The following is a 57,671-nucleotide window of genomic DNA, read 5'->3' on the forward strand; positions in this document are numbered from 1 at the left end:
GCTTTTTAGCAATCCGGCTTAGCTCAGTTGGTAGAGCGCTTGACTGTTAATCAAGATGTCGTCAGTTCGAGTCTGACAGCCGGAGCGAACAGAGAGAAAAGAGAACCTGCGGGTTCTCTTTTTTTGTATGTTTATTAAGCATAAAGTGTTAGTCTTAATATATTAGAAAAATGTTAGGTAATGGTTAGAAAATGTGACACAGAGCCTGTTTCACGGTACAATATTAACGGATACATTTTATCTAAAGGAGGAAATCTCATGGTAGGAATTGTTTTAGCCAGCCATGGTGGATTTGCCGATGGAATTGCGCAGTCTGCGCAAATGCTGTTTGGCGAACAAGACAATTTTGCTCATGTCATTTTGAAGCCCGATGAAGGGCCTGATGATATAAGAAGCAAAATGGAAACAGCAATTACTTCATTTGAAAATCAAGATGAAGTTCTGTTAATAGTTGATTTATGGGGAGGTACGCCATTTAATCAAGCAAATGCTTTGCTTGAAAAACATCCAAATTGGGCGGTTGTTACTGGTATGAATTTACCAATGGTTGTTGAAGCACTTACGCAGAGAATGACCAATACTGAAGCTTCAGCTCATCAAATTGCCACAGCGATTGTTGAGCCGGGTAAGGATGGAATAAAAACTAAACCTGCTGAATTAATGCCAAAAGGTTCTACAGAAATGAAAAAGGGATCAAATTCTGAAAATAAAGAGAGTAAGAAATCTATTCCTGAAGGTACTGTCGTTGGTGACGGTCATATTAAGTTTGTTTTAGCTCGGATCGATTCCCGATTGCTACACGGACAAGTTGCTACTGGCTGGATACCAACCATGCACCCTGATCGAGTTATCGTTGTTTCAGACAGTGTAGCAAAAGACGAAATGCGTAAAAGCATGATTCGTGAAGCAGCTCCTGCTGGTGTTAAAGCTCATACTGTTCCGTTGAAAAAGATGGTAGAGATCGCTAAGGATCCCCGTTTTGGTAACACACATGCCTTACTGCTTTTTGAAAATCCAGAAGATGTTTTAAAAGTCATAAAAGCAGGCGTTGACATTAAGACTGTCAATGTTGGATCAATGTCCTATAAAGTAGGCGATGTCAATGCTAACAATGTATTGTCCATGAATCAAGAAGATGTTGATACTTTCCACGAACTTGCAAAAATGGGAATCAAGTATGATGTGCGTAAAGTTCCAACTGATAAAGAGGGCAATATGGAAGCTATTTTAAATAAAGCTCAAAGTTTGCTTGATGAACAAAACAAGTAAGAGAATAGGAGTAAAAAATGAACGCTATTCAAATGATTTTAGTTGTCATAGTTGCCTTCCTTGCAGGTATGGAAGGCATCTTGGACCAATGGGAATTCCACCAACCATTGGTTGCTTGTACACTAATCGGCCTGGTAACCGGTAATCTGGTTTTGGGTGTTATCTTAGGTGGATATTTACAAATGATTGCCTTAGGCTGGGCTAACATTGGTGCTGCTGTTGCTCCTGATGCTGCTTTAGCTTCAGTAGCTTCGGCTATTATTTTGGTGCAAAGTGGACAAGGAACAAAGGGTATTGGTATGGCTACAGGTATTGCGATGCCATTAGCTGTTGCCGGACTATTTTTGACTATGATTGTGCGGACAATTTCTACTGGTATTGTGCACATTATGGACGCCGATGCTAAAAAAGGTAATTGGCGTAAAATTAATATGTGGCAATGGATCGATGTTTGTCTGCAGGGATTGAGAATCGCTATTCCAGCTGCATTGCTGTTAGCTATTCCAGCATCGACTGTTAAATATTGGTTGGGCTTAATGCCAGCATGGCTTAGTGATGGTATGTCAATAGGTGGTGCCATGGTTGTTGCCGTTGGTTACGCAATGGTAATCAACATGATGGCTAGTCGTGAAGTTTGGCCGTTCTTTGCTATCGGTTTTGCTTTGGCAGCTATTAAAGATCTAACTTTGATTGCTTTGGGTGCAATTGGTTTAGCAATGGCACTCATGTACTTAGCTTTAGAGTCAAAAGGTGGCAATAACGGCAGTTCAAGTTCTGATAATGAGGGTACCGGCGATCCACTCGGCGATATCATAGATGACTATTAGAGTGATATTTAAGAGGAGGATTTTATAATGGCTGATAAAAAAATAAAATTAACTAAAGCCGACCGCTTCAAAGTTATGTGGCACTCACAATTTTTGCAAGCTTCATGGAACTACGAAAGAATGCAGAACGGTGGGTACGCATATTCACTTATTCCTGCTTTGAGAAAACTTTATCCTAAAAAAGAAGATATGGCAGCTGCTTTGCAGAGACACCTGGTCTTCTTTAACGTTCACCCTTATCTAGTATCACCAATTCTAGGTGTTACTTTAGCCTTAGAAGAGGATAAGGCTAACGGAGCTAAAGTTGAAGATGAAGCTATTCAAGGTGTTAAGGTTGGAATGATGGGACCTTTAGCAGGTGTCGGTGACCCTGTATTCTGGTACACTGTACGACCAATTGTTGGTGCCTTAGGTGCTTCAATGGCTATTCAAGGCAACATTTTAGGACCAATTTTGTTCTTCGTTATTTGGAACGTAATTAGGTTAGCCTTCATGTGGTACACACAAGAATTTGGCTACAAAGCCGGTTCTGCAATTACTAATGATATGTCTGGTGGTCTGTTGCAAAAGGTAACCCGTGGAGCTTCCATGATGGGTATGTTTGTTTTAGGTTCCTTGATTGAGCGCTGGGTTAACATTAAGTTCACTCCGATTGTTTCAAAGACACCTGTGCAAAAGGGTGGCTATATTGATTGGGGTTCACTTCCAGCCGGTGCTAAAGGGATTCAGCAGGCACTAATTGACCAAGCTAATGGCTTATCTTTAACCAAGTTTAAAATTACTACTTTGCAAAATAACTTGGATAGTTTAATCCCTGGTTTAGCTGGACTGCTTTTGACTTTCCTATGTATGTGGCTGTTAAAGAAGAAAGTTTCACCAATTGTAATTATTATTGCCATCTTCGTTGTTGGTGTCGTTTTGCATGTTCTACATGTGCTTTAATCTAAAATGGTTGAATCAAGAAATACTAAAGTTGATTTAACGGCAAATGCGACTTGGTTTCGTTCGTTTTCAACATATGGTAAAGTAATGGTCGGAGATAAGGCATTTGAATTTTATAATGATCGCAATATCTCTGATTATGTCCAAATCCCGTGGCAAGAAGTTACTTATGTAGTTGCGGATGTTTATTTTCACGGACGTTATATACCACGTTTTGAAATTCGCACCCGTGCAAATGGAAAATTTATTTTCACAACACGAAATAATAAAAAAACTTTGCGCGCTATTCGTGAATATGTTCCTGCTAATAGAATGCGACAGGCATTGGGATTGTGGCAAAAAATCAAAAGAAGAATAATGCATAAATAAAAAAGTTCCTAGACAAAATTAATTGTCTAGGAATTTTTTTACTTAATTCTTGGTTTTAATACTTATTTCTCCGACAACACCTAATTCACCAGCAACTTTCTTTTGTAAAGCTTGAATTGCTTGATCAGCTCGTTCTTTTTGATCATCAGTTACTGCTTCCATGATTAAAATCGCATTAGTAGTATCTTCGGTCAACATGGTTCTCTTGCCATCGCGCCAGTTAAGTGAACGGCACACTGCACCACTATCATCATAATAAATCACTTCACCTGGTCTAGGAGGATCGCTTTTTTCAGCACCAAGTGGGTAAAAGTCTTCATTTCCTGTTGCTACGCCCAGGTGCATTTGACCTGCAATTTGATCAAGATCTTCACCACCACACGGAACAGCATATTCTAAAGAGACACTATTATAAATATCAACCAGAGGATTTATAGGATCAAAAGTCTTGCCCTGAGAAACTCGCTTCAAAAGAGCCTCAATTGATGCTCGTGCACCTTTTTTCTTCTTAAATTTGGTGAGCACATCTCGCCATTCGGCAACAACAGTATTGTCTTTAAAATCTTTTTCTGTTAAATATTGTTTAGCTTCTTCTTCAGCTTGATTAAGCATTATTTGATACTTTCCCGATTTGTCAGGGATGTGGTTATTAATGCCACTAACAACTAATGTGTAAATTTTTGCCTGTGGAAAAATTGACCAAAAAGAGTTATCAATAATTAGTTCCTGCATGAGTTACCTCCAAAAATAAAAACACCTAGCAAACTCTACTAAGACCTAAAGAGTTCGCTAAGTGCTCTCGCCCGGTGGCGATATTTCTTAATTTTTTAAATTTTAATATAAAAAGCCAGCAAATGCAAATACAATTATGCCATTTTTTCCTTGTGCCAAATTTTAGACAAGGTTGACAAGACTATAAAGATTAACAGTGCTGAAATCATAGAAATCCTGTTTTCAGGTAAGATTAACAACAATATGATCATTAAAATAAAAAAGATCAGTGTTATGTAGTCCAAAAAAGGGAAACCAGGCATTTTAAAATCTGTTAATTCTTGTGCTGGCGTTTTTTTGCGGTAGGAAATGTGGGTTAAAAGCATCAGACACCAGATAATTAAAAACATACTGGTAGATGTAGATGAAATAAAATTAAATGCCTCATTCCCAATAATTATAATAACTAAGGGAGCCAAAGCCATTAGGCAAGCGGATAAAGTCAGGGCATTCTGTGGCAACTGTCTTCTCAGGTGACCAAATGTCTGGTTAAATTTTCCCTTACCGTTAAAAGTAACAGAAAATAGCAATCTGCCTGCACTGTATAAAATACTGTTAGTCGAGGAAACAGCAGCAGAAATAACCACAAAATTGATAATTGAGCCGGCATTGCGGATGCCAGTTGCAGCTAATGTCTGTACAAAAGGACTAGAGTTAGTTGCTACTTTATTCCATGGAATCACCACTAAAATAGCGATGATAGCAAGCACATAAAATAAAATTATTCGTAGTGGAACCTCATTAATAGCCTTTCTAATTGTTACCTTGGGGTTTTGCGCCTCTGCAGCAGTTAATCCGACTAGTTCAACTCCAACAAAGCTAAAGATAACCATCTGAAAACCGGAAAAGAACCCGGTGCTGCCTTTAGCAAAAAAGCCACCATGTGTGGATAAGTTAGCAAGAGTAACGGGTCCAAAAGAGGTTTTTCCACCAGTTATTAACAAATAGGCTACTAAAATCACGAATGCAATAACGGTCACAATTTTAATTATGGCAAAACTAAACTCCAGATTGCCAAATAGCCGTGCAGAAAGCAAATTGATAAATAATAGAATTGCGATGGTGACTAAGCCAGGTACCCATGTAGGCAAATGGGGAAACCAGTATTGAAAATATATTCCCAAGGCTGTCATTTCTGCCATACCCAGAGTTACCCAGCTGATCCAGTAGAGATAACCTGAAATAAATCCAGTGTTTTTACCCAAGTACTTTTCAATAAAATCTATATAGGTATGCTTGGATAAGTCTGAAACTATGAGCTCACCTAAAGCCCGCATTAGTAGAAATAAGAAAATACCGACAACGACATAAATTAAAATGACACTGGGACCGGCTCGTCTAATACTATTACCTACGCCTAGAAATAAACCAGTACCAATTGTCCCACCTAGGGCAATCAATTGAATATGCGCGTTAGTCAAGGTTCGTTCGTAACCAGAACCGTTATTTTCCTCTTCTTCGCTCATTAAATCACTCCAAATACTTAAAAATTAGTTACATTATTAAATTATAGCATTATACATAAGCGTATGTTTTTAACCAAACCAAAATTTCGCTAAATTGTAAATTTTGTTATGTTAAAAAGGGCTTTATTTAAAGACAAATTGTAGTATCATATATTTTATTAAAAATAAATTAAGGAGGAAGATTCAATGTTTACCATTGGCCAATTTACTGTTAATAACTTGGATATTAGTTTGGTATTACCGGAAGTCAGTCATGCGGAAGCTTTATACGAAATTATTGTCCATGACCGTGATCAGCTGGCACATTTTTTACCTTGGTCAGGTAAGATTGCGAGTGTCAAAGATGAAGTTGATTTTATTAAGGCAATGCGAGTTGACACCGCTAATTATAAGAAATTGGTACTAGTTGTTCTTGTCAATGGCAAACCAGCGGGAATGGTTGACCTGCACAATATTAAGTTAAAAAATGAAAGCGGCGAAATTGGCTATTGGCTGGGGCAAAAATATCAGGGTAACGGAATCATGACTCAGGCCGTTAAAAAGTTAGTAGACGTATCATTCAACCAGTTTGGATTACACAGTATTAAATTACTGGCAGATCATAATAATAAACCTAGTAGAGCCATTGCAGAGAGGCTGCACTTTGAATATGTGGCCAGGCTTAAAGATGAAGTTAAGTATCACGGTAAGTTCTGTGATATGGAGTTATATATCACATTTAATTCTAAAAACTAATCAAAAAAATTGCTGGTAAAATTTACCAGCAATTTTGTTATTTGTCTTCGTATCCTTGAGGATGAGTTTGGTGCCATTTCCATGCACTTGCCATTACATCTTCAGCGCTCTCGTGTTGTGGCTCCCAGCCTAAAATAGTTCTGGCTTTGGTTGAATCGGCAACTAAACTGTCAGGGTCACCTGCACGTCGTGGTCCCATAGTATATGGAATTTCAATATTGGTAACTTTACGAGCCGCTTGTAAGATCTCTAAGTTGGAATAACCATGAGCAGTTCCTAGGTTGAACACATCGGATTTATTGGTTTTAATTAAGTACTCTAAAGACAGCAAGTGTGCGTCGATGAGATCTTCGATTTGAACGTAATCTCTGACATTAGTGCCATCTTTAGTGTCGTAGTCATTACCAAAAATAGTAAATTTACCATCGCCACTGACAGCACTTTTTAAAATATTAGGAATTAAATGCGTTTCCGGAGAGTGATCTTCTCCAATTGACCCATCACTTGCAGCACCAGCAACGTTGAAATAGCGCAGTGCAATTGATTTGATACCATCAGCTTTATCTGCCCAATGCATGATTTTTTCCATCATTACTTTGGTTTCACCATAAGGGCTAATCGGATTAAGAGGTGAATCTTCAGTAATTGGCAATTTCTTAGGGATGCCGTAAGTTGCGGCACTTGAAGAAAAGACGAGGTAATTGACACCGGCATCTTTCATGGCTTCTAGGAGTGCGATCATACCTGAAACGTTATTATCATAGTATTTTAGTGGGTTTTGTACAGATTCAGGCACTAAAGAATATGCAGCAAAGTGCATAACTGCCTCAATTTTTTCTTGACGCAATATTTGGCTAACTAAAAACTTGTTTTCAATATCTCCATGGTAAAACTTGGCTTTAGGGTTGACTGCTTTTCTGTGTCCAGTGTACAAAGCGTCTAGGACAACAACATCATTATTTTGTTCAATTAATTTTTTAACAGCTACCGAGCCAATATACCCGGCACCGCCGATAACTAAAACGCGCATAAATTCCTCCAATTATTATATGGTAATGATCTTCTGTCTAAATTTTAGCACAGTCTGTTAATTTAAAAGACAATTATTGACAGTAAAATCATTTTGCAATACAGTTACTTTTAGTAAGATAGTTAGAAAGAAGTATCAAAATGATTCATAATTCCACAATTAACCAGCAAATTAATCATCGCTCTATCAGAAAATTTAAAGATCAAACACTAAGTGCAGAACAATTAAATACTTTGTACACCGTTTTTCAACATACAGCGACCAGCATGTTTATGCAAAATGCGACAATGCTTCATATTACTGATGAAAGTAAAAGGGCAAAAATCAGGGAATTGTGCGGACAAAAATATGTTGGTGCTGAAGGAGATTTGTTTATCTTTGTAGTTGATTTATACCGCAACCAACAAATTCGCCGCCAATTAGGTAAAGATGACGGACGTGTTCATACCACTGACATTTTCTTTCAGGGGATGGATGACACATTACTTGCTTGGCAAAATGTGGCTAATGCTGTTGAAAGCATGGATCTTGGTTATGTGCCTCTAGGTACCATTAATGATCACCCGTTAAAAATGTTGGAAGTGCTTGACTTGCCTAAACTGACGTTTCCAGCTTTAGGGATGCAAGTGGGTATTCCTGACCAAGAGCCGCAATTGAAGCCGCGCTTGCCACTAGCATTTACAACTTTTGAAAATGAGTATCCGCGTGATTTTAAAGTGGTTGACTTGAAAGACTATGACCAAGTCGTTACCACTTACTATGACTTGCGGGATGCTAATAGACGTATTGATTCTTTTACCAAGCAAATAACTGGTGACAAGTTAAACGATAAGAAAATTGATCGTGACGAGTTGCCAGAATTGTTGCACAAACAAGAGCTTTGCCTAGATTGGAAATAAAATAAAAGTCGCGCATTCGATTGCACGACTTTTTTTGTTTTGGTATAATTTAAACGTTGTGAAAGTAGCTGATTTAGCTCAGTTGGTAGAGCGTTTCCCTCGTAAAGAAAAGGTCGCCAGTTCGATTCTGGCAATCAGCATTCAGAAGTTTATGTTAGATTAAATATCCTTGATATATTAGCGTTTTCTGTTGGTAAGTTAAGGTTATTTTTTGTTTATTAAAGATAATTATGCACACAATACGGAACACGATTTTGAAATGAAATTGCAAAGTATTTCCCTGTTATGCCAAAAGAATGTTTAGATCACTTACTTTAAAAAATTAATTGAGTAAGAAAGAAAGTCGGAGTTATTAGCTTTGACTTTTTTGATTTTTATGAGAATTATTTCTGGAATTGTCTCAACTGTTGCTAATATAGCAACTTTAGTATCTTACCAAACTTTGTTAATAGCGAACGTAACCAATAGAGCTGCATTAATTTTCACTGACTCTAACATACTTTTAACTTTTGATAAAAAACAAAACCATTGGCAAGAGTTCATTACATCCCAATGTTGGTTACAGGTTTAGAACTTAGTCCAAAAGCGTAGGACCAATCCTTTATTTTAATTCAAAATCTTAGAAAAATTAGCATTGCTACGAACGTATGTACTATAATTTGCTTATATAATTATGTAACTTTATATGATAGCAGGCATTTATGAAACAAAAACAAACTTTTTCAGATAAAGTTTTTCAATTTGATCAGGAATTAGGTAATATAAAATTTAATTTACCTGAACCATATAAAATAATTAATCCTTATAGTGGCAGAAATAAAAAGCAAGTTTTACAAATGGTTCAAATTTTCTATCAAAAATATTTCAATGATAAAAACAAGCGGCGCTTAATACTGGGCAGTTCTCCGGCGAGAAGAGGATCGGCAATAACTGGAATTCCCTTTGAAGATGCTTTAAATCTCCAAAAAGAAACAGGAATTTCAATAGCAAATTTTCATGTTAATAATGCAGCTTCTAATTTTTTAAATGAAGTCATAGATAAGTACGGTGGAAGGATCAAGTTTTATCATGATTTTTATCTCAATTTTGTTTGTCCCTTGGGTATTTACAAGACCAATTCCAAAGGTAACCAGATAAATTGCAATTATTATGAAAACAAGCGAGTTGAAGAAATGCTAACTTCTTTTATAATTTCTACGCTTAAAACGCAAATTAGCTTCGGGATTGATACTTCTATTTGCTACTGCATTGGGAGTGGTCAAAATTATCAAGAACTAAGCAAAATTAATAAAAAGTGGCGCTTTTTTCAAAAAATAGTTCCGCTTGAGCATCCTCGTTTTATTACACAATATCATCCTCAAGAAAAAGAGAAATATTTGCATAAATACCTGGATGCTTTGATGTATAAATAATAAGCGTTAGTTTGAAAAATAAGTGAGGTCAGCAATTTATGTCAGATGTAATTCTTAAAAAAGCAAGAAAAATTTATCAAATGTACAAAAAAGGCGATTTGGGTGATACTACTTTGCCTGAAGATAGCAACCCTCACCTAGATCCAAGTACCAATGAAAATGCGCTCTATTTCACGTTGCCAATGGCTTTAAATTATCAGAGAAATTCCTATACTTTGTGGGAAAGTGCCTTGAAGACATATGAAGATCCCGAAACTAGTTTTGTTTTTATACCGGCAAAAGTTATTACTGCTGGGTATGGAGCAGTGCAAAAAGGTTTGACTAAGTATCGGCTTGCTTTGCAAAAGAACAAGCAGACAGACATTTGGCTTAAATTATGTCAGACGTTTATAGAGCTTTCTGATGGTAGTGTTGTTAAATTCGCTAACAACTTGGATAATGATGTGAATAAAATAAGGCATTTTATGCAAAAAGATGCTAAGAAAAAGTTTCCGTACTTGTCTGGTAATAAGCTTTGTAACTATTGGCTCTATGTTCTCAGTAAATACACTGCACTTCCCTTAAAAAACACTAATAATATTTATATTGCTGCAGACAGGCATATAATCAGAGCGAGTTACAAATTAGGCTTAATTACTAAAGAACAAATGGAAAGTTCTAAAGTGCAAATTTATGTAATTAGTGCTTGGGCAAAAGAATTGCAGGATACTGAATTTGTGCCAACCGACCTGCAAAATCCATTGTGGTTATGGAGCCGGAATGATTTTAAAGATTTGGATTCTTGCAATTGAGAGTAAAACTAGGTACGAAATAATTGTCTTTATTTCTTTTCTTATTGAAAATAAATGTATAAAAGATCTAAAATTAGTTATGGTTAAAGACATAGTTTTTTTATGAAGGAAACAAAAAATGAAAGTTAATCATAATATCAAAAAATTCACCAGTAAGTTGCTAGTTAGTTCTGCAATTGCAGGCATTTTAGGCGGAGTTGCTATTAATGTGATTCCTGAGAAAGCAGATCTTGTTCAAAATGTTCAAGCCAAAAAGAAAAAACGCGCAAAAGCAAAGAAAAAGGTCAAGAAGGCGGTAACTAGCCATAAAACTGCCAATGTTAATAAAAAGGTTGATATTAGTAATTATTCATATGGTAATGATTGTATTTTGAAGTTTGATCCTAGTACTAAAACTTTGCATATCAAAGAAGGTGTAAATAGTAATAAATTGGGCAGTACTCCGATTTATGATGTCGTTTATAATGCTAAGAAACATGTTTCAAAGAAAAATATGTTTAAACCTTCTGATATTGAACACATAAGTATTGATAGCAACATTTCTTTATCTGATGACAGCTCTTATTTATTTGCCAGGTTGTATAATTTACAGGATATTACTGGCCTTGATAAGGTAGATACGGGTAAAACTGAATATGTGGATCATATGTTTTTTAAGGATAAAAAACTGATTCAACTTGACTTAAGTCAGTGGGACGCCAGTTCTTTTGCTTATTATAGAATGGAAAATATGTTTTCAGGTGATACATCTTTAAAAGAAATTAATCTGACAGGCTGGGGAATAAAACTATCTGATGATATCTTTAATGGCCTGGATACTACAAAAGTCAAAATTATTGGTTTTGATGATGACGATGACGATTAGATAGCAGGTAAAGTTGATTTAATATCTAAAAAAACTTTTTAAACAAAAAACCTTTCAAAACAGTTCTTGACGAATTTGTATTTGAAAGGTTTTATTTTGCAACTAACTTTATATAGATTAAAGACGTTTACGCATAGTAGTCAATGATTGCTTTCAACGTTTTCGCAGCGTCAGGGTTGCCGGTGCCTTCTTCATAATATTTGCTAAAACGTGGGTCACACACATACATTTGGGCAAGATTCTTGTGCGCCTCTGCCGAATATTGGCCTTTAGGCCAAATTGTCAGTAAATATTCTTTATGTAAGTCGAAAAGGTGCTTGGCAGCATCTTGTTTGACACCAGCAGTATTATCAAAGTTCTTTAGTTCAGTTAAAATTTCAGCACTTAGTTTTTTGAAATGTGATAATTCATCTGCAGATAAAGAATTGAACTTTTCATTACTAAGATCTATTTGGGCGTCACCATATTTTTTCCTAATTTCCCTACCGTATTGTTTTTCATTTTTGCTAATTATTTCTGTTTTTAATGTGGCAAATTTTTCCGTATCAGTCATTTGTGCTTCTCCCCTCATTGTTGCAAGTGTCTTGTCTAAATTCCTAATCAAATCATCTAGATATTGCTGCTGCGCAACTATTTTGTCCCGCTGGTTTCGTAAAACTTGATATTGAGTTTCCGGTGAAGTCTGCATCACCTGTTTTATTTGTTCCAGTGGCAAGTCAAATAGCTTTAAAAATAGGATTTTTTGCAATTGGGCAACTTCGCTTTTCTCATAATAGCGATAATTGTTTTCGGGATTCCTGCGCGCTTTTAAAAGTCCCTGTTTATCGTAATATCTTAAAGTTCGTGATGAAATGCCAGCTAGTTTTGCTAGTTCATTGATAGAATACGACATGTTTAAAATCTCCTCACTTGCAAAATTAAGTATATTGGTTGACGCAGCGTCAAGGTCAAGCACGGAAAATGATTTTTGAGAATAAAAAAGCCAGTAACTCAATCAAGATTACTGGTTTTTGATTATGATATTTAATTTACAACGTTTAATTTTTCACCATTTAGAAATGCCTCCAGATTTTCTACGACAATTCCAAGCAAACGATTGCGGGTTTCGCGTGGTGCCCAGGCAATATGAGGGGTAATGTAGCAGTTATTAGCAGAAAGAAGTGGACTGTCAGCAGGAATTGGCTCTTTTTGTGCAACATCAATTCCAGCTGCAGCAATCTTACCTTCATTTAAAGCAGCGGCGACATCTTTTTCACTAATTAAACCGCCACGAGCAGTATTAATTAAAATGACGCCATCTTTCATTTGACTAATTGCTTCTTGGTTTATCATTTCAGTTGTTGCCGGCGTTTGTGGTACGTGTAGACTAATAATATCTGCTTGCCGATAAAGTTGATCAAGTTCAACCTGCTTAACGTAATCAGGTAAATCTGATTTCGGCCGATGGTTCCAAAAAATCACATTCATAGAAAAGGCATGACCAATTTCTGCCACTTTTTTTGCTATATGACCGAAACCAATAAGTCCTAATGTTTTACCCTTCAATTCCATTAACGGTTTTTCCCAAAAAGTAAAATCAGGATTGCTGCTCCAGCGACCTTCATGGACTAATTTGTTATGTAAGCCAACTTGACTGGTAATTTCAAGTAGCAATGCAAAAGTAAATTGGGCAACTGCATCAGTACCATATGTAGGAATGTTAGTAACGGGTATGCCAGCTTCACGAGCTGCAGTCGTATCGACAATATTGTAACCGGTAGCAGTCACGCCAATGTATTTAACGTTGGGAGCGGTCTCAAGCACATGTTGGTCAAGTGGAGTTTTATTAGTTAAAACAATTTCAGCATCGCCAATACGTTTTAAAATTTCATCATCATCGTCCACTGGGGTACGATCGTAAAAGGTGCATTCACCTAGTTTTTCAAGAGGTGACCAATCTAAGTCTCCTGGATTTAAGGCATAACTATCTAAATTAACAATTTTCATAATATAACCTCACTTTTAATATATCTATACCTTATAGTTTACTACATATTATTGCTGTAACTATACATTATAAGATTATAGTATGATGGTGATTAAAAGAGCATTTGACAGTGTTTATAAATAATTCTAAAATTACTTTGTATTATGCATTTTAGTAATATCTTAATATTACTGACAATGAGCAAATTAAATAGTGGTAGTATGTTATTTCTTTATGGATTTTATGCCATGCAATAATCTATAAATAGTGGTATAAAATTAAAGTAGTAAATAAATATATAAAATAGTGGAATTAAGAAGGAGTTATCAATGAAAAAATGTCCTCAATGTGGCGCCTTAATGGGAAAAGACGTCAATTTTTGTACGTCTTGCGGTTATGATTTGCGCAATATTAGTGTACAAAAAGTAGAAGAGGCACCTACTAATCCAGTTGAAAACACTGCCCAAGTAGAGTCAAAACAAACTGAATCTCAGCCTACAGCTGCAAGTGAGTCAATTAATTACGGAGATCAATTTCAAAATTACTGGCAATGGTGTGTTGATTCCTGGCGCAATCCAGGTGTCAGTAGTCCGAATATAGCGAGTTGGTATGGCTGGTTAACCTTGTTAATTGAAGATGCTTTTGTTGTGTTGGGTCTATATTATTGTGCGAATACCATTGTTAGCACCTTGATTAACTGGGCCAATCGCATGGGAGCCAACATTAACGGCTGGGAAAATTTTCATGTTCCCTTTAACATTATGTTGGAAATATTCGTTGTGCTGGTAATATTTGAAGCAATAGTCATTGGCGGCTTTTATGCAGGTTATCGGTATGTCTATGACAGGAAACTGAGCTTTTTTGAGTTTATTAATCGTGGTGCCCATGCCTGCAACTTCAATCTACTTATTTCTGCTGCATTCTTTTTGCTAATGCTTTTAGGACTAAATAGCATTAAATTTATGATTGCCGTATTTATTATAATGTTAGCTTTATTCTTTGCAAGCCAGCATATTATATTATTTGGCGATCAGGGAGCGGTGCATGATAAAATTTTGGGCTTTTTAATTGCTTTTGCCATTATTTTTGTGTGTTTGATGATTTTAGATTCAATTATTTATAGTTCGATGGTTCATTCAATCATCAATCAAATTATGTCAATGCAAAATGGTTCAATGTAGATAGAGTGAAGGAAATGAATGATAAAAAATTTTGTCCTAATTGTGGTAAAGAGGTAAAACCTAATGCGGAATTTTGTCCTAACTGTGGTCAAAAATTGCCTCAGACGCTGCATAGTAGAAAAGAATATCGCAGTCAGCAGAGAAATACTGCAGCGCAGCCAGTTGTCAATCAGCCACAAGCTACGGCGAACGCAGTCCATCACCCGATGAAAAAAAGAAATAAAGTCTTGCTAATCTGCTTTGGAGTTTTGATTGTCGCATTTGCGGCATTCTATGCTTGGGGTTCTAATCATTATCAAAGAAATAATCAGATTAATCAGATTGCAGCCAGTTTGAAAAATCCTCATTCTGATTTATCCCAATTCGTAGTTTCTGAAAATCCTAATGCTCGTGTGACAACGGCAGCTCTAAAGCCGACTCAGGAATATTATGCGGAACACTACGTTGAAGCAGATAGGATGGCAGATGCTTTTAAATATGGTAATGAATATGATAATGTCAGTTTGGTTCAAAGTGGACGATATTTACTTTTATTCCCCAAATATTGTTTGCAATTAAAGACTTATACACCGCAGATTAGAACCAATCACGCCAATTCTACTATTTATGTCAACAATAAAAAATTTGGTGGCGTTGACGGCAGTGGTGAGGACTATTATAAAAAAATTGCTCCTTTATTTCCAGGTAAATACCACATTGAAGTAAAATCAGTTGCGTCTGGCCACCAGTTATCTGCCGATAAAAGTACCACTATTTTTTCTAATAAAGAAATTAACATGAATATTAAAACTGTTAATTTCATGATTAAAAGTATTCCTTCTGCTACGATTTACATTAATGATAAAAAAGTGGGCAATCTTGATAAAAGGGGCACGAAAATGTTTAAAGATTACCCTGTAACGGATGATATGAAGATCTATGTGGTTACTAAAGTTGATGGTAAGTCTATCAAATCAGAGACTGTTGATTATGACGAAATGGGCTTTGAAGATGACGATGATAGCAGCAGTAATGTCATTAAACCCGAATGGCCTGGATTAATTAGTAAAGATGATGCTGAAGAGCTTTTAGAAAATGATTTTACTTCTCCAGATGAAGATGACTTTGTTGGTGGAGCTGAAAATAAAGGCTATCAGGAACTACATTCTCAAAATTCTGGTTTTGACAAGGATGACGATATCAATGAATATAATATGGAATGCTCTGTAGTTTCGATTACTCCGGCGCCAAATAACTGTAGCAGCGTAACTTATAAGATTACTTACACTTTTGAACATGATGATTTTGAACATAAGCAGGTGATGTTATACACTGGCGGTCTTTTCAAACAGACTGGTGACGATGATGACAGCAGTCAAAAGATTAAGTCAATTGGCAATGGTAAAATAATTAGTGATAAAAAATACGATAATTAATATTGTTTTAAAAGTAAATTTTTTATAGCACCTCCAAATTTTAAAAATTTGGAGGTGTTTTTATGGCTTAAAACGCAAACCACACAAGTTACCCGAGGGGTGTGATTATATGTGATTCATATATACTTATTTTTTATCTGCGATAAAGTTACTGAATCATATTCAATCTATGCAAAATTGAAATAATTCTAAATATAGTAGCTGCTTCAGAAATAATCTCAGTGTTTGACGGTATCTTAAAGCAAGTATGGTATTTAGTTTTAACTTTGTGACATTCTTAATTTTCAAGACTGATAAACCAGCGTTTTTTACGGCTTTTAGCGGTCTTTTTATTCTGCCTTAAATAGCGTTAATAATAAAAGAAGTACCAATTCTGAAATATTATTTTTAGAAACCGCTTGCAAAAGAAGATCATAGTGGTATAGTTAAATCGATAAATGGTATATATTAGAAACCACTTAGGAGATGCTGAAAATGCGAATGAAGGATTATGTGAAATATTCATCTGAAAAATTAGATGAAAATTTTAAAAAAAGGGATGAATTAATTAGCGGAGTAGCAAATCTATTTTTAAAAAAGAAATATTTGAGCATTACTTTAATTGCATCAGGTTCTTCTTACAATGCTCTGGCAATGATTCAAGATTCTTTGCAAGTGATGACAAAAAAGCCGGTTTATCTTCATACACCGGAATACGTCATGCAATTTGGTATTGCGCCTCAAGAAAGTACATTTATTGTTGTTGTGTCACAGAGTGGTTCTTCGACCAATATTATTAATTGCTTGCAGTATTTACAAAAAAATGATGTATTTGAAGTTTCTTTAACTGGCAATCTTGATAGTCAAATGAGCAAATTCTCACAAGAAGTTTTTGATTATAGTCCTGGTAATGAGTACGTAGATTATGTGACTGTTGGCGTACAAACACTGGTTGAGTTCTTTTTGTTGCTGGGATGTGAGATTAGCGGTCTAGATTCACAACAAAAAGAGGACTTTTACGAGCAACTACAGAAAACTATTACATACCAAAAGGAGTTGATGGCTGAAACAGAAAAATTTATCAAAAATAATTATTTTGCTCTTTCAATGAAAAACCCTACTTTTTTCTGTGGCAATGGACCCAATTATGGAGTTGCAAAAGAAGGAGCTCTGAAGTTTCAAGAAACGCTAAAAAGATCTGCAATGTACTACGAACTAGAAGAATTTCTTCATGGGCCGGATATGCAATTAACGCCAAATCATACCGTTTTTTTAATTGATGATATGCCTGTTTCTGGGAAAACAAGATTCTCAGAAGTATTTGAAGCATTAAAAGAAATAACTCCAAATGTATTTTTTATTACTAGTTCAAATCATTTGGAAAAAGATCAGAGAATCTTGAAAACTCAAGCTGTGAATAGCTGGTTTTTCGAACCCTATTATTCATTGCCAGTAGTGCAATTAGTGGCAGCAAAAATGACGGACTATCTTCAGGCTTGGGCTACGCATCCCTATTTTGACAAGTTTGATCAAAAAATTGCAATTAAAACGGATGACTACGACGAAGAAATCAAAAATATCAAGAAAAAGTGGGATTCAGATCATGAAAGTTAAATTAGTTTAGGAGGTTTAAAAATGATTAAGATGATTCGCGTTGACTATAGACTGTTGCACGGCCAAGTTGCTTTTTCATGGACACAAGCTTTAGGCGCAGATGCATTACTAATAGTAAGTGATACAGTCAAAAAAGATCCGCTACGCATGAAGGCCTTGAGATTAGCAAAGCCAGCTGGAACTAAAGTGGTTATTAAAACTTGTGACGAAGCCATTGAGCAAATAAAAAGTGGAATTACAGATAAATACAAGCTGTTTGTCATATGTGAAACTCTGCCAATTGCGGCAAAACTTGTTGAAGCAATCGGTGAAAAAGCAATTAATTTAGGCAATATGCCATATAAAGATAGTAAAAAACAAGTGACTAAGAGTATTTTTATTGATCATGATGATGTAGAAATAATGCAAAAACTTGTAGATCAAGGAGTGGAGCTTTTTATCCAGATGGTACCGACTGAAAACAAGATCGATGCTAAAAAGTTTTTGAAGGAGGTGTAAAAATTGATACTAAAAACTTTTTTAATATTTTTGATTGACTTATTAGGTGACTCTGAGTGGCTACTAGGTACTAGCTATTTGCAAAGACCTATCATTCTGGGCCCTTTAGTAGGACTAGTTTTAGGTGACTTGCAAAGTGGAATAATTATGGGAGCAACCCTTGAACTTGCAATGATCGGTGCGGTTTCAATCGGTGCTTATGACCCACCTGATTTGGTTTCTGGCTCAATAATTGGTATTTCTTTAGCAATACAGAATCAGGCAACACCAGCAGCAGCTATGACTTTAGGTATTCCAATTGCTGCTATTATGCAAGCACTTGAATTAGCTACTGGACAACCACTGATGCTGGCTTTCATTCACCGGTGTGATAATGCTGCTGATAAAGGTGATACAAAAGCATTAACAAGAAACATGCTAATTGCTGGTTATATTCAAGACTGGCCAGATATTGTTTTTGTACCTTTAGCTTTTTACTTTGGTTCTTCGACGGTAGCAAAATTGCTCAATATAATACCGCAGTTTGTCCAAGATGGAATGAATATTGCTGCAGGATTATTACCACTTTTGGGTTTTGCAATGTTGGCACAAATGATGATGAACAAAAAAGTGGTAGCTTTCTTTTTCTTCGGCTTTTTCCTAGTAGCTTACGGTAAACTGTCAACAACTGGTGTGGCAATTTTTGCTGCAATCATGGTGGCAATTATGTATATTTTCTTTGATAAAGATGATAAGAGTCGAAAGGGAAAGGATAATAAACCAAGTGTAGAACAGGAAGGTGATGGTTTCGATGAATTTTAACATTAAGCCTAAATATGATAAGAAGATAAAAAAATCTGATTTGGTTAAGTTATATTGGCGCAGTATTCCTTATGAACATTCTTGGAATTATGAGCGAATGGGGAATGTTGGTTTTACTTGGGCAATAATGCCTATTTTGAAAAAATTATATCCCCAAAAAGACAAATTCATTCATGCTTTAAAACGTAATTTGGAATTATACAATATGACACCATATATTGTAACTTTACCACTTGGAATTTCTGTAGCGATGGAAGAAGCCAACGCAACAAATGAAGATTTCGATGAGACTTCTATTTCAGCCGTTAAATTAGCATTAATGGGTCCACTGTCAGGTATAGGTGATTCATTTTTCTGGGGCACTCTCAGAGTTTTGGCGACAGGTATAGGAACCACGCTGGCAATTAAAGGAAATGTCTTGGGACCTATTTTATTCTTCTTGATTTTCAACGTACCTCATTTTATTATCAGATACTATTGTACTTTTTTGGGATATTCTTTAGGGTCAAACGTAATTAATAATGTTGAAAATTCGGGAATGATGGATAAAATCACCAAATATGCCTCAATGATCGGAATGATGGTTGTTGGTGCAATGACTCAAGAAATGACTAGTGTAAACTTCACTACCAAAATTGGTGTTGGTAAAAGCGCATCTACAGTTCAATCTCTTCTTGATGAAATATTTCCAGGAATAGCCACTCTAACACTTTTCGGTATAACTTATTGGATGCTCAAGAAGAAGCTTAATCCGTTATTAATTATGTTAATAATTTTAGTTGTCAGTATAGCAGCAGCCTATTTTAAAGTTTTAGGAGCTTAAATTTAGAAAGGAAAAATAAATGTCAGTAATGAAAGATTTTGACGTAAAAGAATATTTGCAAAATGGTAAGGAGATATATTCTCAAAGAGAAAATATTGAAAAATTAGCTGATAAATTATCTAAAAATGAGTATCAAAATATTGTGATGATAGGCATCGGTGGAACGTGGATGGAATGGTATCCAGTTGCAGAATACCTGCGGCATTTATCTGATTTTCCAGTTTATTTGGAAAATGCTGGTGAATTATTGGTTAAAAAGGATCTTAACTATCTTACAAATAAGTCATTGGTTCTTACTTCCTCAGATTCGGGTGATACTAAAGAAATTGTAGCAGCAGTCAAGTATTGCAATCAAAAAGGGATTGAAGTTTATGGCTTCACCAAAAATCCAGAATCTGCACTAGGAAAATTGTTAAAAGAATCAATTAATGGTTCACTAGCTGAATGTGAAAATGCCTATTTAATGTACTTTATGTTAACTTTACGCATTTACCAAAATTGGGGTTACTATAAGGATTATGGTCGCTGGGCAGATCAAATGAAACAACTTTACCCTAATCTATTAAGGTTTAGAGAAGAATTTGAACCGAGGGCTCAAAGTATTGCGCGTAAATATTATAATTCTCCTCTAACAATGATTGTTGGATCCGGAATGCTGTGGGGAGAAACATGCATGTTTTCAATGTGTATCTTGGAAGAAATGCAATGGGTTCGTACACGTCCTGTTACATCAGCCGACTTTTTCCATGGTCCATTAGAATTAGTTGATGATACTTTACCGGTGTACCTAATTAAAGGAGAAGATGAATATCGCGCGTTAGACGAGCGAGTAGAACGCTTTTTGCCAAAACATACAAATAGTTTCGAAGTTTTTGACACTAAAGATTTTGTTTTCGAAGGAATTGATGATGACTTTAGACAAATTTGCTCGCCAATGATCATAACATCTCTTTTAACTGACCGGTTAGCATCATGGTATCAACAATATACTGGTCATGACCTCAACTTCCGTCGTTACTATCGTCAATTTGATTATTAAAACAAATAAAAAATCGTAAAAGGCAATGACTTTTTACGATTTTTTAGCAAACTTGTAAAAATTTATTTAGTAAGTTTCTCTTTCACCTAAAATGCCACCGAGTGTAAACTGAAGATTAACTTTATCAGTTATTAAATAACTTTCCGTATATTCGACAGCATTACCTTGTTTATCGAAACCATGATAAATAATGTAATATAAGGGGATGCCCTTTTTAATTTTAAGTAGGCGTGCTTCTTTATCTTCCGCAGGGATAACTTGCATTGACTGAGAAACTTTAATTGGTCTATGTTGTTTTGATTCCATGTAATCATATAGACTAATATTTTTAAAATCTATCTGTTTAGCATCAGGAAAAAAACTGATTGGCAAATAATTATATTCTATAGCAAAAGGTTTATTTTTTATTCTACGAATTCTATGTAATGCAAAGACTTTATCTTTTTTACTTTGTTTAAGTTTATCATTAAAAAATAAGTTATTACTGATAATTTCTTCTCCTAATACATCATTATATAGTTTTATGCCTTTTTTGGTTAAAAGTTCAGAAATACCTAAATTTTCATTTTTATCTGTAAATGACAGGTTAAAATAAATGCCACTTTTATCTTTGGAATTCGAAGTGACATAAGTTCCACTACCCTGTTTACGAGTTAGTAATCCCTTCTTTTTTAAAGAATCAACAGCTTTTTTAACAGTCATACGATTAATACCATACTTTTTAGCAAGGTCGCGTTCACTAGGTATTTTAGCTCCGGGAAGAAATTCCTTATTTAAAATTTTCTTTTCCAAAGCATTTTCTATTTGTATATATAATGGAGCGTGGAATAAATCTGTCATTTTAAATAATCCTCAACACTATTTTTCTATATTATAGTAATATATTATTTTTTGGTATTTTTTTCGAAATAAAATATATGGGTGTTTTATCTAGAAATATCAAGGAGGTTCGCTTTAAAATATACGACTTTAGAGGAACCATTAGTTCTTTACATTCCTGCTCACTTAATAGGTCAACTGATACACTTTGGTAATCCCTTAATTTCATACCCTTTTTTGTTTTCGATAATAATTCCCAAAAAGAGCATTTTGTAATTTCGCTTAATGAAAATCCAATTTCAAGGTTATCGGGATAAAATATATAATCAAGTGACAAGATTTTGGAAATTGAATTCTCCTTCAACATTCTTTTATAAACTAAAAGATGTATTAAAGTTGCAAGAGGAACTTCAAGTTTTAAAGATAGTTTCTTATCTGCTTCTATAATTTTATTTTTTAGGATAAAATTTGAAATCTTCTGATTACTATTCTTACCAAAAATTTCAAACCAATCATAATCTTTCTTTGGTTGGTTAATTTCGTATTTTGTGGTCTTTAATGAAACTATTCCGATATTTTGAAGATATTTTAGAGATTGTCTAATTGTATCTCTTGAAACTGAATAAATCTTAGCTAGATCCCTTTCTGAAGGTATTGTTCCTATATAGTTTTTCTTTGAAATTTGATATTCAATATCTTTAGCTATTAGTTCGCTTTTATTGATAATGTTAACCATTATAAGCTCTTCCTTGTCAATAAGTAATTAACTTAATCTTATCTTAACACTTGAGTTATAGCAATTTTTGATGTTAATTTTTTAAAATTTTTGTAACTGATCAGAGTAAAAAGGAGATAAAATGATAAAATTTGTGATTGCAACACATGGATATTTTGCAAAAGGATTAAAAATGTCAACTGAATTTATTATGGGAAAGCAAAAAAACCTATATGCAATATGTGCGTATACTTCGGAATGCAAAGATTTTCCTGGGATGGTAGAAAAGATTCTTAATAACAGTCAGGAAGATGAAATAATTTTTGGAACTGACATTGCAGGAGGTAGTGTAAATAATGAATTACAAAAGATTGTTGCCTCAGATGATAGACTACATTTGATAGCTGGCATAAATTTGCCTTTTATACTTGAATTTTTAACTACAAATGAAAGTGATTTATCTAAAAGAATAAATGAAAGTATAACAGCTTCGAGAAAAAGTATAATAAATTTCGATGAATTTATTAATAAGCCGTCAACAAATGATGGAGATGGCTTTGACAGCTTCTAAAAAATTTTTATCAAATGTGAATAATGTAACTGACCTTGAACAAATTTTTGCTTATTAAATTTTGAGAAAAGCGCTTTCTGATTTTGAATGAATAAAAGAACAATTTTTGATGATGAAATTACTGTAATAACTCTCAATATTGTGCTATTATTTTCTTAGACTAAGAAAGAGAGGCAGATTTCTCCATATGCATGTGTTAACTCAAAATTATGAGCGACTAGTTATGGGGAAAGTGCGGCTTTCTTATCTAAACAATAAGTTGTTGCTGTTTTTTAATATGATCATGAACAGACCTGGTATTATCACCTTATGTGAAATGCCGGGTCTTTTTGATTGCAATATTTCCAGTTTAGGAGGAAATCATGCCAAAATTTAAAAAGTTTTTAGTAGGCGCTATTGCAGTTTTGGGTACTGCTTTTCTTGCTGGGTGCTCTAACACAACTAAAAAGCAGGCTGATAGCGGAACGCCAAAGTCTCTCAATGTGCAGTTCGTACCTAGCGTTTCTGCCAACACGCTTGAAACTAAGGCCAAGCCATTAGAAAAAATGCTGTCAAAACGGCTGGGTATTCCAGTTCACGTTTCAGTTTCAACAAGTGGTAATGCATTGGTAGAAGCAATGAAATCTAAAAAAGTCGATGTCGGTTTTTTGCCAGGTGATGACTACGTGCAAGCACATAAACAGCATGCAGCTGATGTTTTATTACAGTCAGAGCGGTTTGGGTTGACTAGACCAGATGGCAACTGGACTAAAAAATTAGTTCATACTTTCCATTCTGAAATCTTAGTCAGAAAAGATTCTGGTATTAAGAGCTGGAAGGATCTTAAAGGTAAGAAAATTTCCATTCAAAGCCCAACCTCAACGTCTGGTTATATTTTTCCAGTAGCTGAATTAAAGGAAAAAGGACTAGATGTCCCTCGTAGCTGTAAACTAGTTACTACAACTGGACACGATCAAGCAGTTTTAAACGTTTTAAATAAAGATACAGATGCAGCTTTTGTCTTTGAAGATGCCCGTAATAACGTTATTAAGGACAACCCTAAGATTAAGTCCCAAGTAGTACCAATTTATTACACAACTGAAATTCCTAATGATACTATTTCTGTCATTCCAAGTTTGTCTAAATCATTCCGGGAAAAGTTAGCCAATGCATTTATTGCAATTGGTAAATCTAAAGAAGGTAAAAAAGTTATAGAGCAGGTTTATTCTCATGAAGGATATGTCAAAGCCAAAGATAGTGACTATGACACTGTTCGCAAATATGAAAAAATTGCTGAATCAGTAAAAAAGTAATTTAACTAATAAATAATTACTGAAAAGTGCATCTTTTGCTTTTTGATCAGGAAAAGATGCATTTTTTATGGTTAAAATATAGAATTAACATAGTTAAAAATAATTTTTATACTAATTTGTAATTATTGCTTTAGTAAAAAGGCAAAGATTGTTTTAATGATTTTAAATAAAAAGCAACTTTTTAGTTTTAAAAACCACCGAACAATTTCAAACATTGACAAACAAAAGAGAACAACTATAATAAAAAATGAACTAAGTTAGTTGCTTAATCTAGTTTAAGAAGTAGGGTACTAATGTTAAAAAGTGAAAGACTGAAAACTATTTTACAAGTAGTAAAAACCCAGAAATTTGTCACAGTTGATGAATTAGCACAGGCTTTAAAAGTTTCTGACATGACAATTAGACGAGACCTCAATGAATTGCATAAAGCAAATAAAATTTTGCGTATTCATGGTGGTGCACAATTATTGTCTGATCAAATCAGGACTGAAAAAAGTTATCAGCAAAAACGTGAAATTCATAGTAAAGAGAAATATGAAGTAGCAAAAAGGGCTTGTAATTTGATTCATGAAAATGATTCAATCTACGTTGGTCCTGGAACAACTTTAGAATTACTGGTTGCTAATTTAAAAGTTAAGCATCTAAGGATTGTTACTAATTCATTGCCTGTATTTGAAGCTGCCAAAAATAATATGAATGATTACGATTTAATTATGGTTGGAGGCTCATACCGAAGAATTAGTGGTGCTTTTGTAGGTGCTTTGGCCAATAATGAACTGAAAACTATGTCATTTTCTGTGGGTTTTGTTGGTGTCAATGGCATTAAAGATACTTCCTTGACAACTGCTAACTTAGAGGAGGGTCAAACCGAAGGTATTGGATTAGATCATTCACAAATTAAATTTGTGGCTGCAGATTATACTAAATTGGATCATAGTGATTTTCATCAATTTTATGATTTGCGTAATGTGGATGGTTTAATTACTAATCGGGGAATTGAGCCCGAGTTGGAAAAGCATTACAGTCAATTTACGACTATTTATAAATAGTTTTGTTTGAGAGGAGATTTGACTATGAAGGTTGTCATTGGTAGTGACAAAGCGGGTTTTGCTTTAAAGGAAAAAGTAAAAAAATACTTGGAAGCACATCATTATGATGTTTTAGATGTTACTCCGGAACCCGCTGATGATTTTGTTGAATCTAGTTTAAAGGTAACACATGAAGTATTAGATAATGGCATTAAAAAAGCTATTATGTTTGACGAATACGGAGTTGGCTCAGCAATGGCGTCAAACAAGGTTAAAGGCATGGTTACTGCAAATGTCAATGAAGAAAGAACCGCACATATGACTGCTATGCACAATGGCGCAAAGGCTATTGCTTTAGGTAGTGGTATTGTAGGTGAAAAATTGGCTTATTCCATCGTACAGCATTATTTGGATACTGAATATGCTGGTGGTCGCCATCAAGTTCGCTTGAATATGCTTGAAGAAATGATTTAAGGGGGGCTTAGTAATGTTAGATAATGATAGACCACAGCCAGAATTTGTTGATCCAAAGATTGATAAGCATTTAGTTATTGCTTTAGGAAATGATCATATTGTTACGTCCGTTAAAATGGCCATTTCGGATCATTTAAAAGATGAAGGATACCAAGTCATTGATGAAGGTACTCATGATAATACCAGAACCCACTATCCAATATTTGGTAAACGTGTAGCTGAGGATGTTGCCGATGGTCGCGCGGATTTGGGCATTGTTCTTTGTGGTACCGGTATTGGTATTTCAACTGCTGCAGATAAGAATGAGGGAGTTCGTGCAGCTATGGTTGGTGATGTTGCTCAAGCTGAATATGCTCGACGTGAATTGAATGCCAATGTTTTAGGCTTTGGTGGCATAGTTTTAGGACGTGACTTTATTTTTGACATTGTAGACTCATTCTTAAATGCCAAATATGAGTCTACTCCCGAAAGACAAAATCTAATTGCCAAAATAGACGGTATTGCCAAACCAAATCCTGACCAAAAGGATAACGTACACTTCTTTGATGAAGAAAATAAGAAGTGGGCTGAAGGCGTATACCACGACTAATATATAAAATAAAAATATAGAATTATAATTTTAATCGCACATTAAAGCCATGATTGTAAAATCATGGCTTTTTTAATATCTCAAAAATAACAAATTATTATAAATATTACTTTGAGTGATCGTGTCTTAATAAAAATTTTATTTAAAAAGGCTAATAAGATTAAGTTTTTGATAACATGATCTTATTAGCCTTTGTCTTTGTAACAAATAATTTAATGTTGCAAATTACAATTTAGAAAAGTAAGTCAGAAATATAATAGTTAATAATTTCATTGTTACTGACTAGTTTAAATATTAATGTTCTTAAAAATGATTTATAATTTAACTGGGTTATTGGATTTTAATTTAGAAACATACTTTTGGGCATTTTCTTTAACTAGATCAAAATCGCCATCTTTACCTGGCCCCACGAGATTACTGCCTATCCCTACTGCTGCAACACCTGCTTCTACCCAATCTGAAATATTATTCATATCAACGCCTCCAGTAGGCATTAAGTTGGCATTAGGAATTGGGCCTAAAATACTTTTGACAAATTCAGTACCTAGCACATTACCAGGAAATACTTTGACAATATCTGATCCATAGGACAAGGCAGTGGTTATTTCTGTTGTGGTCATGCATCCAGGAATATATGGTCTTTGGTATAAATTGGAAATTAAGGCAATTTTTTTGTTGAAATTTGGACCAACAATAAAATCAGCACCAGCTAAAATAGCGAGGCGTGTTGAAACTTCATCCAAGATTGTGCCAGCACCTATTATGATATCATTATGGCTCTGGTATTTTTCTTTTAATTTTTTGATTACACTATCAGCCGAGGGAACGGTATAGGTGAGTTCGATTGTTTTGATGCCGCCAGCAATACATGCGATGGCATCATTATAAGCCTCTTCAGCGGAAGCTCCTCTAACAACCGCAACTAAGAAATTTTGATTAATTAATTTTAAAATATCTATTTTTTTATCCATTTTGTCTTCTCGTTTCCAAATAATAAATTATAATTACAAATGATAAATTCAATTTGAGTATAACGCTTACAGTTTTTTTAATCAAGAAAGGAAATAAATTATGGCAGATAAACTTTATGGCACTGTCCTTTTAAAAGCAAAAAGAATAATGGACGTGCTTTCTGCATCAGAAAATAGTTTAACTTTGGAACAAATATCCAGCGCAGCGGCTATACCCAAGCCAACAACATTTAAAATATTGAATACTTTGGACTACATAAATTTTGTGAGAAAAGATAAATCTGAAAAAAAGTATTCGTTAGGTACGAATTTAATTGGATATGGGAGTAGAGCAATGAGCAGCTTTGATATAGTCTCTATTGCTGAACCATATTTGACTGAATTAAATAAAGTAACAAGTGAGACAGTAAATTTGGGAGTTGAAGAACATGATCAAATAGTTTTACTTAAAAAAATTGATAGTCCACAACCGGTTAACTTAAATTCTAAAGTTGGTGGAACTCTCGAACTCTATTCTTCTTCAATGGGTAAAGCAATTTTGGCAACGAAAACGGAAATAGAATTAGACCAGTACTTCTCTAGTGTTGAATTAAGACCTTGTACTCCTAATACGATCACTAGTATTGCTGAATTAAAAAAACAAATTGCTGCAGTTCAAGATGAAGGCTATGCTATTGATAATCAAGAAAATCAGGCGGGGGTTGTTTGTGTCGGAGCCGCAATTCAGAAATATGGTAAAGTCTTTGGAGCGATAAGTGTAAGTACGCCGAAGTATCGTTTAGATGAATTGTTACTTAGTGATTTAAAAAAGCTTGTAAAATCAACAGTTGATCAAATTAATCAAATAATTTAAAAAAAGTACTTGTAAAATCGCTTACATTGTATTATATTTTATTTGCTTGAATAAATAAGAAATTAAATTTCTTATATGGAAAGGAAAAGACGATGTATGAAGACTTAACCAGAAAAAATGATAATGCTATTTTTGAAATTTTTTTAACTAAAAAAGAAATCGAAAAAGCAATAGACCAGGCATTAAAGCAAATTAAATTGAACATTGAATTTTTTGATGATCTTTTTCCTGCACCAGCCGCTACTAAAGGGGTGTACAAGAGAATTAGTAATACTGAATGGACTAATGGCTTTTGGACAGGAATTTTATGGTTAGCTTATCAGCATACTAAAGAACCGGGTTATAAAAAAATTGCAGAAAAAAATGTTACTTCTTTTGCAGACAGAATTAATAAAAAAGTTGCTGTCAATCACCATGATTTAGGTTTTTTATACTCAACTTCAGTAGTTAGTGAGTACAAAATTACTGGAAATAAAAAAGCAAAGGAAATTGCCTTAAAAGCTGCTGACTGTTTATTATCGAGATTTCAGCCCAACGGCAGATTTATTCAAGCTTGGGGCGATTTAGAAGATGATAAAGAATACAGACTAATCATTGATTCATTAATGAACATTCCTTTACTTTATTGGGCAGAACAAGTTACCCAGAATTCTAAGTATGGTGAAGTTGCTGATCAGCATTATCGAAATGTTATTAATACCGTTATTAGAGACAATGGTTCTACATATCACACATACTTTTTTGACAGAAAAAGTGGTAAGCCACTAAAGGGTATGACTAAACAAGGTTATAGCAATGACTCAAGTTGGGCTAGAGGTCAGGCTTGGGCTGTATATGGTATTCCTCTTCATTACAAATATCGTCATAATCATAAAGATTTTAAGATCTTTACTGGCGTAACTAATTATTTTTTGAATAGATTACCAGCTGATTTTATTCCATATTGGGATTTGATTTTCAATGATGGTGATAATCAACCTAAAGATTCCTCTTCGGGTGCTATCGCAATTTGTGGAATTGCTGAAATGCTAAAAAATTTACCTGAATCCTTTAGTTATAAGCAAAAATATGTGATATTGCTGCACAAAATGATGAGATCTTTGATTGATAATTATGCAAATAAAGATCTGAAACCGGGCGCACCATTATTGGATCATGGTGTGTACTCTTGGCATTCAGGTAAAGGAGTTGATGAAGGAAATATTTGGGGAGATTACTTTTATTTTGAAGCACTTATGAGATTTTATGAAGATTGGAAAGTATTTTGGTAGAAAAAGGCGAATTAAATGACAAATCCTAATATTGTTGCCGTTCGTTTGGATGAGAGATTAATTCATGGTCAAGGTAGATTATGGATTTCTAATTTAGGGGTCAATTTGGTCATAGTTGCTAATGATGAGGTTGCAAAGAGTTCAATTCAGCAAACTTTAATGAAGTCACTATTACCAGACTCGATTGGAGTTAGATTTTTTACAATTGCGGAAACTATCGACAAGATTTTTAAAGCAGCCCCTCAACAATCAATTTTTATAATTGTTAAAACTGCTGCTGATACGTTAAAGCTAATAGAAGGAGGCGTACCAATTAAGAAATTAAATGTAGGAAATATCCATTTTAAAGATGGTAAAACTAAAATCACAAATTATATCTCGGTAGACCATCAAGATATGGCAGCCCTTAAAACAATGCGCGATAAATATCATATTGATTTTAATACTCGTGTTACTCCTATTGGAAACGAAGTTGGGTCAGATTTTAATTTGAATAAATACGTAGATGAATGGAAAGGAGAATAATTATGAACTTTACTGTTTGGCAAGCAATACTCGTAGGTTTATGGGCCGCATTTTGTTTTGCAGGACAAGTTTGGGGTACATATACTAACAGGGCTTTATTTATTTCTTTTGGTGTTGGTCTTATTTTAGGTGACTTAAAAACTGCGGTTATTTTTGGAGCCACGGCTGAATTAGCCTTTATGGGTTTTGGCGTGGGACCCGGAGGCTCAACACCACCTAACCCACTTGGACCAGGTATTGTTGGTTCAATTTTAGCAATATCTATGCACAAGTTATCGCCTAGTGCAGCTTTAACTTTATCGTATCCATTCGCTATGTTGGTACCATTTATTATCACTTTGATATTTACTATTAATTCAGGTTCTATGGCTTCTGCCAAAAAAGCTGTTAGCGAAGGAAAGTATCACAAATTCAATATTATGTCTAATTTAACTTTGTGGGAATTTATGTTATTTGCGTTCTTGTTTGGTCTCACAGCAACATTAAGTACCTCAGCTTTAAGAGCATTTGTAATGATGATTCCGCAGTGGCTAATGAATGGCTTAACCGTTGTAGGTGGATTACTTCCCGCTGTCGGTTTTGCACTTATTATGAGTACCATGCTTAAAAAAGAATACATTCCTGCAATTATTTTTGGATATATTTGTGTTGCTTACCTCAAGATGCCAGTTATTGGACTTGCGTTTGTAGGTGTAGCATTAGCATTTAACAATTATTACAATCGTAAGAAGTCTGGAAATAATAATCAGAAACAAAGCAATGGAGGTGTAGAAAATGGCATCTAGAAAACCAGTTCTAACAAAAAAAGATTATGCCATCTCTGTTTTAAGATCATATTATTTACAAAATGTTCAAAATTATGGAAATATGCAAGGAACAGGTGTTTTAAAGTCAATTTGGCCAGAATTACATAAGATTTATCAAGATGATGAGCAAGAATTCAAGCGAGTAGCTATTTCCAACTTGGAATTTTATAATACCAATCCACAGCCTTATCCCTTTGTTACTAGCATAATGCTGGCTATGTATGATAGCGGTCAAAGCGAAAATGATGTTCAAGCTATTAAGATGGCATTGATGGGACCTTTAGCTGGTATCGGTGATGCACTATCACAGTTTGCTTTAGCTCCACTGTTTTCTACTATTTTTGCTTCACTTGCTTTACAAGGTATCATTTATGCACCATTAATGTTCTTCGCCTGTTTATTTGGAATTACATTTGGTGTTAGATGCTTAATGGGCTATTTAGGTTGGAAAGTCGGTACAAGTATCATTGATACTTTGAGTGACAAAATGGCTGTCATTGCTGATATTGCCAGTACAATTGGTTTAACTGTTATAGCAGGATTATCTGTTTCATTCGTAAAAGTGAATCTGGGACTTAAATATTCCGCTGTAATTAAAGGAAAGACGCAATTAGTCACAGTTCAGGCATTTTTAGATAAAATTATGCCGTATTTATTGCCAGTGTTGTTAATTTACTTTGTTTATTGGCTGATTACTAAGAAAAAGTGGACGGTTTATAAGATTATTCTTTTACTATTAGTCTTGGGAATAGCACTTTCTGCTATGGGCATATTAGTTCCTTGAGGTAAATAATTATGAAATATGATGTATGTATCATAGGACATGGTAATTTTCCTTCTGGAATAAGGTCAGCTGTTAAATTAATTGCTGGAACTTGTGACAGAATCACATGTTTTAATTTGAACGAAGAAACAACCCATGAACAATTTGAGAAAGATATTGATCAATATCTTAAAGCACATGATAATGTGATATTTTTTGCTGATATGATTGGGGGAGCTCCATATCAAATCGTCGCTAAAAAGATTTTGTTGCAAAACGATAAAAATAAGTGTGTCGTTGCTGGAGTTTCATTAAATTTAGTCTTAGATATATATCTTAAAAATATGTCTGATCAGCTAACTACTCAAAACATTGATGAAGTAATTATGCATGTAATTACTGAATCAAAATCTTTAATGAAAGAAATTACTTGTCGAAAAGATTTAGAAAAAGAGTGCTAAAAAGTGTCGTGGATTAACATTTTAATAACCATCATGGTAATTATATTGATAATTCTTTATTTTGTAGTTATTCCCATTGCCAGAAAAAAGAGCAACGAAAGGAAAAAAACAGAAATGGATAACTTTTTTTCTTCGTTACAGAATGGTGAAAAAGTAATGCTGCTTAGTGGCGTTGTAGGAACCATTAAAAGCATAACTAAAGACTATATTAATTTAAAAGTTACAGATAATGCCGTAATCAAAGTCAATAAGCATGGTATAGCTTCGAAAGTCAAAAATGAATCTGAATAATATGGAAGAAAAACGAAAAATCAATTTAAAGAGCTTGGTTCATGAAGGCAGAATTTCATATGCAAAAGACTATTTGCAAAACGCAAAATTAGTCTTGAACAATCAATTTCGATTTCAACATGCTTATGATATGGAGCCGAGCCCCGAAATTTATCAGTTAAATAGTTGGTTAAAGTCACCTAATGGTGATCCTGAATGGCTTTATGTTTTAAAACGTCAAGAATACTTACAGGATCTTTTATATTCTTATCTTCAAACAAATGAAGTTAAATATTTATTTGAAATAAAAACTTTAATTTTTGAATGGCTAAAAAATAATGATATGCAAGACTCAATACGGTATAAAACTTGGCGAACAATTGATACAGGAATAAGGTTATTGAATTGGTCAAAACCTCTCAGTTATTTAATTAGCAAGGAAATTATTAATTCAGAAGAAATCACTCAAATTAATGACTCAGTAAAACGTCAAGCTAAGTATTTAAGAGATAATTACATTGAAAAGTATGATTTAAGTAATTGGGGCGTATTAATAACTACAGGAATACTAACTTTTTCTGCTGAACATCCTGATATAATAAGCAGTCAAATTGCGGATTGGGCTTTAAAGAAATTAATTCAAGAGTTAAAACTGCAAATTGATGAAACAGGTCTGCAATGGGAACAGTCACCACTTTATTTTATTGAAGTGTTTAGAAGTTCGTTATCTGTTGTGGCCAGTTTTAAAGCTAATGGCGAGCCTGTCCCGCAAGATATTATAGTTGTTTTGAAAAGAATGCTTCAAGTATGTGATTACTTGGTTAAACCAAATGGCCAGCTTTTACAGCAAGGTGACACAGATTCAATTAAAATTGACGACTTAATTGCCACAGCAAAATACCTTTTAGATGGTCAATATTATCCAGATGTTTATTATGATTTTTTATTAATTTCTCTTGCAGATAATGCAGAAGTAGATTTTGCTTCACAAGATTTAACTACTAAAAAATATTATGATTCAGTTATTTCAGGGAACTTTTTCTTTAAGGATACGAGTAAAAAAGATTATTGGCATATATATAATGGCAATTTAGGAAGTGGTCATGGTCATGCAGCTTCCGGTCATATAGATCTGGTCATTAATAATGAAGACATTTTTCTTGATCCTGGAAGATACACATATGTTAATTCACATGAGCGGAGAAATTTGAAGTCGGGCTATTCACATAATGTTGTTCTGGTAGATAATTCTTTTCCTACTGTTCCTTTAAATTCTTGGAAGTTTAGCACAGTGGTCTCAAATCAAAGGAACGAAGTACAGCATTTTAAGAAATTTGACAGTGTTAAATGTTCGTATATTGATAAAAAGGCAAAATACATTGTAACGAGATATTATATCTGGATTAAGGCTCATGAAATAATGGTTGTTGTAGATGTTGTGGAAAATACTGGTAAACATCTACAGAGTGATAACTGGATTTTTAGCCCTATGTGCAAAATGAAAGAAATAACCCGAAGCCAAATTAAAATTAGCACTGAGAAAAATGAATATTATTTATTTCATTCGCTAAAAAAGGTTGAATTTGAAAAGCAAATCATTTCAGATAGGTACAATCAATTACAGGACACTTTTAAACTAATTATTTCGGATAAATTTGAAAACAACAATGTTTCCTACACAGTAATTGGCAAAAAAGATGTGATTGAAAATGTTGAGCATGTTAATTCAGTAAGAAATGGTAAAGTTGATACCAGCGATATTCACAATTACGGTTTAGTCATTTCTTTAAAAGGGAAAAAGAAGATAACTGTTGACATTCAGCATCAAAATACTATTAAAGGAAATAAATTATATTTTATAAATAATTTGCCTTTTTACGGCAACATAGGCGTTAAAGAAGGGTTCCAATAAGGAAGAGGTGAATTAAAATGAAAAAGAAACAAACCCTTTCTTTTATAATAACTATAGTTTTAGCTGCTTTTGGCATAGCTTTTACCCAAACAGATGTTAAGGCGGCTACATATTATGTTGATCCTAAGGGAGCAGACTCAAACAACGGGTTGAGTAAAAATCACGCTTGGAAAACTCTGGATAAAGTAAATTCTGTTAAATTTTTACCTGGCGATAAAATTTTATTTAAGAGTGGAGCTACATGGAATGGTCAACTTCATCCTCAAGGAAACGGTAATGAAAATCAACCAATTGCAATCAGCAAATATGGTGGAAAAATAAAGCCTCTTATTAATGGTAATGGTACAGCTAATTATGTTAGAAATTCTGGGACTGTAATGTTAATTAATCAACATGATTGGATTATTAAAAATCTGGAAGTTACAAATTATAGTACCACGGTTCATTCACAAAGATCGGGAATCTTAGTTATCAATAATACCAATGCACCTGAAAAGAATATTACAATTACTCGTAATTTTGTTCATGATGTTAATTCTGATACACAAGTGGATCACGCTTGGAAAGTAACAGGTGGAATCATACTGATTGGAATAAATGAAGATCTTAATGGCAAAATCAACAAAAGCAAAAACTTCGGATTTCAGAATGTTTCGGTAACAGATAATCAAGTCAAGAATGTGGCTACCGCTGGAATTAGGAATAAAACAACGATGCTTTATTCTAATGGTTCGGAAAGTTATCCCAAGTTAAATAAAAATATTAATTATGAAAATAACACTGTCGACGATGTGTTTGGTGATGGAATGATTATCTCTGAAGTCGCAAGTGAAGGTACAGTCAAAAACAATGTTGTTAACAAGTTCTGTAATGCAAATACTAATTATAACTATGCTGGATTATGGGTAATGTCTTCAGACAACGTTGTAGTTGAAGGAAATGAAGTTGCCAACGGCATGTATGGTAGTAACGATGGCACAGCTTTTGATATTGACTTAAATTGCAAAAACGTTATTGTTCAGCACAATTATTCTCATGATAATGCTCGCGGCACAGTGTTATTTATGAATTATTCTAGAAATGGAGTATTCAGATATAATGTCAGCATTAACGATGGGTGGGACAATAATAAGTTAATTTCTTACTTACCGGATGTTGATACAGAAAAGGTTGACATTTATAACAACTTGTTTATTACCAATCCCAACACAGCTGAAATTTTTAAGACAAGTTCTCAAAATAGAGCTCTGAAATTCGTAAATAATGTCATTGTGTCTAAATCAGGAACAATAAAAGCTTTTAATGATGATAATATGACTGGTGATATAGATATTTCTAATAATGCTACTTACGGTTTTAATGACAGATGGTTTGTTAATAGTCAAAATATTAAGTTAAAAAATCCGGAATTTGTAGCACAATTACTAGCTGATATTCAAAATAGCAATCCAGGAATAAAAAATATCAACATCGCTGAATTATTGCAAATGAAAGAGTTACAAAATTCTGGTACAAGAATAGCAAATAATTTAACAGACTTTTATGGGAATCCTGTTTCTGTAACGCCTTCAATTGGGCCCTTAGAATTAAAGTAATATAAGAAAGGTTTTTATTTTATGAAAATGAATATTAATTATGGTCATAATCCTGAAGATATAAAAAATTATTCAACTTCAGATTTAAGAGATCAATTTTTAGTTGAAAAAGTATTCGAACCAGGAAAAATAAATTTGACTTATACATACAATGATCGAATGATTCTTGGTGGAGTAATGCCCACCAATAAGCCCCTAGAAATAGTTTTAAATAAGGATTTAGGAGTAGAATATTTCCTTCAAAGACGGGAATTAGGAATTATTAATTTAGGAGGCGATGGAGCTTTAGAAATTGACGGTAAGAAAGAACAAATGACCAAGCATGATGGCTTTTATATTGGTAAAGGAAATAAGCATGTAGTATTCACTTCTACAAATGTTAAAGATCCCGCAAAGTACTATGTTGTATCAACACCAGCACAGAAAACATATCCTAATAAAAAGTTGTTATTTAAAGATGCTCTCAAGAAGTGCTTGGGGGATCAAGAGCACATGAATAAACGGACTATTTATAAATACATTGATGCTAGTCAGATGGATACCTGTCAATTACAGATGGGATATACCGTTTTAGATAGTGGTTCAGGGTGGAATACGATGCCTGCACATACTCATGCTAGACGTATGGAAGCTTACCTCTATTGTGAGTTTGCTTCTTCAGATACTCGTGTGTTTCACATTTTAGGTAAACCAAATGAAACCAAAGAAATAGTTATCAGGAATGAACAAGCTGTAATCAATCCCAGTTGGTCGATACATTGTGGAGTAGGCACAACAAACTATGCTTTTATTTGGGCTATGGCCGGTGAAAATCAAACTTATGACGATATGGATACAATTCCAATGGAAGATTTAAATTAAAAGAGGATAAAAATGGAACAATCAAAAGAAGAAATCAAGAATAATGAAAAAGCACTAGACAAGTTTAAAATGAGTTATTTTGATTTGTCAGGTAAGGTAGCTATTATTACTGGCGGTAATACTGGTTTAGGACAAGGATATGCAATTGCTTTGGCAGAAGCCGGAGCAGATATATTTATTCCTACTTTTGGCACACTTGAATGGGATAATACTCGCGCAATGATTGAAAAGCGTGGACGGAAAGTAGAATTTATGGATGTTGATTTGACTAAGCCAGGTGTTCCCCAACAAGTTATAGAAAAAGCACTGGAAACTTTTGGTCATATTGATATCTTAATTAACAATGCTGGCATGATCAGACGTAACCCATTGCTTGAATCAAAAGATGAAGATTGGGATAAAGTTATTAATATTAATTTGAATGCAGTTTACCATATGTCCATGGCAGCAGCTAAAGTAATGGCCAAACAAAAGTCAGGTAAAATCATAAATATCGGTTCTATGTTATCGTTCCAAGGTGGTAAATTTATTCCCTCATACACAGCTTCAAAGCATGGTGTTGCAGGACTCACCAAATCTTTTGCCAGTGAACTAGGTGCTTATAATATTCAAGTTAATGCTATTGCACCGGGTTATATTAAAACAGCTAACACTGCTCCGATTCGTGCTGACAAAGATCGTAACCAAGAAATTCTTGATCGAATTCCAGCCGGTCATTGGGCAGAGCCATCAGAATTAATGGGAGTAGCAGTTTTCTTAGCTAGTGCTGCTTCAAACTATGTTAACGGTATTATTTTACCAGTTGATGGAGGTTATTTAGTAAGATAGGATGATAGGGAGCGGCTCAAATGCCGCTTTTTTATTGGTGAAAAATAATGGAGTCTATAAAGAATAAAGTCTTAACGGTTGGTGAACCAATGATTGTATTTAGTTCAAGAGATTTGGATCAATCATTGGTTGATTCTGAACATTTTACAACATTTCCTTCTGGGGCAGAGCTAAATGTAGCTGTTGGTTTAGAAAAGTTGGGTATAAAAACAACATATTTATCAAATGTAGGTGATGATCTTTTAGGTAAAAAAATTGTCAATTTTCTGCAAAAACAAAAGATAGATATTAGATATTTACGACAAGATAATGAATGGCCAACGGGGTTTTACTTTAAAGAATTGGTATCAAAAGGGGATCCTCAAATTGCATATTGTCGCAAAAATTCAGCTGCTTCTCACTTGTGCTGCTCAGATTTAGCGAATATTAATTTGGCTGACTATCAGGCAGTGCATGTGACAGGTATTTTAGCTGCACTGTCAACTAATGCTTTAGATTTAACTAAAAAAATTTTAACAGAAGCAGAAGACAAAAAAATTCTTAGTTTTTTTGATCCTAATATTCGCCTGTCTCTATGGAAAGACCAAACTACAATGATTCAAATACTAAACGATTTGTCATTTCAAGCTAACGTAGTTTTGCCAGGAATTAATGAAGGAAAAATTTTGGCTGGTACATCTGATCCAGAAGAAATTGCGGATTTTTATCTCAGTAAAAGTAAAAATACAAACTTGGTTGTGGTTAAGCTAGGTGCTAAAGGTGCTTATTACGAGACAAGAAGTGGCAACAGAGAATACATTGACGGTTATCATACAAGCAAAATTATTGACACAGTTGGTGCAGGTGATGGCTTTGCGGTGGGTCTAATTTCAGGATTGATTTCTGGTTTGAAAATAAGTCAATCAGTAAAGAGAGCCTGTGCAATTGGCTCTTTAGCAATTCAGTCACAAGGTGATAATGATGGCTATCCAAACGTAAAGCAACTAGAAAGGTTTATGAGGGAAAAAAGTAATGAGAATAAAGATTAGCTTAAAAGATGTGAATTCGAATGTCTTATTAGAACGAACTCAGAATGATATAGTAACACTTGCTTTTAAAAAAAGGTATCAATTAGGAGATTATTATGAAATTGAACTGGAAAGCCCTTCTTCGTATTTAGTCGTTCAGCTCGATCCTGTTTTGAATCCTACTCTGGTTTTTATACCAAATAAGTGTTGGAGATATAATATACCATTTAATTTTCAACGTTATCCTTCCATGCCAGACTTTTCTTTCGGTGGTATTGCACATTATGCATGCGTAAGAAAAGCAACAAAAGAAGAAATATCAAGAGAACAAAACTTAGCTTTTAATTCACATGATCAACTTCAAAATAATGGTGCATTTCCTCATGTTACTGCTAATGCTGAAACCAGAAATGAAGACGCTTTCTTAGCAAAAAATGTTATAGATGGTTATTTGGCAAATGATGGACATGGTCGTTTTCCTTTTCAGTCTTGGGGAATAGATCAAAGAGATGATGCTGAACTAAAACTGGATTTTGGTCGTAATGTATTAGTCACAAAGATTGGCTTACTTTTGCGTGCGGACTTTCCCCATGACAATTATTGGACCAAAGCAGATATAGAATTTTCTGATAAAACAAAAATCACAGTTAATTTAAAAAAGACAGATAAAATTCAGTACTTTACTGTTACAGAGAAAAAAATAAATTATCTCAAAATTACTCATTTACGCAAAGCAACAAATGGTGATAATACTTTTCCTTCTTTAAGTCAATTAATAGTTTGGGGCTCAAATAGACCTTGATTTTAATATATACGAAGTAATTTTTTGAAAAAGCGTTTGCATTTTTCTTTGCCATTAAATATAATAGCAATAGACAAGCGAACAAAAGTTAACATAATCAAACAAAATCGAAAACTTGTCTATTGCTAAGGAGGGCCTAATTTGTGAATGAAAATAACTTGTTTTCTGCGAATGCAGTATTTGTAAGTGATGCATCAGATCCAACCACTATTTTTAAGGACGTTTCAGATAAGTTGCTTGCTCTTAATTTGGTCAACGATGGCTTTTTCAATGGGATTAACCAGCGCGAACAACAGTATCCGACAGGAATAGATACTTCGCCAATTGCAGAAGAATTGCCAAATATTGCTGTACCGCATACTGAAGGTGAGTTTGTTAATACTTGTTTGATAGTTCCTGTTGCTTTAAAAGCACCGGTACCCTTTAAAAATATGATTGCACCTGATCAAAGTTTACCGGTAAAGTTTCTGTTTATGATCTTGAATAATAATCCAGAAGGACAAGCAAACATTTTAGCACAAATTATGGATTTTCTTAGACTCACACCAGTTTCAAAGTTACAAACATTATTTAACCTTACCAAAACTGATAAGATTTATCAGTTCTTAAGTAAGAATTTTAGTCAACAGTAGGAGGGCTTTTTATGAGCAGAGAAGTAAAATTTATAGCTGCGTGTGGTGCTGGGGTCAATTCATCACACCAGATAAAGGATGCAGTTGAAGAAGAAATGAGAAAGCGTGGTTATAACGTTAAAGTTGATGCCTATATGATTAAAGATGTCAATGAAGATCTTTTATCACATTATGATGGCTATTTAACAATTGCCAAAACTGATCTTTCCTTTAAACCAAAAATTCCGTTAATTGATGCAGGAGCAATTTTGTATCGTATACCAGCTATGGCTAAACCAGTTTATGACAATGTAGAAAAAGTTGTTAAAGAAATTAATGCTGAATAGGATTTCAAGAGGAAATAAAAATGAATGGGATAATTAGTTTCGCTAACTCACTTTTTAAACCTTTAATTGATATGGGTGCAGCTACAATAATGTTAATTGTTCTAACATTAATTGCAGTGCTCTTTCGTGTCAAGTTCACTAAGGCCTTAGAAGGTGGCTTGAAATTAGCTATTGCTATTACAGCGATAGGTAATGTTATGAATATGTTGACTACAGCATTTCAAAAACCAATGTTGCAATTCGTTAAGCACACTGGTATCCACATGGATATGCAAGATATGGGTTGGGCACCACTTGCTACTATAACTTGGGGTTCACCATATACCTTGTTTTATCTGTTAGTTTTAATTATTTTGAATGTTGTTCTGTTGGTACTAAACAAGACAAACACTCTTGACGTAGATATCTTTGATGTTTGGCATCTGGCATTTGATGGCTTATTCTGTGTTTATGTTGGTGCTCCTCTTTGGCTGTCAACCTTATTGGTACTTTTCATTGGTACTATGAAAATCATTAACTCTGACTTAATGAAACCTACATTTAATGATTTGTTAGATGCCCCTGAAGGTAACCCAATGACTACTACTCATATGAACTATATGATGAATCCAATCATCATGGTGTTTAACAAGTTCTTTGACAAATGTCTGCCTTGGCTAGATAAATTTGACTTTGACTCTACTAAATTGAACGAAAAAATCGGTTTCTGGGGCAGTAGATTTGCTATTGGTGTTTACCTTGGTGTGTTCGTTTCCTTGCTAGCAGGTAATAACTTTGCAACTGAACAGGGATGGAAAGATATGTTCACACTATCATTTATTGGTGGTTCATGTATTGAATTATTCTCTGTAATTGGTTCGTGGTTCATCGCGTCCGTTGAGCCATTGTCTCAAGGTATTGCTGATTTTGCGACTAAGAAATTTTCTGGCCGTACCTTTAATATTGGACTTGACTGGCCATTCTTAGCTGGTCGTTCCGAAATTTGGGCAGCCGCTAATGTATTGGCTCCAATTATGATGCTTGAAGCAATGGTCTTGCCTGGTAACAGGTTAATGCCTTTAGGCGGAATCATCGCTATGGGTGTTACTCCAGCTTTGCTAGTTGTTACTCGTGGTAAAATTATTCGGATGATTATCATTGGGACAATTGAATTACCTATCTTCCTTTGGGCTGGTACTATGGTTGGTCCTTTTGTTACCAACATGGCCCACTCTGTAGGTGCTGCTATTCCTGCACATACCTTGGTTTCAGACACTACTATGGAAGGTCCAGTTGAAAAATTCTTGGCTTACTTAGTCGGAAATGCTTGGAAACAACAAGGAATGTTTATTGTTTATGCCTTAATCGCTTTGGCAGTTTACCTTCTTTTATTCATCTGGTATGCAAAACAAATGAAGAAGAGAAATGCAGAATATGCTGCAGCAAAAAAGGCTAAATAATCATTGGAATGTATTGGCTTAAGGGTGATCAAATTGAAGAAAACAAAAGTATCAGATAAAGAAAAGGCTAGAAGGAATCGTATCCTTTTTTGGTCAATTGTTGTAATTGTAATTAACTTGCTACAGATTTTATTTAAGAATTGGATAACAAGTCTAATTGCCATGGTTGGTACAATCTATGCCTTATATCGTATTGTTGTTTTTGATAATCCTAAAAATCGCCTTAGTCAAAAATACTATGATTGGAAAGGCAATAAGCTAAGTAAATAGATAACTTTAAATGCCATTAGGAAATTTTGTCCTAACGGCATTATTATTTCATAAGATTGCAAATATTATGTTTTTTAATGAATTCAGGAGTTAAGAAATGAAAAAGGCAAAAAAGCTTATTAATCTTATAGCAGCTTCAGTGACACTGTTTCTAGTGAGTGTTTCAACAAAGAATACTATTTTGGCTGCAGAAAACGATTTGCCCGAAATGGGTCAAAAGGCAAATGTTACTTTTGATAAGTATTCACTGATGATTAATGGAGTAAGGACTCCAATATACTCAGGAGAATTTGAATATTGGCGTTTGCCAAGTCAATCTCTATGGCTTGATGTCCTGGAAAAAATGAAATCAGAAGGGTTCAATGCAGTAACAATTTACTTTAATTGGGGTTTTCATTCACCAAAACAGGGTGTATATGATTTTTCCGGAATTCGAAATGTTGATAAGCTATTAAAAATGGCACAAGATGTTGGACTATATGTTATAGCTCGTCCAGGACCTTATATTAATGCTGAAACAGACGCAGGAGGCTTTCCCGGGTGGCTGCTAACACAAAAAGGAAGAGCCAGATCTTCAGATGCTGACTATACCCAAAGCTATAATGAATGGCTAGATCATATAGATCCCATTATTGCTAAACATCAAATTACTAATGGTGGCAATGTTATATTGTATCAAATTGAAAATGAATATACTGGTTGGAAACGTGATTCACAGTATATGGAAGACTTGAAAAATAAAGTCAAAAAAGATGGCATAACCGTTCCAACATTTCATAATGACAAAAGTGGACCGCAGGGTACATGGGCTAGTGGTAAAGGAGCACCAGATATGTATGCTTTTGATCGGTATCCGGGTTTAGGTAATGTTGGAGCACTACCAAATACCTTTGAGGATCCACATACTAAAGGCTGGGGAATTAAATCACCAATCTTTTTAGCTGAATTAGGAAATGGCTGGTTTGATCCCTGGGCAGGAAAAGGTTACAGTTATTGGCGTGAACAACGTGGCACGGCTGCAGAAAATATTATTAATAAGCATATTATAGGTGAAGGTGGTACCATAATAAGTTCCTATATGACTTATGGGGGGACATCTTGGGGCTACTTGCCTTTCCCTGGCGGTTATACTTCATATGATTATGGCGCGGCAATTAATGAATATCGGCAGTTAGATGATAAAACAGCTCAACAAAAGAAAATTGGATTAATGCTACAAAGTGTTAAACCAATTGCAAAAACTGATCTGGTTTCTGAAAATACATCTTCAGACAATACATTTTATTTGATCCAAAGAGAAAATCCAGATACAAAAACAAAATTTTATTTTGTCCGGCATAATAAAACCAATTCTAACAATGATGATACTTATAATTTGCCAATAAAAACAGGAGAAATTGATACTACAGAGCCAATAAGAATAAATGGACAAAATTCTAAAGTTATAATTGCCAATTATAACTTTGGTAAACAGCATTTAGTATATTCTACTAATGAAATTTTTACTAACTTTTCTAATGGTAGTGATGATGTGGCTGTAGTATATAGTGGCAATGGTGATCAAAATAAAACAGTACTTAAATATGATTCAGAGCCAGATGTGAAAGTTAAGACAGGAAAAGTAGATGTAAAATGGGATGATAATAATAAAACTTTAAGTTTATCTAATCAATTTGATGGTCTCGCAAATGTTCAAATAACCAGCAATGAAAAATCTTTACGTTTGATCATGGGATCTTATGATCAAATGAATAACTTATGGGAGAAAAAAACTGATCAAGGAACTGTTTTAATTGATGGACCTTATTTAGTTAGAACTGCCAAATCGGAAAATAAAACGTTGAATTTGAGTGGTGATAGTTCAAAAGCGGTTGAAATGAAAGTTTTTTGTCCTAAAGATATCAATGAAATAACTTGGAATGGCCAACCACTTAATACGAAAAGTAGTTCTGAATGGGAAGTTGGATCCATTCCTGGAATCGATCAAGATAAAGTTGTTTTACCAGAACTGAATAATTGGCGATATCATGATGCGACTTTCGAAGCTGATCCTAAATTTGACGACTCAAATTGGCAGACTGCTAACAAAGACAGTTCTAATAGTATAACTAATTTTACAGGTAAACATGTTTTATTTGCAGATGATTATGGCTTTCACCATGGTAATGTCTGGTATCGGGGTCACTTTAATTCAGATGGCAAAGAAAAGACTATTAAATTAAATGCAATTACGGGCAATTATGGTGCATACTCAGTTTGGCTTAATGGTCATTTTATGGGTAGCTGTGAAATGGAAAAAGACGAAAGTAAGCAAAAAGATTTTACGATTGACTCTTCATGGCTTGAAAAGGGCAAAGACAATATAATTTCTGTTTTAGTTGCAAATATGGGTCACGATGAAGACGGCAATAATAAGGATACTCAAAAAACTGCTAGAGGCCTTATAGATGCCAGCGTAGAAAGAGAAGGGGAAAATGGAGCTGACGTTACATGGAAACTTCAAGGCAATATAAATGGAGAAGATATAACTGATACAGTTAGAGGATCTTACAACCTTGGCGGACTTTATGGTGAACGTCATGGCTGGTATTTACCCGGGTTTGATTCTTCATCTTGGAAGAAAATAACTTTACCTGATCAGGTATCGTCGCCTGGAGTTGCTTGGTATAATACAGATTTTGATCTAGATATTCCCCAAAATTATGACGTACCTATTTCTTTAAAAATAAGTGATGATACTTTTGGCCCTAACGGGGCAAAATATCGAGCATATATATATATTAACGGCTGGCTTTACGGCCAATATATTAATAATGCTGGACCACAACAAGAATTTTATTTGCCTTCAGGTTTATTAAATGAACAAGGGCATAATAAAATTTCAATTGCAGTTTGGAGTCTTGATGCTCAAAGTGCAAAATTAGGTAAAGTAAGTCTTGAGGCAAAGGGGGCTTATAATACACCACATACTGTAAATGTTGAAAAGTCACCTACATATCAAGAGCTTTTCAAGCATTACGAAAATTCTGATCATAAAACAAGTAACGAAAATATTATTAGTTTACCACCGAGTGACAGTAAGGATAACAGTAATCAGTCTGCAACTGACAAAACTGTGGTAGAAAATAAGAAGCATGCAGTAAAAAAGAAAGTTATGCATAATGCATATGTGTATGATAAAAATGGTAAAAAAACCAAGGTAAAGATGATTCGCTCTGGCAAAGTAATTTTGACTTATGGGAAAATTTCCATTAAAGGTAGGAAATTTTATGTTATAAATAACAATAAGTATATTGCCGCGGGTAATATTGATGGTAGTAAAAAAGTTCTTATTCATAATGCGTATATTTATAATGAGCAAGGTAAACGAAGAAATAAAAAAGTTTTAAAAAAGAATCGTAAAATTTTGACTTTTGGCTCTCCTCGTCAGATAAGAAATAAAAAATATTATATTATTGGGATTAACAAGTATATTAAGATGAGCAATTTTGTCAAAAGGAAATAAGTTCATTAAATAATGATTCTTAAGGAGTAGCCTTTGAATAAGAAAAAAGCATTGGAATATTTTCCAATGCTTTTTATGTTCCATTAATTGCTAATATTGTTGACTAGTGTATATAAATTCAATTTTAATCAAAAAAATTAAGTTGAATTTTCTAAAAAATCAAATTGCAATGAAACGCTTTCTTTGATAAACTTTAAGTGGTATCAACCAGTTTAATAAGGAGGGGGAATTAATGGGAAAACCACTTTATCGGCAAGTTATTTTAGACTTGGAAAAACAAATAAAAGATATGAAGCCAAATGCTAAATTACCAAGTGAGAGGCAATTACTAGTTAAATATGGTGTTAGTCGTAATACTATTAGATTGGCGTTGCAAGATCTTGAAGAAAGGGGATTAATATATCGCCTTCATGGTAAAGGTACTTTTGTTTCAAGTACTTTTCTTAATCAACCTAATATTGGTGGGATGTATTCTTTCTCAGAAGAATTAAAGCGGGCAGGACAAAAAGCGTCAACCAAAAATCAAAGTTTAGAACTGATAATTCCAAATAATAATATTGCAGCACAATTAAATCTAACTTCAAATGAAAAAGCATATAAGCTTGTTCGTTTGCGGCTTGCTGACAATGAGCCACGAATTTTTAGCACCTCTTATTTACCGGAGAAATTATTTTCCGAACTTAGTTTAAACGATTTAAATGCTAAACCACTTTATGATGTCATGAAAGAAAAATATGACCAAATTAGTGTAATGGCGTTTGAGGATGTTGAAGCTGTTTGTCTTAATCAAGAAGAAAGCAGAAATCTGGCGGAGAAGGTCGGCTCACCAAGTTTAAAGATTTTTCGCAAGACTATTAATGATAAAAATGTACCAATTGAGTTTACGATTTCTTTAGCCAGAGGCGATAAGTTTGTTTATCGTTCACGTCAATATAATGATTTATTTTAGATAATATAAGGAAGGTAAAAATAAATGTTTTCAAAAACAGATGCAGAATTAGAAAAATTGGGTGCAAAAATTACTACCCGTGAAATTGAGCAGCAACCTGAATTATGGCAGCAAACCTGGTCCATTTATCAGAATAACAAAACTAAAATCACTGATTTTTTGAAACCAATAAATCAAAAATGGGGTAAAGTCAGAGTGATTTTTACAGGCGCTGGAACTAGTGCATATGTAGGAAATACAATCATGCCATATTTACAAAAGAATGGCGATAGAAAAAAATACGATTTTGAAGCAATTGATACCACAAAAATTGTCTCTACTCCTGAAAATTATTTAGAAAAAGATACCCCGACAATTCTGGTTTCATTTGCACGTAGTGGCAATTCACCTGAATCCGTAGCTACTGTTGAATTGGCTAAAAAATTAGTCACGAATTTATATCAAATAGCAATTACTTGTGCTCCGGAAGGACATTTGGCGCAGGATCTAGAAGGAGATCCTACCGGCCTTGTCTTGTTGATGCCCGCAAAGTCTTTAGATCAAGGCTTTGCAATGACTGGTTCGTTTTCTTGCATGAGCCTGATGGCACTACTTGTGTTTGATACTTTGACTGACGAAAAGAAAGAGCATATTGTTAATCAAATTGCCCAAATGGGTAAAAGCGTCATTGACAGAGAGAATGAAATTCAATCTTTAGTTGACATTGACTTTAATCGAATTACTTATATAGGTAGTGGTAGCTTAGGCGGTTTGGCTGAAGAAACTCGACTTAAAATTTTGGAATTAACTGCAGGAGAAGTAGCGGCTTTATTTGATACATCAATGGGATTGCGCCATGGTCCTAAGTCATTCTTAGATAAAAAGACAATTGTTTTTGATTTTGTTTCTAATAATACCTATACCAGACAATACGATTTAGATATTTTGAATGAGATTAAAGATGATCAAATTGTACCGCTGGTGATGGCTGTCGGTCAGGAAAAGGAGGGTCAGGATTTCTCAGGAAAATCTTTCATGTTTGCTGAGAAAGAATTGTTGCCCGACGCGTACTTGGCATTACCTGACGTAATGTTTGGCCAAACAATTGCTCTTTTAACTTCTATTAAAGTTAATAATAAGCCTGATACGCCATCGCCAACTGGTACAGTCAATCGTGTAGTCAAAGGTGTTACAATTCACGAATTCAATTAATGTGCTTTTGTTATGGGTACTAAAGGTAAAAATATGTTTTTAATAATAACCGTTTTAAATATAAAAATACATGTTGACAAAAATTGGTTGGTACCTTATCATAAAGTGTGAAAGCGTTTTATGTAATATTTAGATTTCCTTGAAAGATATGGAGGAATAAAACATGAATATTGTGGGAGCAAGAGTTGATGAACGCTTGGTTCATGGGCAAGTGGCTAATTTATGGACACCCCAGTTGCAAGTAGAACGGATTATTGTTCTGGACGAAAAAGCAGCTAAAGATGATATTCAAAAGAGTGGTCTTAGAATGGCTACCCCAATGTCTACCAGATTGAGCGTTTTACCAACAGAAATTGCTGCAGATCATTTAAAGAAAAACCGTTACGGGAAACAAAGACTGTTTTTGGTAGCTAAAAAGCCTGATAAGTTTCTTGACTTGCTTAACATGGGTATTAAGCTTGATACAATTAATGTTGGTAATATGTCCAAACAAGATGACACTACTGAATTGACTAAGCAAGTTAATATCAATGAGCATGAAGCCGATGTTTTTAGAGAGATTTCTGGCAAAGGCGTTAACTTAATTGCCCAATTAAATCCTAGTGTTGAGTCACGGGATTTAATGAAATTGATTAATGAAAAGATGAAGTAGGAGGAGAAAAATGGCTTGGTGGCAAATATTACTGCTTACTTTGTATGCAGGATTAGAAATTTTAGATGAATTGCAAATTTATTCATCATTAAACACACCAGTTGGTGCTGGATTGATCGCCGGTCTGATCATGGGAGATCTGCCTACCGGTTTGTTTATCGGTGCGTCAATGCAGTTGACAGTTTTAGGTATCGGTACTTTTGGTGGTGCTTCAAGAATTGACGCTACTACTGGTACAGTTTTGGCAACAGCATTTTCAACAAGTATTAAAGGTATGAGTCCTCAAACGGCTATTTCTTCAATTGCTGTTCCAGTTGCTGCTATTATGATTGAATTGGACGTTTTGGCAAGATTCGCCAACACTTACTTTTCACACAGAATTGATCATTTGATTGATCAAGACAAGATTAACTATAAGGCTGTTGAAAGAAATGTTTTATACGGTGCAATTCCGTGGTCACTTTCACGTGCTGTTCCTGTATTTATCGCATTGGCCTTTGGTCAGGGATTAGTACAACAGATCGCAAATGCTTTAAATGGAGATCTATTATGGCTGGGTAACGGTTTGACTGTTGCTGGTGCCACATTGCCAGCCGTCGGTTTTGCGGTTTTATTACGGTACTTACCAGTTAAGAGACATGCAGCATATTTGATCTTGGGCTTTACAATTACGACATTGTTCTCAGTTCTCTTTAGTGGTATGCAAGCCTTGGGTACGGGCTTATCAGCTGTTAACAAAGGCTTCACTACTATTTTCAACGGTTTGCCAATGCTTGCAATCGCAATGCTTGGATTAGCTCTTGCAATTTTGCATTACAAGAATATTCCAATAAATAAGGGTACTGCTCAAGCACAAAGTACTGAAAGTCAAAGTAATAGTGCAAGTTCAAGCTCTGATGACGATGAAGGAGAGATTACTGATGACGAACTCTAAACCTAAATATAAATTAACTGAACAAGACTTCAATCAAATTAACCGTAGATCTTTGTTTGGTTTCCAGTTAGGCTGGAACTATGAAAGAATGCAGAATAGTGGCTATCTATACACTATTTTGCCGCAATTGAGAAAAATTTATGGCGATGATACTCCAGAATTGAAAGAAATGATGAAGACTCATATGCAGTTCTTTAATACATCTAACTTCTTTAATACAATCATCACCGGTCTTGATCTTGCCGTAGAGGAAAACGAAGGTATTGAAGGAAAAGACACTGTTACTGGTATTAAAGTTGGTTTGATGGGTTCATTTGCCGCAATCGGTGACTCTATCTTTGCTTCTTTGATTCCAACTATTTTTGGTGCTTTAGCTGCCTCAATGGCAACTCAAGGAAACCCTATTGGTGTTATCATTTGGGTAATTGCCTGCCTTTTGATTTGTGTCTTCCGTTGGAAGCAACTTCATTTTGCCTATGATAAAGGTGTTTCTCTTGTTACAGACATGAGAGACCGCTTAAACGCTTTAACTGACTCAGCTACTGTTTTGGGTGTATTCATGGTTGGTGCCCTTGTTGCTACTATGGTTAACATTAAGTTTGCTTGGGCACCTCAAATTGGTAAAGTTACCATGAATGTTCAAAATAATTTGGACATGATTCTTCCTAAGTTGTTACCAGCAGCTGTCGTAGGCTTTGTTTACTGGCTTCTTGGTAAGAAAGGTATGACTTCAACAAAAGCAATCTTTATTGTTTTAATACTTTGTATTGTTTTAGGTGGCCTTGGAGTTATTGCTAAGATATAATTAGATATAGTAATTGCTTTAAGCAAATCTAGATAGTATAAGTATTAAATGGAAAGATAAAGTATGGCAGAAAAAGAATTAATTTTAATTAGTCATGGCAAAATGGCAGAAGGTGTAAAAGCCAGTGCCGAATTAATTATGGGCGAGCAAGAACATGTACATACGGTATGTTTGCTTCCATCTGAAGGCCCTGATGATTTTAAGAAAAAATTTGAAGACCAGATTTCAGGAATGAATATCGATGATGTTACTGTTTTCGCTGATTTAATGGGCGGAACTCCAGCAAATGTGGTTAGTCGTCTGATTATGGGTGGTCAAAAAATTCACTTAATCTCGGGAATGAATTTACCACTGGTAATTGAATGGCTCAACAGTCAAATGAGCGGTGCAGAATCCGATTATGTGACAGCTGGGAAAGCTGGTATAGTTGATGTCACTGAAATGTTGGCTAATATGAAAAAGTAAATTTATGCGAATAAATAGCGCCTAGTTTTCAAACTAGGCGCTATTTTTATTTATATTAAATTTTTAGAACAGTATTTGGATTGTCTCTAATGGTGCCAGAGCTTCATTAATAATAGCAATGCCGTTTTCAACACTAATTTGAGCCTTGCTTTTTCTGACAGAGTTATTGTCTTTCCTAATAATTGTAGCTTCATTACTTGTTAGTGGAGCTGCTAAGTGCCATTTTATTTGTTGATAACTGTCTAAAGTAAAGTTGGCTAGCCATGCTTTTTGACCATCATTTTCAACTAACAGTTTAACATTTGGCATTCCTACTAAATAGTCTACCGGTTTGACACTATCAAGTATTTGTTGCAACAGACCTTGTTTATATGTAGTAAATTGAGATTCCCAGCCATAGCGTGAATCTTGATCTATCGGAAGCACAACAATATGCTGGTCAATAACAGCCATGACGTTACCTAATTTTTCATCAATTGCGTTGTAGGCAAATGACCACACTTTCACAGAATTTTGCGGTTGATACACAATTTTCAAATAGTTTCCTGTTTGCTGCAGCATTGTAATTCGCGGACTTTTAACTCCTTCAACAATCTGTCCATCTGCCTGTTCAAAGACTTGATAGTTTGAACGAACTGGATGCCACTCGGCTTTTTCAATATGCAGTAAATTGCCTAAATTTCTGTCTAATAAAACTTGGACACATTCACCATCAAGCAACACAAAATTGTTTTTAACTAATTCAGTAACTTGGGAATTTGACAAATTACGCAAAAGCTGGCCAGAAATAGCAACTACTTCATTTTTCAATGAAGTTTTTTTGCTGATAGGCAGAATCGTTGTAGCAAAACCAAAAGCCCCCAAAAGACTGGCCCAATTCTTTTCGTGAGGTAAAAGTTCCTCGACATTTTTACCAGTTTTAGTTTGCAAAAAGTAACTAGAGTCTTGATCAACCAAAACTTTTATTCCTCTTAAGTGGTCTATCGGCAAGCGATTTGCTAATAGTTGGTTAACAAACGGTTTAATTTGAGCGAGCATTTCTGCATAGTGCCAACTATCATTGATACCGTTGCCCATCATGTCAAATAAATTAAGTAAAATTCCCTGGCTTCCAATTAGGGCGGAAGTAATAATCTGAAATGCGGTAAACGCATTTGACTTAACTAATGGAGAATACATATAGCTTTCCAATTCAGGGTACAGTTCTGCATTTTCACCTAAAAACGCAGCGGTAATGCGAGTATATTCTTCGAAATATCTACCGTATTGTAATGGTGCAACTTCATTATAAGCAGGTAAATGAGGCCGAGCCACCTTGGGATGACCTTCTCCAGCCTGTGCCTTAAATAAATTATCCCAATCGCGACCTTCAAGAGCATGCCAATCAGGATAGGAAGTCATTTGTGCCAGATCTGTCTCAGGACTAACCTTGTGAACAGCCTGTTCAATTATATGCTCGGTTTCAATCATCTCTTGACGAGCCTGATCAAGGTAAACCTGTCTTTCCTTAGTTGGTTCACCAGGCTGCAACATCTTTTTAACAAATTCTGCACGCGTTTCCTTTTTGCCTAATTTTTCGTTATATAGTTGCATGTGATAATCACAAAAGCACATTAATTTAAGGGGTGAATGGTTGTAATGGCGAAAATCGTCTTCCAGCCATAACCTGCGGGGATGGATGCTGGCATATTGTGCGTAGGTATTTGCTAAATATTTACGCCATGTTGGATCAGCTGGACAAGCCATATCTTTGGCTTTATTGCCATTAATATCAACGAAAGTATTAAAGCCAATTTCAGGATTAACTTGGTAGCCTCGATCTGAGTGCATAATGGTTGTCCAGGGATTTAAACTAGTTGTTACACCAATTTTAGAAAGTTCTTTTTGTAAGGGCTTTATAGCATCTAACCATACTTGAGTCTCATCTTTAGTTAAGTGACTATGGTTTAATTCTTCACCGTTTATAAAAAAGGCAACATCATCGATTTTGCCTTTTTTTACAAATTCAATTAGTTTTTCGTTTTTTGCTGGAGTATTTGCTCTTGGATCGAGCATGTATCTTAAAGTATAAATAAAAGTCATATTTGTGTACCTATATAAAACTAGTAACTAAGAATAATTTTATCACAGAGATAAATTAATTTCTTTTAAAATAACATTACTTTAATGAATAAAAAAACTATTTATTTTTAAAAAATAACAAATAATATATAATAAAAATTAAAATGTGGGTGGACAACATATTAAAATTAGCTATTTAATTATAGAAATAAAAATAATATAATATAAGCATAAAGCGCTTTCTAAGTAAAATTTAAATTTAAATAACATAAGGAGAAGAAAAATAATGTCGGAACAATATAATTTTAATGATATAGCAAAAATCAAAAATAAGGACAGACATAATTCTTTTAAGCGAATTGGAGTTGGTGTTGTTTCAATAGCACTAACATCAATTTCTATTGGGGTTATGTATTGTCCTTCTCAAGTTGTTAGTGCTAAGGTGGTTACTCATCAATCTACAAAAAGCAAAAAGCATGTAAAGAAGAATAAGAAGATTTTAAAAAAAGCTAGAAAAAATAAGAAATTAGTTTCCGCTATAAAAACTAAAAAAGTTGCTAAAAAGATCATTGCTAACAACAATGAAACAGTAGAAAACGATCAAAATAATGAAACTAACAATGAAACAATAGAAAATTCTCAAAGCAATAATACTAACAAACAAACTGAACAGACACAAAGTAAAGTAAGTACTGATGAAACTAGTCAAAATGCGATTGCTAGCATTGAAAAGAAAGATAAATATTTTGAAGTTACTTATACTAATGGACAAGTAGCCCGACTATATGTATTAAGTCCAAAGATGTTTCGTTATTATATCGACCCCAAGAAAGAATATGGCGATCCTGAACAATCTCAAAAAGGTTTAAATGCCAAAATGTTACAAGAAGATGCCTATGGAACTGGTGGATTAGAAGCTACAAAATCTGAGGAAACTGAAAATGGTTGGAAGCTGTCAACCGGTACAATTGATATTAACTTTGATAAGACAGCAGGAACTATGAGTGTAAGTAAAGGAAATAGGGTAATTTTACAAGAGGATAAACCAATTTCTATTACTGATGATTCAAGTACACAAACACTAAAAGACGATAAAGGTAGTAATTATTTTGGTGGGGGAACTCAAAATGGTAGATTCAATCTGACCGGTGACAAAATTCAAATTGTAAACACCAATAACTGGGTTGATCAAGGTGTAGCTTCACCTAATCCATTTTACTGGTCATCTAAGGGATACGGTGTCGTGCGTAATACTTTTGCACCAGGTAATTATGACTTTGATAGCAATTCAGATGGCAATATAGCAACAACTCATAATGAAAATAGATTTGATGCAATTTATTTCTTTGATGACTCATCTTACGACCTAATTCATGATTACCAAGAGCTAACTGGATTACCAGCTTTGACACCAATCTATGGTTTCTATGAAGCGCACCTAAATGCATATAACCGTGACTACTGGGTTGAAGTTCCCGAAGGAACTTCTGGTGCAATAAAATATCCAGATGGAAAATACTACAAGGAATATGAACCTACTGACCTTCCGGCTGATTTGAAGGATAAAGCAATTCGCGAAACTTTAAATGGTGAAAATGGAGGAACTAGTTATCAATTCAGTGCACGGGCAATGATTGATCAATATTTATCTCATGATATGCCTATTGGTTGGTTTTTACCTAATGATGGTTATGGCGCAGGCTATGGTCAAACTGACTCGCTAGAAGGCAATCTAGCAAATTTAGCAGAATTCATTGATTATGCTAATTCAAAAGGACTGCAAGTAGGTTTGTGGACTCAGCAAAATCTATCACCTGTTGATCCCGCAAATCCTAAGCCTACTGACCGCGACTTTGAAAAAGAAATTCAAAATGGTGTTACTGCACTAAAGACTGATGTGGCTTGGGTAGGTTATGGTTATTCCTTTGGTCTTAATGCGACTCAAACTGCTGCAAGCATGATTAACAAGATTAAGGGTGATCTTTTACGACCATTTATTATTACTGTAGACGGTTGGGCTGGTACTCAAAATACGGCAGCTGTTTGGACTGGTGATGAAACAGGGGGAGAATGGGAATATATTCGTTTCCAGATACCTACCTATATTGGGTCAGGGCTTTCAGGTCAACCGAACTCTGCATCAGATATGGATGGCATTTTTGGCGGTAAAAATCCAATTGTTAATGCTAGGGAATATGAGTGGAAAGCATTTACTCCGATTCAATTAAATATGGATGGCTGGGGTTATAATCCAAAAAATCCTTTTGCATTTGATGAAAACACCACTAATATTAATAGAGCTTACTTGAAGCAAAAATCAATGTTAATGCCATATATTTATAGTATAGCTGCAGATGCAACTTTTGCTGGCAAGCCAATGGTTAGAGCAATGTTTCTTGATTACCCAGATTATCCTGAGGCCTATACTGATTTGGTAAAATATCAATATCTTTGGGGTGATAATTTCCTGATTGCACCGATTTATCAAAACACGGCAAGTGATGAAAAAGGAAACGATGTTCGTAATGGAATATATTTACCTGATAAAAACCAAATATGGATTGACTACTACACTGGAAAAGAATATCAAGGTGGTCAAGTTATTAACGATTTTGCTGCACCAATTTGGAAATTACCTGTTTTTGTTAAGGCAGGAGCTATTATTCCAGTTGCACCAGCAACGAATACGCCAAAAGATTATCTAAATCTGAAAGAGAATAGACGTGAATTTGAAATTTATCCTTCTGGAAATAGTAATTTTACTGTTTATGATGATGACGGAATTTCTGCACAATACAAAAATGAAAAATACACACAAACTCAGATTCATTCTGCGCTAGATGGTTCGAAGTTGACAATTACAGTTGATCCCACAAAGGGTACTTATCAGGGTATGAATCCTAATAAAACTACAGAATTTGATATTAGAACTAAGTCTAACCCTACTACTATTACTGTTAAGATAGGTTCAAAGGATGTCAAACTACGGCAAGCAAGCGACCTAGAGGATTATCAGAAATCTACTAATGTTTATTTCCTAGATAATTCTTATTTAACAAATTCCTATTTGAAAGATATGAGTGAAGATCTTAAACAAAGCTTTTTACGTATTAAACTTGATAAAACTGATGTTACTCAAAATGGAATTGTAGTGTCACTTGATGGCATCAGTGAAGATGCAGATCCTGTAAATAAGATTCCTAATGAAAGCTCGGAAGTAAAAGCCCCTTCAGATATTAAACAAGATTCTGATAAAACTACACAAAATGCTATTGCTATATCATGGACCCCAGTTGAAGGAAGTCAAAGCTATAACTTAAAAGTTGATAATGTTTTGTATACCAACATTAAGAAACCAGAATTTATATTAACTGACCTAAAGCCAAATTCACAGCATACTTTCCAAGTACAGACTGTAACTGAAACAGCTGCTTCTCCTTGGAGTGATATTCAAACATTTAAGTCAAATGAAGATGAACTTAAAAATGCCGTGAAAGTTACTTATGTCAATACAGAGTCAAATATTAAAGGTACTAATATTTGGCAATCTGGCACACCTGGTGAAAATTTGTTTGACGGTGATTTAACTAGTCAAGCACATACCAATTGGTTTACTTCGGGTCCGCAACAAGATGCTACACCAATGACCATTACAACACATTTGGATGGAATTACTGATCTTGACCGTTTTGTTTATGTACCAAGAGATGATGGTGGCAAAAACGGCATGATAAAGGCCATGAATATTCAAACTAGTGTTGATGGCATTCATTGGAAAGAAGCAGGAAGTGGTTCAAACTGGTCTTATGATAAAGAAAAAAAGGAAATAAAATTTGCACCTGGTACAAAGGCTTATTGGGTAAAATTTATCATCCCACAAAACAGCACATACAATAAATTTGTCTCTGGTCAAGAATTTTTGCTTTACAAAAAAGATGGTACTAAAGTTGTACTTCCTGGAGATATTAATAATGATGGCGTAATAGATGATAATGATGTAACTTCCCTATTCAATTATGCGGGAGAGACACGTGGTAAAGATAATGACTTTGATGGCTATGTTGAAAATGGTGATCTTAATCAAAACGGAATGATTGATGCGTTTGATATCAATTATGTTATGACTCAATTAGGAAATCCACCAGCAAATATTGATGAAAGTGGTAAAGTTACTCCTTCAGGTAAGCTTACTATTTCTACAGATAAAACTAGCTATAATGAAGGCGATACAGTCACTGTAACTATTAGTGCAAGTAATTTGAAAAATGTCAATACTCTGTCTGCTAGACTGCCATATAGTTCCCAGGAATTAAAATTTGAAGGCATTCAAAATGGAAGCTTAACAGGAAGTATGACAAGTTTCTCTAAAAATAAGACTCATTCAGATAATAGTTCGGATGTATTTGTAATTTATGGTAATAAAGGAGAAGCACCACTGCTTAATGGTTATGGAACTGTTGCCACAATTAAGTTTACTGCGTTAAAACCTTTGAACGGGAAAACTATTACTTTTGGTCTTAAAGATCAAATGCTGGTGAACAAGCGGTCTTTGGAATATGAGCCGGAAGATACTGAAGCAATTAACATTAAAGTTAAAGAAAAAGTTGAAAATCAACATAATGATACGGGCAATTCTGGAAATACGGGTAACTCTGGAAATACAGGTAATAACACAAATAGCAATATCACTTCCCCAACAACAAATACATCAGATCAGACAAAACCAAATAAGGACAAAGATAAAGAAAACACAGACAATAATAAATTTAAGACAAGCAAAGTCTTGATGCATAATGCATATATTTATGATGAAAACAGTCAAAGAAAAGATGATAGTGTTCTAAAAGCTGGCTCTAAGATAATGGTCCTTGGTAAAAAAGTGATTAATAATAAAGAATACTATGATTTAGGAAATAGTCGCTTTATAGCAGCTGGCAATATTGATGGTTTGGATCGCAAACTTCGTCATAATTCTTATATATACAATAAGAAGGGAAAGAGAGTAGGACATAAAGTTTTGAAAAAGGGTAAGAAGGTAGAAACATATGGTAGTGCAATAAAGATAGGATTTAAGAAGTACTATACAATAGGTAAAAACAAATATGTAAAGAAAGTTAATTTCTACTCTCTATAATATAAAAACCCAATTAAATCTATCAATTTTTTAATTATTTAGTTACTAAGCGACTAAAATATTCCCCATAATTAGAAGCACTAATTATGGGGTTTTATTTTTCTAACTAGTAAGAGAAAAAATGTTATGACAAAAACTTATCATAAATCTATTTATCCTTACGCAAATTTAGCTTATAATCAGCTTTATCAAACATTTTAAGA

General features: G+C 34.4%; 55 protein-coding genes and 2 tRNA genes. 48 read left to right on the forward strand and 9 right to left on the reverse strand.

Annotated elements, in window-relative coordinates; genetic code table 11:
• Positions 1-12: 12 nt before the first annotated feature.
• The 5 genes from LACWKB10_RS07055 to LACWKB10_RS07075 all read left to right on the forward strand — a co-directional run bounded on the left by LACWKB10_RS07055 (position 13) and on the right by LACWKB10_RS07075 (position 3,407).
• A tRNA-Asn gene (locus tag LACWKB10_RS07055) sits at positions 13-85 on the forward strand.
• Positions 86-258: 173 nt separating this feature from the next.
• Positions 259-1,269 carry a mannose/fructose/sorbose PTS transporter subunit IIA gene (locus tag LACWKB10_RS07060; RefSeq protein WP_034980530.1) on the forward strand — a complete coding sequence of 337 codons (1,011 nt, stop codon included), beginning with the start codon at positions 259-261 and terminating at the stop codon, positions 1,267-1,269.
• 17 nt (positions 1,270-1,286) lie between these two features.
• Positions 1,287-2,096, forward strand: a complete 810-nt coding sequence (locus LACWKB10_RS07065; protein ID WP_034980532.1) for a PTS mannose/fructose/sorbose transporter subunit IIC — start codon at positions 1,287-1,289, stop codon at positions 2,094-2,096.
• Between the two features lie 27 nt (positions 2,097-2,123).
• On the forward strand, positions 2,124-3,038 hold the full coding sequence (locus LACWKB10_RS07070; protein ID WP_034980545.1) for a PTS system mannose/fructose/sorbose family transporter subunit IID: 915 nt from the start codon (positions 2,124-2,126) through the stop codon (positions 3,036-3,038).
• A gap of 6 nt (positions 3,039-3,044) precedes the next feature.
• A complete protein-coding gene (locus tag LACWKB10_RS07075) occupies positions 3,045-3,407 on the forward strand; it encodes a DUF956 family protein (protein WP_034980547.1) in 363 nt (120 codons plus the stop codon).
• Positions 3,408-3,449: 42 nt separating this feature from the next.
• Here the strand turns inward: LACWKB10_RS07075 and LACWKB10_RS07080 are convergent, their stop codons facing one another.
• Entirely contained in the window at positions 3,450-4,139 is a 690-nt protein-coding gene (locus tag LACWKB10_RS07080) for a B3/4 domain-containing protein (protein WP_034980550.1), read from the reverse strand.
• Between the two features lie 134 nt (positions 4,140-4,273).
• Positions 4,274-5,644, reverse strand: coding sequence for an amino acid permease (locus LACWKB10_RS07085; protein ID WP_034980552.1), 1,371 nt, complete (start codon positions 5,642-5,644; stop codon positions 4,274-4,276).
• 186 nt (positions 5,645-5,830) lie between these two features.
• On the opposite strand from LACWKB10_RS07085, the gene LACWKB10_RS07090 reads away from it, so the two are divergent.
• Positions 5,831-6,379, forward strand: coding sequence for a GNAT family N-acetyltransferase (locus LACWKB10_RS07090; protein ID WP_034980554.1), 549 nt, complete (start codon positions 5,831-5,833; stop codon positions 6,377-6,379).
• 37 nt (positions 6,380-6,416) lie between these two features.
• On the opposite strand, the gene galE is transcribed toward LACWKB10_RS07090, so the two are convergent.
• A complete protein-coding gene (gene galE, locus LACWKB10_RS07095; protein ID WP_034980556.1) occupies positions 6,417-7,409 on the reverse strand; it encodes a UDP-glucose 4-epimerase GalE in 993 nt (330 codons plus the stop codon).
• 140 nt (positions 7,410-7,549) lie between these two features.
• Between galE and LACWKB10_RS07100 the strand changes: the two genes are divergently transcribed.
• From LACWKB10_RS07100 to LACWKB10_RS07120, 5 genes are all read left to right on the forward strand, one after another.
• On the forward strand, positions 7,550-8,308 hold the full coding sequence (locus LACWKB10_RS07100) for an NADPH-dependent oxidoreductase (protein ID WP_034980558.1): 759 nt from the start codon (positions 7,550-7,552) through the stop codon (positions 8,306-8,308).
• A gap of 67 nt (positions 8,309-8,375) precedes the next feature.
• Positions 8,376-8,448: transfer RNA gene (locus tag LACWKB10_RS07105), tRNA-Thr, on the forward strand.
• Positions 8,449-9,009: 561 nt separating this feature from the next.
• Positions 9,010-9,720 carry a uracil-DNA glycosylase family protein gene (locus LACWKB10_RS07110; protein ID WP_034980560.1) on the forward strand — a complete coding sequence of 237 codons (711 nt, stop codon included), beginning with the start codon at positions 9,010-9,012 and terminating at the stop codon, positions 9,718-9,720.
• Between the two features lie 38 nt (positions 9,721-9,758).
• A complete protein-coding gene (locus LACWKB10_RS07115; RefSeq protein ID WP_034980562.1) occupies positions 9,759-10,511 on the forward strand; it encodes a hypothetical protein in 753 nt (250 codons plus the stop codon).
• Positions 10,512-10,629: 118 nt separating this feature from the next.
• A complete protein-coding gene (locus tag LACWKB10_RS07120) occupies positions 10,630-11,376 on the forward strand; it encodes a BspA family leucine-rich repeat surface protein (RefSeq protein WP_034980564.1) in 747 nt (248 codons plus the stop codon).
• Between the two features lie 127 nt (positions 11,377-11,503).
• Here the strand turns inward: LACWKB10_RS07120 and LACWKB10_RS07125 are convergent, their stop codons facing one another.
• Both LACWKB10_RS07125 and LACWKB10_RS07130 read right to left on the reverse strand, forming a co-directional pair.
• On the reverse strand, positions 11,504-12,268 hold the full coding sequence (locus tag LACWKB10_RS07125; RefSeq protein WP_034980565.1) for a MerR family transcriptional regulator: 765 nt from the start codon (positions 12,266-12,268) through the stop codon (positions 11,504-11,506).
• A 131-nt stretch (positions 12,269-12,399) separates the two neighbouring features.
• The gene (locus LACWKB10_RS07130) at positions 12,400-13,362 is read right to left on the reverse strand and encodes a D-2-hydroxyacid dehydrogenase (protein WP_034980567.1); all 963 of its coding nucleotides are present in this window, start codon (positions 13,360-13,362) and stop codon (positions 12,400-12,402) included.
• Between the two features lie 309 nt (positions 13,363-13,671).
• Between LACWKB10_RS07130 and LACWKB10_RS07135 the strand changes: the two genes are divergently transcribed.
• The 7 genes from LACWKB10_RS07135 to LACWKB10_RS07165 all read left to right on the forward strand — a co-directional run bounded on the left by LACWKB10_RS07135 (position 13,672) and on the right by LACWKB10_RS07165 (position 20,692).
• Entirely contained in the window at positions 13,672-14,523 is an 852-nt protein-coding gene (locus LACWKB10_RS07135) for a zinc ribbon domain-containing protein (RefSeq protein ID WP_034980569.1), read from the forward strand.
• A 14-nt stretch (positions 14,524-14,537) separates the two neighbouring features.
• Positions 14,538-15,938 (forward strand): zinc ribbon domain-containing protein, encoded by a 1,401-nt coding sequence (locus LACWKB10_RS09865; protein WP_052060326.1) that lies wholly within the window; start codon positions 14,538-14,540, stop codon positions 15,936-15,938.
• A 474-nt stretch (positions 15,939-16,412) separates the two neighbouring features.
• Positions 16,413-17,531 carry an SIS domain-containing protein gene (locus LACWKB10_RS07145; RefSeq protein ID WP_034980570.1) on the forward strand — a complete coding sequence of 373 codons (1,119 nt, stop codon included), beginning with the start codon at positions 16,413-16,415 and terminating at the stop codon, positions 17,529-17,531.
• Positions 17,532-17,552: 21 nt separating this feature from the next.
• Entirely contained in the window at positions 17,553-18,029 is a 477-nt protein-coding gene (locus LACWKB10_RS07150) for a PTS sugar transporter subunit IIB (protein ID WP_034980572.1), read from the forward strand.
• Positions 18,030-18,032: 3 nt separating this feature from the next.
• Positions 18,033-18,830 (forward strand): PTS sugar transporter subunit IIC, encoded by a 798-nt coding sequence (locus tag LACWKB10_RS07155; RefSeq protein WP_052060327.1) that lies wholly within the window; start codon positions 18,033-18,035, stop codon positions 18,828-18,830.
• Entirely contained in the window at positions 18,820-19,653 is an 834-nt protein-coding gene (locus LACWKB10_RS07160; RefSeq protein WP_034980575.1) for a PTS system mannose/fructose/sorbose family transporter subunit IID, read from the forward strand. Before LACWKB10_RS07155 ends, LACWKB10_RS07160 begins: the two co-directional genes overlap by 11 nt.
• 19 nt (positions 19,654-19,672) lie before the next feature.
• Positions 19,673-20,692, forward strand: coding sequence for an SIS domain-containing protein (locus tag LACWKB10_RS07165; protein ID WP_052060328.1), 1,020 nt, complete (start codon positions 19,673-19,675; stop codon positions 20,690-20,692).
• 66 nt (positions 20,693-20,758) lie between these two features.
• On the opposite strand, the gene LACWKB10_RS07170 is transcribed toward LACWKB10_RS07165, so the two are convergent.
• Both LACWKB10_RS07170 and LACWKB10_RS07175 read right to left on the reverse strand, forming a co-directional pair.
• The gene (locus tag LACWKB10_RS07170; RefSeq protein ID WP_052060329.1) at positions 20,759-21,532 is read right to left on the reverse strand and encodes a GntR family transcriptional regulator; all 774 of its coding nucleotides are present in this window, start codon (positions 21,530-21,532) and stop codon (positions 20,759-20,761) included.
• A 31-nt stretch (positions 21,533-21,563) separates the two neighbouring features.
• Complete coding sequence (locus LACWKB10_RS07175; protein WP_034980577.1) at positions 21,564-22,247, reverse strand: GntR family transcriptional regulator; 684 nt, start codon at positions 22,245-22,247, stop codon at positions 21,564-21,566.
• Between the two features lie 121 nt (positions 22,248-22,368).
• Here LACWKB10_RS07175 and LACWKB10_RS07180 point away from each other — a divergent pair, with 121 nt between their 5' ends.
• The 5 genes from LACWKB10_RS07180 to lacB all read left to right on the forward strand — a co-directional run bounded on the left by LACWKB10_RS07180 (position 22,369) and on the right by lacB (position 26,180).
• A complete protein-coding gene (locus tag LACWKB10_RS07180; protein WP_052060330.1) occupies positions 22,369-22,797 on the forward strand; it encodes a PTS sugar transporter subunit IIA in 429 nt (142 codons plus the stop codon).
• A 362-nt stretch (positions 22,798-23,159) separates the two neighbouring features.
• A complete protein-coding gene (locus LACWKB10_RS07190; RefSeq protein WP_034980581.1) occupies positions 23,160-24,089 on the forward strand; it encodes a phosphate/phosphite/phosphonate ABC transporter substrate-binding protein in 930 nt (309 codons plus the stop codon).
• A gap of 293 nt (positions 24,090-24,382) precedes the next feature.
• Positions 24,383-25,138 carry a DeoR/GlpR family DNA-binding transcription regulator gene (locus tag LACWKB10_RS07195; RefSeq protein ID WP_034980583.1) on the forward strand — a complete coding sequence of 252 codons (756 nt, stop codon included), beginning with the start codon at positions 24,383-24,385 and terminating at the stop codon, positions 25,136-25,138.
• Between the two features lie 24 nt (positions 25,139-25,162).
• Positions 25,163-25,591: a galactose-6-phosphate isomerase subunit LacA gene (gene lacA / locus LACWKB10_RS07200; RefSeq protein ID WP_034980585.1), complete on the forward strand. Its 429-nt coding sequence runs from the start codon at positions 25,163-25,165 to the stop codon at positions 25,589-25,591.
• A gap of 13 nt (positions 25,592-25,604) precedes the next feature.
• Positions 25,605-26,180, forward strand: coding sequence for a galactose-6-phosphate isomerase subunit LacB (lacB, locus tag LACWKB10_RS07205; protein ID WP_034980588.1), 576 nt, complete (start codon positions 25,605-25,607; stop codon positions 26,178-26,180).
• A 314-nt stretch (positions 26,181-26,494) separates the two neighbouring features.
• On the opposite strand, the gene LACWKB10_RS07210 is transcribed toward lacB, so the two are convergent.
• The gene (locus LACWKB10_RS07210; protein WP_034980591.1) at positions 26,495-27,151 is read right to left on the reverse strand and encodes a bifunctional 2-keto-4-hydroxyglutarate aldolase/2-keto-3-deoxy-6-phosphogluconate aldolase; all 657 of its coding nucleotides are present in this window, start codon (positions 27,149-27,151) and stop codon (positions 26,495-26,497) included.
• Between the two features lie 100 nt (positions 27,152-27,251).
• Here LACWKB10_RS07210 and LACWKB10_RS07215 point away from each other — a divergent pair, with 100 nt between their 5' ends.
• The 24 genes from LACWKB10_RS07215 (at position 27,252) to LACWKB10_RS07325 (ending at position 50,273) form a co-directional block, all read left to right on the forward strand.
• Positions 27,252-28,004, forward strand: a complete 753-nt coding sequence (locus tag LACWKB10_RS07215) for an IclR family transcriptional regulator (protein ID WP_034980594.1) — start codon at positions 27,252-27,254, stop codon at positions 28,002-28,004.
• A 92-nt stretch (positions 28,005-28,096) separates the two neighbouring features.
• The gene (locus LACWKB10_RS07220; protein WP_034980597.1) at positions 28,097-29,275 is read left to right on the forward strand and encodes a glycoside hydrolase family 88 protein; all 1,179 of its coding nucleotides are present in this window, start codon (positions 28,097-28,099) and stop codon (positions 29,273-29,275) included.
• A gap of 15 nt (positions 29,276-29,290) precedes the next feature.
• Positions 29,291-29,800, forward strand: coding sequence for a PTS sugar transporter subunit IIB (locus tag LACWKB10_RS07225; RefSeq protein ID WP_034980599.1), 510 nt, complete (start codon positions 29,291-29,293; stop codon positions 29,798-29,800).
• Positions 29,801-29,802: 2 nt separating this feature from the next.
• Positions 29,803-30,585: a PTS sugar transporter subunit IIC gene (locus LACWKB10_RS07230; RefSeq protein ID WP_034980601.1), complete on the forward strand. Its 783-nt coding sequence runs from the start codon at positions 29,803-29,805 to the stop codon at positions 30,583-30,585.
• Complete coding sequence (locus LACWKB10_RS07235; protein ID WP_034980604.1) at positions 30,575-31,390, forward strand: PTS system mannose/fructose/sorbose family transporter subunit IID; 816 nt, start codon at positions 30,575-30,577, stop codon at positions 31,388-31,390. Before LACWKB10_RS07230 ends, LACWKB10_RS07235 begins: the two co-directional genes overlap by 11 nt.
• A gap of 11 nt (positions 31,391-31,401) precedes the next feature.
• A complete protein-coding gene (locus LACWKB10_RS07240; protein ID WP_052060331.1) occupies positions 31,402-31,830 on the forward strand; it encodes a PTS sugar transporter subunit IIA in 429 nt (142 codons plus the stop codon).
• A gap of 33 nt (positions 31,831-31,863) precedes the next feature.
• Positions 31,864-32,121, forward strand: coding sequence for a preprotein translocase subunit YajC (yajC, locus tag LACWKB10_RS10035; RefSeq protein WP_232347694.1), 258 nt, complete (start codon positions 31,864-31,866; stop codon positions 32,119-32,121).
• Entirely contained in the window at positions 32,108-34,012 is a 1,905-nt protein-coding gene (locus tag LACWKB10_RS07245; RefSeq protein WP_034980606.1) for a heparinase II/III family protein, read from the forward strand. Before yajC ends, LACWKB10_RS07245 begins: the two co-directional genes overlap by 14 nt.
• A 17-nt stretch (positions 34,013-34,029) precedes the next feature.
• The gene (locus LACWKB10_RS07250; protein ID WP_034980609.1) at positions 34,030-35,607 is read left to right on the forward strand and encodes a hypothetical protein; all 1,578 of its coding nucleotides are present in this window, start codon (positions 34,030-34,032) and stop codon (positions 35,605-35,607) included.
• A 27-nt stretch (positions 35,608-35,634) separates the two neighbouring features.
• Positions 35,635-36,468, forward strand: a complete 834-nt coding sequence (gene kduI, locus LACWKB10_RS07255) for a 5-dehydro-4-deoxy-D-glucuronate isomerase (protein WP_034980765.1) — start codon at positions 35,635-35,637, stop codon at positions 36,466-36,468.
• A 12-nt stretch (positions 36,469-36,480) separates the two neighbouring features.
• Positions 36,481-37,296, forward strand: a complete 816-nt coding sequence (gene kduD / locus LACWKB10_RS07260; protein WP_034980612.1) for a 2-dehydro-3-deoxy-D-gluconate 5-dehydrogenase KduD — start codon at positions 36,481-36,483, stop codon at positions 37,294-37,296.
• 47 nt (positions 37,297-37,343) lie between these two features.
• Entirely contained in the window at positions 37,344-38,324 is a 981-nt protein-coding gene (locus LACWKB10_RS07265; RefSeq protein ID WP_034980615.1) for a sugar kinase, read from the forward strand.
• Positions 38,308-39,105 (forward strand): hypothetical protein, encoded by a 798-nt coding sequence (locus LACWKB10_RS07270; protein ID WP_034980618.1) that lies wholly within the window; start codon positions 38,308-38,310, stop codon positions 39,103-39,105. Before LACWKB10_RS07265 ends, LACWKB10_RS07270 begins: the two co-directional genes overlap by 17 nt.
• Positions 39,106-39,248: 143 nt before the next feature.
• Positions 39,249-39,737, forward strand: coding sequence for a PTS sugar transporter subunit IIA (locus tag LACWKB10_RS07275; RefSeq protein ID WP_034980621.1), 489 nt, complete (start codon positions 39,249-39,251; stop codon positions 39,735-39,737).
• 11 nt (positions 39,738-39,748) lie between these two features.
• Complete coding sequence (locus tag LACWKB10_RS07280) at positions 39,749-40,063, forward strand: PTS fructose transporter subunit IIB (protein WP_034980623.1); 315 nt, start codon at positions 39,749-39,751, stop codon at positions 40,061-40,063.
• Between the two features lie 20 nt (positions 40,064-40,083).
• Positions 40,084-41,502: a PTS transporter subunit IIC gene (locus LACWKB10_RS07285; RefSeq protein WP_034980626.1), complete on the forward strand. Its 1,419-nt coding sequence runs from the start codon at positions 40,084-40,086 to the stop codon at positions 41,500-41,502.
• Between the two features lie 24 nt (positions 41,503-41,526).
• A complete protein-coding gene (locus LACWKB10_RS07290; protein ID WP_034980768.1) occupies positions 41,527-41,772 on the forward strand; it encodes a hypothetical protein in 246 nt (81 codons plus the stop codon).
• A gap of 97 nt (positions 41,773-41,869) precedes the next feature.
• Positions 41,870-45,277 (forward strand): beta-galactosidase, encoded by a 3,408-nt coding sequence (locus LACWKB10_RS07295; protein WP_052060332.1) that lies wholly within the window; start codon positions 41,870-41,872, stop codon positions 45,275-45,277.
• Positions 45,278-45,509: 232 nt separating this feature from the next.
• On the forward strand, positions 45,510-46,226 hold the full coding sequence (locus LACWKB10_RS07300) for a GntR family transcriptional regulator (RefSeq protein WP_034980629.1): 717 nt from the start codon (positions 45,510-45,512) through the stop codon (positions 46,224-46,226).
• A gap of 24 nt (positions 46,227-46,250) precedes the next feature.
• Positions 46,251-47,417 carry an SIS domain-containing protein gene (locus tag LACWKB10_RS07305; protein WP_034980632.1) on the forward strand — a complete coding sequence of 389 codons (1,167 nt, stop codon included), beginning with the start codon at positions 46,251-46,253 and terminating at the stop codon, positions 47,415-47,417.
• 163 nt (positions 47,418-47,580) lie between these two features.
• Positions 47,581-48,069 carry a PTS sugar transporter subunit IIB gene (locus LACWKB10_RS07310; protein ID WP_034980634.1) on the forward strand — a complete coding sequence of 163 codons (489 nt, stop codon included), beginning with the start codon at positions 47,581-47,583 and terminating at the stop codon, positions 48,067-48,069.
• A gap of 10 nt (positions 48,070-48,079) precedes the next feature.
• A complete protein-coding gene (locus tag LACWKB10_RS07315; protein WP_034980636.1) occupies positions 48,080-49,003 on the forward strand; it encodes a PTS sugar transporter subunit IIC in 924 nt (307 codons plus the stop codon).
• A complete protein-coding gene (locus tag LACWKB10_RS07320; RefSeq protein ID WP_034980638.1) occupies positions 48,990-49,808 on the forward strand; it encodes a PTS system mannose/fructose/sorbose family transporter subunit IID in 819 nt (272 codons plus the stop codon). The genes LACWKB10_RS07315 and LACWKB10_RS07320 overlap by 14 nt, the downstream gene beginning before the upstream one ends.
• A 63-nt stretch (positions 49,809-49,871) precedes the next feature.
• Positions 49,872-50,273, forward strand: coding sequence for a PTS sugar transporter subunit IIA (locus tag LACWKB10_RS07325; RefSeq protein ID WP_034980641.1), 402 nt, complete (start codon positions 49,872-49,874; stop codon positions 50,271-50,273).
• Between the two features lie 63 nt (positions 50,274-50,336).
• Here LACWKB10_RS07325 and LACWKB10_RS07330 read toward each other — a convergent pair whose 3' ends face one another.
• The gene (locus tag LACWKB10_RS07330) at positions 50,337-52,355 is read right to left on the reverse strand and encodes a hypothetical protein (RefSeq protein WP_034980643.1); all 2,019 of its coding nucleotides are present in this window, start codon (positions 52,353-52,355) and stop codon (positions 50,337-50,339) included.
• Between the two features lie 265 nt (positions 52,356-52,620).
• Between LACWKB10_RS07330 and LACWKB10_RS07335 the strand changes: the two genes are divergently transcribed.
• Positions 52,621-57,468, forward strand: a complete 4,848-nt coding sequence (locus LACWKB10_RS07335) for an SLAP domain-containing protein (RefSeq protein WP_052060333.1) — start codon at positions 52,621-52,623, stop codon at positions 57,466-57,468.
• Positions 57,469-57,671 lie beyond the last annotated feature (203 nt).

The sequence above is a fragment of the Lactobacillus sp. wkB10 genome, assembly GCF_000760615.1.
Classification (GTDB): Bacteria; Bacillota; Bacilli; order Lactobacillales; family Lactobacillaceae; genus Lactobacillus; species Lactobacillus huangpiensis.

Bases quoted from the DNA above. Each gene is read 5' to 3' on its own strand.
- LACWKB10_RS07060 (WP_034980530.1), top strand. From the start codon at position 259: ATGGTAGGAATTGTTTTAGCCAGCCATGGTGGATTTGCCGATGGAATT.
- LACWKB10_RS07065 (WP_034980532.1), top strand. From the start codon at position 1,287: ATGAACGCTATTCAAATGATTTTAGTTGTCATAGTTGCCTTCCTTGCA.
- LACWKB10_RS07070 (WP_034980545.1), top strand. From the start codon at position 2,124: ATGGCTGATAAAAAAATAAAATTAACTAAAGCCGACCGCTTCAAAGTT.
- LACWKB10_RS07075 (WP_034980547.1), top strand. From the start codon at position 3,045: ATGGTTGAATCAAGAAATACTAAAGTTGATTTAACGGCAAATGCGACT.
- LACWKB10_RS07080 (WP_034980550.1), bottom strand. From the start codon at position 4,139: ATGCAGGAACTAATTATTGATAACTCTTTTTGGTCAATTTTTCCACAG.
- LACWKB10_RS07085 (WP_034980552.1), bottom strand. From the start codon at position 5,644: ATGAGCGAAGAAGAGGAAAATAACGGTTCTGGTTACGAACGAACCTTG.
- LACWKB10_RS07090 (WP_034980554.1), top strand. From the start codon at position 5,831: ATGTTTACCATTGGCCAATTTACTGTTAATAACTTGGATATTAGTTTG.
- galE (WP_034980556.1), bottom strand. From the start codon at position 7,409: ATGCGCGTTTTAGTTATCGGCGGTGCCGGGTATATTGGCTCGGTAGCT.
- LACWKB10_RS07100 (WP_034980558.1), top strand. From the start codon at position 7,550: ATGATTCATAATTCCACAATTAACCAGCAAATTAATCATCGCTCTATC.
- LACWKB10_RS07110 (WP_034980560.1), top strand. From the start codon at position 9,010: ATGAAACAAAAACAAACTTTTTCAGATAAAGTTTTTCAATTTGATCAG.
- LACWKB10_RS07115 (WP_034980562.1), top strand. From the start codon at position 9,759: ATGTCAGATGTAATTCTTAAAAAAGCAAGAAAAATTTATCAAATGTAC.
- LACWKB10_RS07120 (WP_034980564.1), top strand. From the start codon at position 10,630: ATGAAAGTTAATCATAATATCAAAAAATTCACCAGTAAGTTGCTAGTT.
- LACWKB10_RS07125 (WP_034980565.1), bottom strand. From the start codon at position 12,268: ATGTCGTATTCTATCAATGAACTAGCAAAACTAGCTGGCATTTCATCA.
- LACWKB10_RS07130 (WP_034980567.1), bottom strand. From the start codon at position 13,362: ATGAAAATTGTTAATTTAGATAGTTATGCCTTAAATCCAGGAGACTTA.
- LACWKB10_RS07135 (WP_034980569.1), top strand. From the start codon at position 13,672: ATGAAAAAATGTCCTCAATGTGGCGCCTTAATGGGAAAAGACGTCAAT.
- LACWKB10_RS09865 (WP_052060326.1), top strand. From the start codon at position 14,538: ATGAATGATAAAAAATTTTGTCCTAATTGTGGTAAAGAGGTAAAACCT.
- LACWKB10_RS07145 (WP_034980570.1), top strand. From the start codon at position 16,413: ATGCGAATGAAGGATTATGTGAAATATTCATCTGAAAAATTAGATGAA.
- LACWKB10_RS07150 (WP_034980572.1), top strand. From the start codon at position 17,553: ATGATTAAGATGATTCGCGTTGACTATAGACTGTTGCACGGCCAAGTT.
- LACWKB10_RS07160 (WP_034980575.1), top strand. From the start codon at position 18,820: ATGAATTTTAACATTAAGCCTAAATATGATAAGAAGATAAAAAAATCT.
- LACWKB10_RS07165 (WP_052060328.1), top strand. From the start codon at position 19,673: ATGTCAGTAATGAAAGATTTTGACGTAAAAGAATATTTGCAAAATGGT.
- LACWKB10_RS07170 (WP_052060329.1), bottom strand. From the start codon at position 21,532: ATGACAGATTTATTCCACGCTCCATTATATATACAAATAGAAAATGCT.
- LACWKB10_RS07175 (WP_034980577.1), bottom strand. From the start codon at position 22,247: ATGGTTAACATTATCAATAAAAGCGAACTAATAGCTAAAGATATTGAA.
- LACWKB10_RS07180 (WP_052060330.1), top strand. From the start codon at position 22,369: ATGATAAAATTTGTGATTGCAACACATGGATATTTTGCAAAAGGATTA.
- LACWKB10_RS07190 (WP_034980581.1), top strand. From the start codon at position 23,160: ATGCCAAAATTTAAAAAGTTTTTAGTAGGCGCTATTGCAGTTTTGGGT.
- LACWKB10_RS07195 (WP_034980583.1), top strand. From the start codon at position 24,383: ATGTTAAAAAGTGAAAGACTGAAAACTATTTTACAAGTAGTAAAAACC.
- lacA (WP_034980585.1), top strand. From the start codon at position 25,163: ATGAAGGTTGTCATTGGTAGTGACAAAGCGGGTTTTGCTTTAAAGGAA.
- lacB (WP_034980588.1), top strand. From the start codon at position 25,605: ATGTTAGATAATGATAGACCACAGCCAGAATTTGTTGATCCAAAGATT.
- LACWKB10_RS07210 (WP_034980591.1), bottom strand. From the start codon at position 27,151: ATGGATAAAAAAATAGATATTTTAAAATTAATTAATCAAAATTTCTTA.
- LACWKB10_RS07215 (WP_034980594.1), top strand. From the start codon at position 27,252: ATGGCAGATAAACTTTATGGCACTGTCCTTTTAAAAGCAAAAAGAATA.
- LACWKB10_RS07220 (WP_034980597.1), top strand. From the start codon at position 28,097: ATGTATGAAGACTTAACCAGAAAAAATGATAATGCTATTTTTGAAATT.
- LACWKB10_RS07225 (WP_034980599.1), top strand. From the start codon at position 29,291: ATGACAAATCCTAATATTGTTGCCGTTCGTTTGGATGAGAGATTAATT.
- LACWKB10_RS07230 (WP_034980601.1), top strand. From the start codon at position 29,803: ATGAACTTTACTGTTTGGCAAGCAATACTCGTAGGTTTATGGGCCGCA.
- LACWKB10_RS07235 (WP_034980604.1), top strand. From the start codon at position 30,575: ATGGCATCTAGAAAACCAGTTCTAACAAAAAAAGATTATGCCATCTCT.
- LACWKB10_RS07240 (WP_052060331.1), top strand. From the start codon at position 31,402: ATGAAATATGATGTATGTATCATAGGACATGGTAATTTTCCTTCTGGA.
- yajC (WP_232347694.1), top strand. From the start codon at position 31,864: ATGGTAATTATATTGATAATTCTTTATTTTGTAGTTATTCCCATTGCC.
- LACWKB10_RS07245 (WP_034980606.1), top strand. From the start codon at position 32,108: ATGAATCTGAATAATATGGAAGAAAAACGAAAAATCAATTTAAAGAGC.
- LACWKB10_RS07250 (WP_034980609.1), top strand. From the start codon at position 34,030: ATGAAAAAGAAACAAACCCTTTCTTTTATAATAACTATAGTTTTAGCT.
- kduI (WP_034980765.1), top strand. From the start codon at position 35,635: ATGAATATTAATTATGGTCATAATCCTGAAGATATAAAAAATTATTCA.
- kduD (WP_034980612.1), top strand. From the start codon at position 36,481: ATGGAACAATCAAAAGAAGAAATCAAGAATAATGAAAAAGCACTAGAC.
- LACWKB10_RS07265 (WP_034980615.1), top strand. From the start codon at position 37,344: ATGGAGTCTATAAAGAATAAAGTCTTAACGGTTGGTGAACCAATGATT.
- LACWKB10_RS07270 (WP_034980618.1), top strand. From the start codon at position 38,308: ATGAGAATAAAGATTAGCTTAAAAGATGTGAATTCGAATGTCTTATTA.
- LACWKB10_RS07280 (WP_034980623.1), top strand. From the start codon at position 39,749: ATGAGCAGAGAAGTAAAATTTATAGCTGCGTGTGGTGCTGGGGTCAAT.
- LACWKB10_RS07285 (WP_034980626.1), top strand. From the start codon at position 40,084: ATGAATGGGATAATTAGTTTCGCTAACTCACTTTTTAAACCTTTAATT.
- LACWKB10_RS07295 (WP_052060332.1), top strand. From the start codon at position 41,870: ATGAAAAAGGCAAAAAAGCTTATTAATCTTATAGCAGCTTCAGTGACA.
- LACWKB10_RS07300 (WP_034980629.1), top strand. From the start codon at position 45,510: ATGGGAAAACCACTTTATCGGCAAGTTATTTTAGACTTGGAAAAACAA.
- LACWKB10_RS07305 (WP_034980632.1), top strand. From the start codon at position 46,251: ATGTTTTCAAAAACAGATGCAGAATTAGAAAAATTGGGTGCAAAAATT.
- LACWKB10_RS07310 (WP_034980634.1), top strand. From the start codon at position 47,581: ATGAATATTGTGGGAGCAAGAGTTGATGAACGCTTGGTTCATGGGCAA.
- LACWKB10_RS07315 (WP_034980636.1), top strand. From the start codon at position 48,080: ATGGCTTGGTGGCAAATATTACTGCTTACTTTGTATGCAGGATTAGAA.
- LACWKB10_RS07320 (WP_034980638.1), top strand. From the start codon at position 48,990: ATGACGAACTCTAAACCTAAATATAAATTAACTGAACAAGACTTCAAT.
- LACWKB10_RS07325 (WP_034980641.1), top strand. From the start codon at position 49,872: ATGGCAGAAAAAGAATTAATTTTAATTAGTCATGGCAAAATGGCAGAA.
- LACWKB10_RS07330 (WP_034980643.1), bottom strand. From the start codon at position 52,355: ATGACTTTTATTTATACTTTAAGATACATGCTCGATCCAAGAGCAAAT.
- LACWKB10_RS07335 (WP_052060333.1), top strand. From the start codon at position 52,621: ATGTCGGAACAATATAATTTTAATGATATAGCAAAAATCAAAAATAAG.